The sequence below is a fragment of the Paenibacillus rhizolycopersici genome, assembly GCF_014947195.2.
GTDB lineage: Bacteria > Bacillota > Bacilli > Paenibacillales > Paenibacillaceae > Fontibacillus > Fontibacillus rhizolycopersici.
Map to the genome: position 1 here is coordinate 115,344 of NZ_JADCNN020000010.1, position 53,193 is coordinate 168,536.

The following is a 53,193-nucleotide window of genomic DNA, read 5'->3' on the forward strand; positions in this document are numbered from 1 at the left end:
GAATACGGGTGGATGATTCATTAGGCATATCGTGATCTCCTTTAGTTCTCATTAAGGTCTAGTATTAAGTTGCGGCTAATGGATTCCAGTAGTCTTGATAATGAACGATCCTGCCATTCTCCTGAACCTTGACTACGGAAATATAGCTTTGTTCATAAGGTTGGCCAGTCATAAGGAGTTTTCCACTCGCCTCGAACTGAGCGAAGAACACCGGGGCATCGGCCGCTACATGAATGACCGGCGGGGTGAATGAGGTGATTTCAAGCACCTTCTCCAAATTCTCCAGATACGGCTTCAGCGCCGCCTTCCCGTCCAGACGCCTAGGATTCGGTTCCTGGGAATAAGGAAATTCGAAGATGATATCGTCCGCAAACAAATCGAGAAATGCATCATAATCCTTTCGAATATAACGATCCGCGAAGAGTTGAATCAGCTGCTCAGCCTGCCCGTTAGTCAAGGTATTCATTTCGATTGCCTCGCTTTCTAAAGAGAATGGAGCCTTAGCAAAGGGGGAAGCTCTAGACTCACTATATCACTTTCCGGACTGAACGGTCAAATATATTTTGACTGAACAGTACGAAAAGTAAATGACTCATCAAGATTGCCAAGCAGCTGATTCCCGGGGAACAGTACTAAAATGGGGAGGAGAAGGGTGGAAATACGATGAGGCAAAAGAAAATTATTAATCGCTGTTCATTCGTCGATAAACTTGTTACGCGGGGCTGACGATGCCCGATTCCGCGAAGCGGCAATCAGCATCGGAATAGCGATCAGAAGGCTGACCATCACCGGCACAATAGAACCTTCAAGTCCAAAATCGCCTCCGGTGAGAAGTGGAGCGCCGCTCACGGTTACCGTAAACAGGCCGGTTGCAGGGTGACCGGATACAGGTATGCCAAGCAAAGCTTCAAGTGCATTCCAGGCAAAGTGCAGCCCCATGGCAAACCACAGGTTCCGACGCCACAGGTAGGCGGCGCCGAGCAGGACGCCTGCTTCAATGGTGATCGCGAACGCGCTCCATAGAGTTGCCCCGGTATTCCCGAGGTGGGCTACCCCAAAGAATAAGGAGGTTACAGCGAGTGCCGGCCAGTTACCCAACCATTGGCGAATCGCCTGGAACATCAGCCCGCGAAAGATCAGCTCCTCAATAATGGCTGCGCTTAAGGCACTTTCAATGGAAGCGAGTAGAATCAGATTCGTATCCGCAGCAGGGGCCCATTGAAGAGAGTAGCCCCCCAGAATCACAATCATCAAAGTAGACACAAGAATAAAGATGGCCCCGATTAGGAATCCTTTGCCCGCTTCCACGCCTGCGCGTTGTCTGGATAGTTCAGAAATGGACCGACGAGCTAAGTGTTTCATCGTGAGCCAATAGACGAGGATGCCCCCGATGCTAGCCGTTAGAGTTAACAGAAGGGAGGATATTCCCTTTACATCCCCAGCTAGCAGCCGGAATAATACATCTACGAGAATGATCCCAATCGTGCCTGCGACCATCCAAGTGAGGGGGAAACGTAAAAATGAATTTGCCTTGTGTGCAGAAGTGTTCTTCATGTCTTGCTTCAGCTCCTCTATTGCTTAATGGTTAGGAGTATACGCTGAAAAAGTCATAAAGAGGCAGTGCCATTTCGTCATGATTTTGGTCAGGACCGGGTTATAAAGAATCCATGATTCCTGAATCTCGGGCTTTACGTGCGGCTTCCCGTCTCCCTTTCACGTTCAGCTTCGAATAAATCGTGGAGACATAATTTTTAACCGTCCCTTCACTAAGAGACAACGCTTCAGCAATGTCTTGATTGCGCAGGCCGGAGGCCAGCTTATGCAGCACGCTCATTTCGCGGGGGCTGAGTCCGTACTCATTACTCTCTGCGGCCGGGCTGTTGCTCATCTTTTTGACCATTTTACTCGCCATCTCCTGCGTGATTAGGGTCCCTCCCGCATGAACCACCCGGATGCCGGCGGCCAGGTCCTTGGGATGAATGGCTTTGAGCAGGTAACCCTCCGCACCATGACTTAATGCCGCCACTACATATTCGACTTCGCGATAGGAGGTCAACATGATAATTTGGATGGTTGGGAACCGCTCTTTAATCCGTGCCGTTGCGGCAACACCGTCCATGACGGGCATATTGATGTCCATGAGTACCACATCCGGCGGAGACTGCTCACAGCATTCAATGGCTTCTTGCCCGTTCTTGGCTAACCCCACAACCTCCAAATCCTCTTCCATCGAAAGGACAATATGGAGACTCTCCAAAATTAATTCCTGATCATCGGCAAGCAGCACTTTAATTTTGGACATACCGCATAACTCCTTTGAGTGGGATTTCACATCTAACTTCGGTGACCGTTATATTCTCCTCCTTAGAAGAAACCCGCAAGCTGCCCCCCAGTTGTTCGATCCGATGGTTCATCGTAGTCAAGCCGAAGCCGTATTCCAGCTTATCCATGGGTTTGCCATTATTTCGAATGATTAATTGCAGCATCGACTCGGAAAATCGAAGCTCCAGATCCAGTTGGGACGCTTTCCCGTGTTTGAGTGCGTTTGTAAAAGACTCCTGAATGACCCGAAGGATCGCTTGTTGCCCTTCAAAACGCAAGAGAGGCTCGGTACCGACCAGACTCAAATTCAGGACAATTCCCGTATGCTCCCGGAAACGGTCCACAAGCTCTTCGACCTGTTGTGTAAGATTGGACTCTTCATCTCCCATCTCGTGAACCCAATTTCTCATTTCGTCCAGATTTTGTTCGGTCAACTCTCTTAAACGAATTAATCGATCTTTGGCTTCGGCGGGCTTGCGATCCAATAGGGCAATGGAGGCGTCCAGACTCATGATGAGGGAGATAAAGGAGTGTCCCAGCGTGTCATGAAGTTCTTTGGACATGCGGTTGCGTTCTTCAAGCAAGGTCATTTTCTCGATCTCAGCGGCATAGAGGGTTAACCGTTTATTTTGCTGCTCGATCTCAGCGGCCATTTCGTTCTTCTGATGATACGCTTTGGCTACGAAGCTGACCCATATCCCGATGAAGCAGAATAACAGATTGTCTACTCCCATACTAAGGGTCTGCTCCCAAGATGATCCCAGGTAGGTTTGAAAAGTAAAAGGAATCAAAGTCACGGCAGGAATGATCCAGAGAGTACGTTTATTCAATAAATATCCCATTGTAAGACTCGGCAACAAGTAGTCTGCTTTTGAAGCCAGATCCGGATGGAAGACGGAGTTTATATAATAAGAACCTCCGAGCAAGAGCTCCAGGATACAAAACCATCCTTTGCTCATTCGCCGCCCAGGGAACCAGAATAGCATTGGGACGATAAATGCAATCATCAGCCAGATGAAGTTTAACCAGGTTTGGCTCGAAAGTTCACTTACGGTGAAAAACCGGGACGACAGCAATAGATAATGGTAAGAACGGAGAGCGAAGACGCCCCAGTCCATGAAAGAGAACACAGCCGGCCTCCACCACGCGAGAATGGATTTAAGGTGACGGTTGGCTTGCATAAGACGACTCCTCCTTGACAAGCATCAGTGCTCATTTAACTACAAACGGAGCGGTGTTCCGCATGCGCGTAGGACTGTTCTAGTAAGGATAACACCTTTCTCATCAGGTTGGCGACATTGAATATAAATTTGGGATTATAGGGATGACCCCTATAATGGGGGAAGTTGAACTATGTCACTGATCTTTATAGCGGCTCTCTAGCCTATTTCAATAGCACAGGCGATTAGGTAAGAGTAGATTGATTTTTCTGGGAAATGGAGATAAATTCCATCCAATTTCTTTTGGAACATACCATTGAATGTGTCAGTGACATATAGTAAGGTTATGTCAGCTTAAGCTAATGGCTTGGTAGATCACGCGCGGTCTACCAACTAAAAAATAATAAAGGAATGTCCGGACACGAGTTCTGAAAGCGCTTCCAAAAAAGAGAAGCGACAGCTGTATTTGCAGGTTGCGGAGAAAGTATGTTTGATAAGCTCCTTGCTTTAGATTGCATCCATTCCTTCGAAACCTCGGAGGCGCTGAAGACGCATCCGGCTCGTTCCAGCATGTCCGCCATAATATAATCAATCCCAATAACGAGGACAAATCAATGAGCTCAATAATAGAGCCGCCGGCCAAGGCGGCCGGTTCGGCAAGGTGCTTGTTCATCTGCAACGGGAGCATATGTACAGCAAGGAAGATCGGATGTAACCTATAGACCTCTTGAGGATTCGTTTCACAGAATCGCAAGCTATAAATCCTGACCTCCGCGAAGCCATCTAAACAGTATCATGTTTTGACATGATATAGGATTATGATGAATTCAAGCAGGAGATGGAGTCACACGGATACCAGTTGCTACGCGAAGAAGTGAACGAGATCAAAGGAGGAATAGGAATGAATACGATGATCGGAACTGAAAGTAATACGAAGGTAGGGTCCCGCCCTAGTGGAAGGATGGCCGCTTATTGGGCCGTCACCCTCATTCTCGCATTCTCGATTGCCTTAAGCGGCATCGGGCAATTGATGCGCTACGGAGGGAATGTCGAGTTAGTGACCAATATTGGGTTCCCGTTATATGTCACGAACATTCTGGGAGCTTGGAAACTGCTTGGAGTCATTGCTATCGTTATGCCGGGTTTCCCCCGGCTCAAGGAATGGGCTTATAGCGGAATCTTCTTTCTGATGACGGGCGCTGCCTTATCTCATGCGTTCGCTCATGATTACGGCGATTATGGATTTCATGTGATCTTGCCGCTCTTCTATGCCGCGCTTGCCATGGCCTCCTGGGCGCTGCGCCCGAAGAGCCGCAGACTTTAACATTCAAACGGTTATGAAATGAGTCCAGTGACAATCCTGGGCTCATTTTAGTCAACACAATAACACCGATGAACTTCCTGCATGCCTTTCGTCTATATAAGCAAGAAACAAAAAATAGACGAAAATCAGGAAAGAGGTGTCCATGAACATGATTACAAATCCATCAAGAACGGTTCAGCTTACTCCCTATATTACTTTAGAGGGACGCGCGAGAGAGGCCATTCAGTTCTACGAAGAGGCGATCGGAGCTAAGGTCATTTCCATGATTACTTACGGCGAGATGCCGGAAATGCCCAATACATTCACTGACGAATTGAAGCGTCTTGTGGCTCACGCCAGGTTAAAAGTGGGTGACGCGGAGATCATGCTTTCGGATACTCCTGGGGGTTCACCGCTGGGGGATGGTAAAAGGGTGACCATTTGCATCACGACGAACCATGTCGAGCACTCCAGAGCCATTTTCGAGGCTTTGCGGCAAGACGGCCAAATCAATGTTCCGTTTCAAGAGGAATCCTTCAGCCCTGGATTCGGCGATGTCACGGACAAATTCGGCGTGACGTTCCAAGTTTATACGGAGACTCGTTGAAACGGATCATTAAAAAAATAAAATGCACGCCAAGCACCCTGACATTATGTTGTCAGGGTGCTTCGTTTAGGATGGGTATAGAAAGCACAACAAACGAACCCATTTCGAGGAGGAAATTGTTTATGACGAATTCTAAACCCATCCTTACTGAGAGAAGCACTGAAATCCGGCCGTTTCACCTCTCTGTGCCGCAAGGAGATCTGGATGACCTTCGGAATCGTTTGGCCCGGACACGTTGGCCGGATGCATTAGGCGAGGCAGGCTGGAAATATGGGGTTTCACTCGACTATGTGAAAGAGTTGGCAGCTTATTGGCAGAAGGAATACAATTGGCGAAAATTCGAAGCTTGCATCAACGAGCATCCTCAATTCACGACAATGATCGATGGAGCCAATATTCACTTTTTACATGTCCGTTCGCCTGAACCGGACGCCTTTCCACTGTTGCTTACTCACGCCTGGCCCAGTTCGTTTATCGAGTTCTTGGAATTAATCGGTCCGCTCAGCGATCCGCGCAGTCACGGCGGCGATCCGTCGCAAGCCTTCCATTTGGTCATACCTTCCGTGCCTGGTTTTGGGTTCTCGGGACCTGTTCTCGAAGCGGGGTGGGATATCGCTCGTATTTCAAGAGCATGGGATGTCTTAATGAAGCGCTTGGGTTATGCGGAATATGGTGCGCACGGCAGCGATTGCGGCGCACTGGTGTCCAGAGAACTGGGTATTCAAAAGCCGGATGGGCTGCATGGCATTCATGTGCTGCAGCTGTTCTCTTTCCCTTCCGGCGACCCGGCGGAGATGGCGGACTTATCGGAAGAAGATCAGCAGAAGCTTCAATTTCTGGCTAATTTTCAGGAAAGGGCGGGGTTTAACTCAATCCAATCTACACGCCCACAAACCCTCTCCTACGGGCTCTCGGACTCGCCGACGGGTCAGCTTGCTTGGATTGCCGAATTATTTTGCGGCTTTGGCGACCATGTCGATTATATCGACCGGGATGCTTTCCTGACGAATGTCACTTTGTATTGGCTGACGAATACGGCGGAATCATCCGCTCGTTTGTACTACGAGAATGCGCACAACCAGGGGCGCGAGCCGCAAGGACCCAATACGACTCCAACCGGTGTGGCTGTGTTCGGAGATGATTTCAAATCGATCCGCCGATTTGCTGAACGTGATAATACGAATATTGTGCATTGGTCGGAATTTGAACGTGGTACCCATTTTGCCGCAATGGATGCACCGGACCTTCTCATCCCTGACATTCAGGCTTTCTTTCGAAGATTCCGTTAATACTGGTCTATAATGATGGTTTTCGTAGAAGGGAGATGTAAACATGGAGGCAGAGGACAAAGTGCGAAACGAAGGGTTAACAACCGAGAAGGCTACCGGAAAAGTACTGAATGACCGTGAGTTGAATCGCGCGCTGCTTGCCAGGCAAATGCTGCTTCATCGTGTTAAGCTCCCTGTCTTAGAGGTCGTCGAGAAGCTCGTTGGATTACAGGCACAGTCCCCGAATGCCCCTTATTTCGGTTTGTGGTCGCGGCTAGAAGGTTTCCGGCACGAAGAGCTGTCCCAACTGATGCGGGATAGACAGGTTGTACGTATGGCACTCCTGCGTTCGACCCTGCACCTGGTCTCTGCCCGCGACGCTTTGCAACTACGCCCTTTGCTGCAGTCCGTCATGGACCGCAGCTTAAGGGGATCCTTTGGCAAACACATTAAGGGGATAGACCTAGAAGCGCTTGCTGCGGCAGGGAGGGCAATCGTGGAAAAGGAGCCCCTGACGTTTAATGAATTGGGTAAGCGATTAGGTGAACAATGGCCGGGGCTGAATCCGGAAGCAGCAACGGCTGTGATCCGAAATCGGGTGCCGTTAGTACAAATCCCTCCTCGAGGCATATGGGGGGAGAGTGGTCAAGCTGTACATACGACAGTGGAGGCCTGGCTCGGTCAACCTCTATCCTCATCGCCAGATCTAGATGGGCTCATTCGAAGTTACTTGGCCGCATTCGGACCTGCCACTGTCAGGGATATTCAAGTATGGTCAGGACTTACGCGAATCCATGAAAGGATCGAATCTCTTCGTCCGCATCTGATCACTTTCCGAAATGAACGAGGCGAGGAGTTGTTCGATCTGCCGAATGCCCCTCGGCCCGATGCCGATTCGCCGTCTGCACCGAGATTTCTAAGTGAGTTCGATAATATGTTGTTGTCCTATGCGGACCGTAGTCGAATTATGAATGAAAACGACCGCAAACGTGTATTCACGTCGAACGGAATCATCCGTGCAACCCTCCTCATTGACGGCTTCGTAGCCGGAACCTGGAAGATGACTAATGGGCGTGGAGGAGCTGTTCTGCATATCGAACCCTTCCGCGCACTTTCTAAACGAGAATTAGATGCTCTATCTGAGGAGGGGGTTCGTCTGCTTTACTTCGCAGCCCCGAATGCGGCTACCTCTGATCTTATTTTTCACTAACCCGTTGGATATAGGAGGCTTCGGTATTTGAAGGTATAATAAGGCCAGAGATTCGAATTCCCGCACCGGAGGTCGTGATATGAAACTGGACCGCTTGCTTGCGATTACGATGACATTGTTGAATCAGCCCCGCGTCAGCGCTACGGACATGGCCAAGCGATTTGAGGTTTCACTGCGAACGATTTATCGCGACATGGAAGCAATCAATCAAGCGGGAATCCCCATCGTGTCTTTTGCCGGATCGGATGGAGGGTATGAGATTATGCAGGGCTACCGATTGGAGAAGCAGGTATTATCCTTGGATGACTTCTCCTCCATCTGCTCTGCCTTGCGAGGGGTACGTTCCGCGACCGATCATTCCGAAATCGATCGATTAATCGAGCGGATTGGTGCGTTAATGCCTGAACAGAACATCACCAGAGACCCGATTCATGTGGATCTCGATTTCAAGCCGGCCCCCAACGATAAAGTGCATATCGCTCCGTTACATCAGGCCATCAAAGACCTTCACCTCATTTCATTTACCTATCTGGATAACAAAGGTTCGGAAACCGAGCGCACACTGGAACCGATGGGGCTGTTCCTTAAGGGATATATTTGGTATGTCTATGGCTATTGTCTGACACGGAAGGATTTCCGCGTATTTCGCTTGTCCCGTATCGGGGAGCTGAGGATTTTACCGGAACATTTTGTGAGGCGAAACTATACGCTGCAGGATGTCGAACAACAGTTCATGAATCGAGCAGATTTCAAGAAGGTACGGGCGGTACTCCGCTTTCAACCGGAAATGAAGACACGGGTGCGCGATGAATTCGGCTTCGATCAAGTCCTCGTCAATTCGGACGAAACCTTGTCACTCATCACCTATTTCTCGTCCATGGAACGGGCGCTCCAGAAAATCCTGAGTTACGGCAGTGGGGTAAAGGTGATAGAACCCGCGGAATTAATCCTGAATATGCAGCGTCAAATCGAGAAGATGTCTGAGCTCTATGGCAAAGACTGAGATCTAGATAAAAGAGGGTGCCCCGAATGGCAGAGCGATTGCTCTGCTTTCGAGGCACTCTTTTCTGTTTATTTTATCGTTCTAGGCTTACAGATCGATTTTCCAGTTGCCCATCCTTTTAGCGACTTCCGGATCGCGGTACGATAAGAAAAGACTTTCCCGAGTATCCAGTGCGGCAATTTGATCCATATCCTCAGGGCGGAGCTCAAAGTCGAAAATGTTGATGTTTTCGGCAATCCGCTCTTTGCGTACTGATTTGGGGATCACAACGATCCCCTGCTGAACCAGCCAGCGCAATACGACCTGGGCGACGGATTTGTTGTGTTTTTCCGCGATCGAGTTCAATACTTCGTTGCTGAACAGATGATTGAGACCTTCAGCGAACGGGGCCCAGGATTGGTGCTGCACGCCTTGTTCCTTCATAAACGCGGCGCTCTCGACCTGACGGTAGAACGGATGAGTTTCGATCTGGTTGACGGCAGGCACGATGACGTTATGCACAATCAAGTCCATCAGGCGATCCGGCAGGAAGTTGCTGACTCCGATCGCTCTGATCTTGCCTTCGCGATACAGCTCCTCCATCGCACGCCAAGCGCCATAGTAATCGCCAAATGGCTGGTGAATCAGGTACAGATCGAGATAGTCGAGCTGCAGCTTCTTCAGGGATTTGGCAAAAGACAGCTTGGCTTTCTCGTAGTCGGCATCCTGAACCCAGAGCTTGGTCGTGATGAACAATTCCTCGCGCGGAATCCCGCTGCGCTTGATCGCGCGTCCGACCGCTTCCTCGTTGAGATAACCGGAGGCGGTATCGATCAGGCGATAACCCGCCATTAGCGCATCATATACGGCATTCTCGCATTGTTCCGCATCGGGAACCTGGTAGACACCGAAGCCGAGGATCGGCATTTTCACTCCGTTGTTTAAGGTTACGGTTTGCATGGAAACTCCTCCTTAGTAGCTTTAATTTATCGGCAATCGGCGGGTTTACTCATCCTGCCGACTTGCACTACAGTCAGGTTACTGCCTTCGTGTTACACGAAGTCAACCGACTGTAGGAAAAATTTTCGGAAGTTAATAAAATGCTCCTCAAGAACCAAATCATCGAGCGCTTCTTTACATCCCTGTCTAGTCGCTAATAGGATAGAAAGAGGAAATATTTAGGACTTACATTGGAAGGAGGGCGACCATGAACACGTTGCAGGAAGAAGCGTTAGATGAGATGAGAACGGAGATTGATCAATGGTTCAACAGTCAGGAGAAGCGAACGGACTTAGAGGGTACCGTCAAACGCACCACGTTGCAAATCGGCACCTTTAATGGCATCACGTTGGAGTACCAGCCGCATAGAATCATAGTTGACAGCTTGGACTTTGGATGGGATGCAGCAGGCGACGAGATGGAGAAGGCGTCCCCTTTTACACGGGACCAAGTACTGAATGAGGTTCAGCCTCGTTTGGCGGAGATCGTCAAGGAGAGGCTGGACAAGCTGGCAACGTCGCCGCTCATCGATTACCGCTTCACTTTGACAGGAGTGTTCGCAACGAAGGACGGGCCTGTGAGGATAACGATACTGGAGAGCGTATTTGAAGAGAAAAGGCAGCAGCTGTTGGAGCGAATACAGACCTATATCGAGAATAAGCTGGAGAAAGGTTCGTACCCGACAAAGCCGCTGGAAACCTTCTTCTTGACGCGTCATCTGCTGGACCCGAATTTATTTCACGACGTGGAAGCCGGAAGGCTGATTCATATCTTTGATCGAATTCAGGAACTGAACAAAGGACGGACGCAGGCGCTCGCGGAGCATCGAGGTTCTATCATTCAGGCATTGACGGTTTGGGCCGAGGAGGTCTTCCTGCCGCGTTATTACCATATCACCCGTTCCGAATACAGGGCCAATGAGTATGAGATCAAGCCGGATGCTGCCTTGGAGAACAGGGAGGAACCCCATCCGCCCATCGACCTTCTCTTGTACGGAGCGGGGATGATTCTTCGCTACGAACCTAACTACAGCAAGCCCAGAGGACAAACCTATTTGGAATTGGCCGCGCGGCTTGGCAGCGCCAAAGCCATACGTATGTTGAAGGAGGGCAGCGACAACTTCTTACCGGAAGACGTTCACTTGCGCCATGAGTTGACGGAGTGCCACGCGAACGATGTTTTTTCCCAGATTACAGTTGTGATCCGTAAGGAAGAAGCCGGAGCTTACGAGCAGGCGATTTCCTTTATTCTCTCCCTGCTGCGTAAGGGCTTCTCCAAAAGCTACAAAATCAAACTAAAATCAAGCGTGAGAGAGGGATTGCCCATTAAGGGACTTGCCAACTCGGATACGCATCGTTTCTTTGCGAATGCGCTGGCCTACACCGAGCTGCATCCATTACTAGAGGAATATGCCCGTGAGGCGATGGGAGAGTTCGAATGGTATGGCGATACGGAAGGGGAAAAAAGTGTCATGCCGGGCAGTTACGCCGTATTCGGGTTGGGACTTTCAAGCGAACGTTATTTCCCACTGATTGAAGCTTACATGGCCCTTGTGGACGAGGAGCATCAGCTGGTGCAGGATAAGTTCACGGCGGCTTTTGCCGATACCTATGGTATAACGGAACGCTCGACTCCGGTCTTGGTCGCTTGCCTCAGACGCTCTCACGATTCGCTGAAACTGAAGATTCAATCGGAGCTGGAGAGCGAGGATAAGCTATCGCTGTTGGTGAAGCAGGTAGAGGCGCTGCCAAGTTACGAGGTCGAGCGGGTGCTGTATCCGATCTGGGGCAAGGCGGAGAAATGGGTTTCATGGGCTCGCAAGGCACAGTCACCGCGCAAGGAATTGCTGCTTCGCTTGCTAAAGGCAGCGGGTATAAACTGACGGATTAGACAATAGGCAAAAGTGCGGTTCGCAGCTCGGTTGATAAAGGGTGCCTGAGGGTACCCTTTTGATTTCACCCAATTCGAGGTTACGGTAGTATTATAGATTCAATACACCTTAGAGAACTGAGAGGAACGACCTAAACATGCCGATCCAATACCGACGATATGAAACGCTGACGGATGCTGCTCTGTTGGAAGGGGTATGGGAACACCGCAAGACATTTAGGAGGAAGACAACATCATGAACAGCATTTATTCATTCGGAAATATCGGATACTGACTGTAGTCCAAACGCTCCAGAAAATCTATGAGATGAAGGCATGAAGAACAGCCTCCCACATTGATGGGGGGCTGTTCGTGTTGTTATAATAATGACATGTCAAACCCAATAATTGCCACCAAATTCTATATTCCTGCCCCTAGGTCGAGAACGGTGATACGCCGGAGGTTAACGGAGAAATTAAACAAGGGTTTGTACCGTAAATTAACCCTGATCTCTGCACCGGCGGGTTATGGAAAAACGACGTTAGTATGCGAATGGCTATCCGATTGCGGGCGGCCAGCGGCATGGTTATCGCTTGAACAGGGAGATACCGAGCTCACGCGATTCTTAACGTATTTGATTTCCGCTCTCCAGACGATAGAGGAGGAGATAGGCGCGGGTGTGCTTTCCATCCTCCATTCCCCGCAGCCGACACCAACGGAGTCGATCCTAACGGCTCTTCTTCATGAACTTACGGCCATAGCTACTCCATTTCTCTTGGTCCTTGACGATTACCATGCGGCGAGCTCGAGAGAGGTCGACGAGGCGGTGGAGTTTCTTCTCGATCACCTTCCTACACAGATGCACCTGGTCTTAACGACCCGCGAGGATCCTTCACTTTCATTGCCGAGGTTGCGGGTTCGGGATCAATTAACGGAGCTTCGCGCTGCCGATTTGAAATTTACAGAATCTGAAGCCGAGAACCTCCTTAACCAACTGATGGATCTGCAGCTTTCCACGGATCATATTATCGAGCTGCAATCCCGCACCGAGGGATGGGCTACCGGGTTGCGGATGGCTGCTCTCTCTATCGAGGAGGACCACGATGCCGAGCGGCTTCTTAATGCCTTCTCAGGTAATCATCATTTTGTCCTGGATTATCTTGTGGATGAGGTTCTGCAGCGTCAGCCTGAGGCCGTACAGCATTTTCTCCTGAGGACCTCTCTCCTGGACCGTATGTGCGGATCGTTATGCGATGGCTTGATGCTTCACCCTGAGTGTTCCGGGAATGAAGTGTTGCTTGAGCTGGATCGAAGAAATTTGTTTGTTATCCCCCTCGATCCAGAACGACGGTGGTATCGATATCACCATTTGTTTGCGGATATCCTTCGTAGGCGGCTGTTGGATCATATCCATGCGAGCGAACTCTCTGAATTACACCAGCGGGCAAGCCAATGGTATGAAGAACATGGTTTCGAGATCGAAGCGTTTCATCATGCCATAGAGGCTCGGGATGTTGAAAGAAGCTGGCGTCTGCTTACAGGCAATGGAATGCCGCTGCATCTGCGCGGGGCGGCAAGAATGACGATCCGCTGGCTGGATTCGCTGCCTGCTAAGGAACTGGATGCGCGGCCTGAGTTATGGGTGTACTATGGTTCTGCTCTATTAATTGCAGGTCAACCGACAGGGGTCGAGGGCAAGCTTCGAGCGGCCGAGATCGCATTGGAGAGGGCGGAACAGGACGCCGGCGTCAGGGACCTGATCGGATGGATAGCGGCATCCCGTGCAACCTTAGCCTCATTACGTTTGACAGACCAACAGGATGCTGCGGAACCCAATCTCTATGCTGCCGAAGCGGCAATGCAAGTCTCGGAGATCGAGGATAAGACGGAGGCTCTGGTCGGGTTAATCGCGCCTGTTAGGAATGCCGGGATTCGTGAACCGGACGCACTAGACCAAGTCATCCTCCAATCTCGCCGCGCGCTGGCTTATTTGCGACCGGAACATCTTCCCGTTCGGACGGCATCCGCTTGGATGCTGGGCGTCGCTAGTCAGCGGCGGGGGGATTACGAAGAGGCTTGCGAAGCTTATAACGAAGTCATCGCAAACTCCCAAAGGATGGGCCATCAACTGATGGCAGTCATGGCGATGATCGGAATCGCTCAGATTAGAGAAGCAGAAGGGCGGTCTGATTTGGCGGCGGAGCAGTACCGGGAAGCTGTAAGGAGATCGGGTAATCTGCAGCATCCAGCTAGGAATGAAGCAGAACTTGGCCTGGAGCGCGTGCGCCGTACGCTTGAGTCCGGGAGTAAGGCGAACGGGATCGAGCCGCTAAGCCAACGCGAAATGGAGGTGCTGCAGCTGATTGCCGAAGGACTCTCGAATCGGGAAATCGCTGAGAAGCTTTACTTGGCACTGGATACGGTGAAAGGCCATAACCGTAGGATTTATGAGAAGCTCCACGCACAACGACGCACGGAAGCGATCGCCCGCGCCCGCGAACTCAATTTAATCAACAACCCTACAAAACCACACTAAAGTGTCTACAGGCTCTCCTCTCATCAAGTTATACTGCTCTTAAATCGCAATGAGAGGGGATCAGGCAGGATGAAGGCAGAACGTGTGGCGGGGGTCTTATTTTTCGTATCGACAGGTGCATTTCTTGTGGGCAGCGGGATACTGGATCCGATTTTACATCGAACAGATATACTGGTCGGTGTAGGTTCCGATCGAACGAGCTTGTTTGTAGGAGGGTTCTTGGAGTTCATTAATGCCATTGCGGTTGTGGGAATTGCTATGCTGCTGCATCCGACGTTAAAGAAATATCATGAAGCGTTTGCGTTCGGCTACTTCGCTTCCCGGGTCATGGAGTCGGCCATACTGATGATCAGTTTAATTGGGCCGCTTCTTCTTCTCGCGTTAAGTCAGCAGTCCGTATCCGCTGGGGTAACGGGTGATGCCTACCAGCAGACCTTAGGGAGTTTAGTGGTGGAAACCCATGAGTTATTATTTGATATCGCCATGCTTGTGCTAAGTGTAGGCAGCTTATTATTTTGTTCAATTCTTTATCAATCAAGACTGGTTCCACGATGGTTGTCTGTGATCGGCTTCATCGGGTATGCGAGTTTGTTAGCGAGCAGCTTTCTGTCCCTGGGCGGCCTGGATGCGGTTGGGATCCTTTACCTCCCCGGTGCGATCTTCGAAATCGTTTTACCGGTATGGCTCATCCTGAAGGGATTTCAACTGCAACTGCCAGTCTCGGCATCTGTTTCTTCCGAAAGAACTCATCGATGAATCTGGCAAATGGATATCGTCTAAATAGATGAGCATTCGAAAAATAAGTAGTAGGAGCTGATGAACATGAAGAAAGCGGGATGGGCGAGCCCAATTACCGAAATCACTTTGTTTGTAGAAGATCTGCAGCGGTCGAAGGCGTTTTATCAAGGGACGCTTCAACTCGCGATTCATTATGAAGATGCTGATTGCGCCGTATTTGATTTTGGAAACACCTGCATTAATCTGTTACATCAAAACAATGCCCCGGAATTAATTGAGCCGGCTCAGGTTGGTCGGAGCGGAGAGGGGACACGGTTTCTGTTCACGATTCAAGTGCCAGACGTTGACCGGGTCTGCACCGAACTGGAAGAGCTAGGCGTGAACTTGCTAAATGGTCCGATCACACGTCCGTGGGGGCGGCGCACCGCTTGTTTCGCCGATCCGGACGGGTATGTATGGGAGATTGCGCAGCTGCTCTAACCTATCTTTAATAGATAAGGAAAAATTCGATGGTCGAAAGAAATAAGATTCCGATAGAGATATCGGAATCCGAGGAGTGATTACCTTGTTGGAAACGCTACGGCAACAATACGAGTGGATTCAAGCCGCAAGGGAGAACCTGTTTATTTTCTTGGAGGAGCTCGGTTACCCTCCTCCTGTGGATGAAAGATTAGGCGGATTATTTACCTGAACCGACAGCCCCCACCTTGCGAGGTGGGGGCTGTCGGTCGCCTACGGTAAGAATACCTTCTTCCTGCCGAAAGCTTTATTTGTGAAAAAGGCGGATGAGGGAGGAGATCTCCTCCAAAGTCTCCTTTTGGCCGTTCTTGATCCACATCACCCAAATTTCGAAAACACCCGCACTCATAAAGTGAATCCAATAGTCTCGTTTCGCGCCTGTCCAGTCCGGGAAAGGTATGATTTCATCATAAAATTGGGCAATATGGCGTTTGAAAATTTGATAAAGCAACTCGGTGTACCCACCTTCAATAGCAGTTTGAAAATCACCAGATAGAGCAAGGAAAAAATTCGTCAAATCGGTCAATTTCTGTTGATGACTTGTTTGAAATGCTATTTTATGAAAAATGTCCGCGAATTTAGGCTCGTAGTATTCCTCCAATACTTGTTCAAGACTCTCATAGTTTCGATAAAACGCCATTCGACTGACGCCAGCCTTTTTGACGACTTCAGAAATCGTTAATTTGGATAACGGTTTGTTTTGTAAAAGACCAAGCAATGAACCCGTGATCCATTCTTTCGTGTCTTTTCTTATGGTTTGCGCGTGTTCGGTTGCTGCCATAACACTTCCTCCGTTCTGTCACATATGCTTGTTTCTTGCTTGCCTTTGATCCTGTTCAATCATATTATAATGTAAAAACGTTACAAGTGTAACGTCTGTTAAAGGAGTATTCAAGATGCTAGAAAATCAAAACCCCTTAGTTCTTGTAACCGGAGGTTCAGGATTTATCGCCGTTCATATCATTTTGAAATTACTGGAGAGCCAATATCGCGTGAGGGTGACGCTTCGTACAATGAACAGGCTAGAGGAAGTAAAAGCGATGTTAGCGTCAGGCGGACTGACGAATTTTGAAGATTTATCATTTATTCAAGCGGATTTAACTTCGGATAAAAACTGGAGTTATGCGGTAAAAGGAGCCGATTATGTCATCCATGTGGCTTCTCCAACCCCCAATAAAATTTATAAAAATGAGAATGAAATGATCGTGCCGGCTCGCGACGGTGTTTTGCGTGTATTGAGAGCAGCACGCGATGCAGGGGTCAAACGTGTGGTTCTAACTTCTGCCTTCGGAGCGATTGGAGTAGGGCATAGGCATCACACAGGACCGTATACCGAAGAGGACTGGTCCAATGTAGATGCGAAGATTCACCCTTATCAAAAATCCAAGACCCTTGCTGAAAAAGCGGCTTGGGAATTTATCCAACAAGCAGGGGATGGATTGGAACTCGCCACCGTGAATCCTGTTGGTGTGATGGGGCCCATCCTAGGTAATGATTATTCTCATTCCAATGAAATCGTTCGCCAAATGTTAGAAGGCAGGCTGAAAGCAGTTCCTAAAATTTATTCGGATTATGTAGACGTCCGTGATGTAGCAGAGTTGCATCTCTTGGCTATGACACGTCCTGAGGCCAATGGGGAGCGGTTTATCGCTTCTAGCGCAGAGAATTTATCGACGTTAGAAGTCGCAAATATTCTAAGGAAACATCTGGGGGAAGATGCTAAGAACGTGCCGAAGGGAGAGCTTCCAAACCTAGTCGTTCGTGTCGCGGCGGTTTTCAATCCTAAACTAAGAATGATAGCCTCACTCTTGGGTCAAGATATGTCGACGAGTAACCAAAAGGCCAAACGGTTACTCGGATGGACGCCACGTTCGGCGGAAAAAGCAATTATCGCAACGGGAAAGAGCATGGTGGAGATCATTAAGAGGCAAATCAGGGCATAAAACAGAGGAAAACGATAGGGCTTACCGTAATAGGGGGGCTCTTTTTTTTGTTATTATGTATTTTTCATCCCTAACCCTCAAACCGTAGGAGGATTTTTCCTTGACGTATGGAAAGATATGAAGTACCCGCGTGGGTGATCCGTTCGGGGAGTCAATGATGGAAATGAGGAAATTGAACTGATGTCACAGATTCGGTTAGGCAATACCCGATTAACAGGGGCGGATGGCGTTCGCGCGATCGCTTGCTTGTCTGTCATCCTACATCATTTGTCACAACGTCTAGCGATGCCCGCGCAAGAGAAATGGCTTCAAGAAGTGCAGTCGGTTGCCCTGCTTGGGAATAGCGGGGTCAGCTTGTTTTTTGTGTTAAGCGGATTTTTGTTGTCATTCCCTTTTTGGAGTGCTTACTTGGAGAAGGAGTCATTTCCGAGCATCCGAACGTACACGAAGCGCCGCGCTGCGCGTATTATGCCCGGCTACTATGTTTCGTTCCTGGTTTGTCTGCTCCTCACCTGGAGCCTGAGCATTCCTACGGAGTTCATGTGGCGGCGAATCCTCACGGGTTTCACGTTTACGGCGGGCTTTCACTATACCACGTTCTTTCCGTCCGACTTGAACGGTCCGTTCTGGTCGATTAGCTTCGAGGTTTTTAGCTACGTGCTGATGCCTTTGTTTATGGCTATCTTGTTCCTGCTCGGCAAGCGACGTTCGTTTGGAAAGGCCATGTTATTCTGGTTCATCGCGTTCGGATTGGTGCTTGTTGCCAACTCGCTCGTTCATCAGTGGTTTACGCCAAGCGAGAACGGTCGGGGTTGGGACTTTGGTCAGATTGGCGGGGCAAAATTCTGGATGCCGAATTACAATCCAATCGGATTCTTCGGCCACTTCACTATCGGCATAATGGCGGCAGGCGTAACGGTAGCGATCATGCAGCGCGGTGCCGACATCGAACGATTGCGTAAGCGCGGGCTGTTTGACGCCGTCGGGGCAGCCGCTTTGGTGCTTGCGGGCTTGCTGATCTGGCGCATGCGTCATCTCGGCGAATTTGACTTCAGCCTCCAGCAGCAGCCGTACTATTTCCCGACGTATGCCATTTTGTTCGGTATTGTGCTGTTGTCCGCACCGTTCAGCTTGGGCTTAGGGCGTTGGCTGGATAATCGGTTGTTCCGATTCATCGCCAAGATCTCATTTGGCCTGTACATATGGCACTACTTATTTATTATTTTGATCGAAAAATACGGCATTCCGGACTATCACTATTTCGGCATCGAAGACGTGGGGCGATGGCTCGCGATCAGTGGTTTCGTTGTCCTCATCTCGTTTGTTGCTGCAACGATTTCTTATTATCTCATCGAGCAACCGTTTATCAATTGGTCGAAAGGCAAGCCGTTCTTTCGGCGTAAGCGGACGGAACCGAACGAAGTTCATGTCGCATGAAGAAGTGATTATCGACGAACCTGCCCTTGGCAGGTTCTTTGTCTTCGTTGATAGCGCCAGGAATCATATCCTTGACGGAAACATCGGTTCGGGTGTGCCGCTTCCTCTCATGGGTCCTGACAGTTACATTCATAAAGGGTTCACACGGTGGAGATAAATAGGAAGAATGCAAACTGATGCATGGAAAGGGCGGTAAAATATGGGCGATTCGGTAGACAATCAACACATTGAAAAACATTTTGCATCATCCGATCTGATTCGGGATATTGTCATTGGCATGGCGGACGGACTAACCGTTCCCTTTGCGCTAGCTGCCGGATTGTCGGGGTCCGTTTCCGGTACGGATATTGTTGTAGTAGCCGGAATCGCAGAAATCGCGGCGGGGTCGATTGCGATGGGATTAGGCGGCTATTTGGCTGCGCGAACGGATCGTGAACATTACGCGACTGAATTAGAAAGGGAACGCCGAGAGATCCAGGAGGTCCCGGAGCGGGAAAAGGAAGAGGTCGCAGATGTGCTCAGAAGATGGGGGATCCCAGAATCAAACGTCCAATCGGCCACGGATTCCATTAGCCGGGACCCGGACAAATGGGTTGACTTTATGATGAAGCACGAACTCGGACTGGAAGAGCCGGAACCGAAAAGGGCCAGAAATAGTTCCATAACCATCGGCTTATCCTACATCATTGGCGGATTGATCCCGCTATCTCCCTACATGTTCATCCATCAAGCCAATACGGCGCTAATGACTTCAGTGATTGCAACCTTAATCGCATTATATGTATTCGGCTATGTTAAGGGGCGGTTTACTGGATCCAAGCCATTTAAAAGTGCATGGCAAACCACTCTTGTAGGAGGAGTAGCGGCGGGGATTGCCTTTTTCATAGCCAATATCATATCCTAGCGTGTAGCCCTTGATCTTATCGGTTTTTCGGGACGCTTATCAGCATGAACGCCAGGAAGGGACTCCTTAGGGGGTCCTTTTCAATTTGCCCTTTGTCGCTCCCCCGCAGAACACATCATCTTCACATATTCTCATGAAAATTGAAAGAAAATTGGGGTCTATATTCAAAGTAGAGATTAGCAGGGACAATCAATGGGTATGAGGAGGATTCCTGGTTATGAGCAAAAGTAAAAAGGTGTGGATTCTCGCCCTCGCCGCGATGGCAGCAGCCTTGTTTCTCATCGTTTATCAGATGTTAGTGGTGAAGGAGATACCGGGATATCGCCACAGACCGGGTCCGGCGGAAGAGATATTCAAATCGTTAGGTACGGTTACGGTTTTTGTTGGAGCAGGAGGCTTCAGTTGGCTATGGTTCAAGAAACAACGCAAAGCTCCTCAATGGATCATCCGGAGAGTCGGAGCCCTGCTGCACCGAGTGCATCAGCCTCTTGGATGGCTGGCCTTGGGACTGGTTGCTTTTCACGGGGGCTACTTCCTGATTACGGACATTCAAAACCGCGATATCTATTCGGGTATCGCCGCGTTCCTCATTTTGCTAGCAATTGCAGGATACGGCTTCTTCATCAAAAGAATTCGCAATAAGTGGATGCGCCTCGTTCACCGCTCGCTAGGGATCGCATGGGTACCTGCACTGTTTATTCATGCGGGAGGCTCTGCTGTTATGGCCACATTCCTAACAATTATGGTAGGCGTATTGATGTGGTTTTTTGGTAAAATAAAGGCAAAGCAGGCGGGTTAATTACGCGTTCGAGGTGGCGGAAATCATGCGCACGATTTATCTGGTTGAGGATGAAGAGCATCTTAATCAACTCCTGAAGAAATATTTGGAGAAAGAAGGGTACAAGGTCGTCACGTTCTTCGAAGGCGAATCGGCACGGCAACGAATTGCCGACTTGCCCGATTTGTGGATATTGGACATTATGCTTCCGGATATGGACGGGTATCAGCTCATCAAGGCGATTAAAGAATTTAAGCGTCAAACCCCCGTTATATTCATGTCGGCAAGAAACCAGGAGCTCGATCGCGTAGTCGGCTTAGAGTTGGGGAGTGACGATTACTTATCCAAGCCATTTTTGCCTAGAGAGCTGGTCATTCGAACCAACAAATTGCTGCAGCGCCTAGACGTCAATAAAGCAGAAAATTCGCCGGAATTACGGTTGGAGGATTATCGGGTTGACCAGAGGCAAAGAACCGTCTACGATCATGATGACGAAAAAATCAGTCTGACCAATAGAGAATTCAATCTGCTGCTGTTTTTTATTCAGAATCACAATACCGTTGTCACCAGAGAGCAGATTCTTGAAAAGGTCTGGGGCGATCCCTACTTTGGCTCTGACCGAGTGGTTGACGACACGATCCGACGATTGAGAAAGAAGTTGCCTAGAATGAATCTAGAGACCATCTATGGATTTGGCTACAACTTGGAAATGAAAGGATGAGAATGAAATCCCTTACCCTGCGAATATGGGTCATTCTGTCGATCGTCATTTTGATCATCGCGTTGGTGACTTCACTGGCTTTTATGTTTGTTACGAATGGTTTCGAAGATGACGATGCCAAGCATCTACTGGAGCTTACGCATCAGATCGTACTGGATTCATTAAAGGACAATCCTGGGAATGAAAGTACGGTCGAAGCTGCGGGTCACCACTACCGACATTTTGTATTTAATCTGACGGATGGGCAACTTACGCCTATTTTAGGAGAGGCGCAGATCCCGGATCCTTTAGTGAACCAATTGGAGAGCCTAGTTAACCAGGATAAAGGGCGGGTAACAGACGAGACGATCGGTCGGACTCACTATCTCCTTCGAATGAGTCCGATTGGGGAGTCGTCCTACCTCATTTCCTATACGAACACCGATGAGCGCGAAGACATACTCAAGATCATCTTCATGGCCTTACTGGTCACCCTGTTGAGTTTGCCCATTTCGAAGTTGATTGCTAACAATATAGCCAAGCCGTTAAAGAAGCTAGAGGCATACACGAAACGGGTTGCGAATAAAGAGTGGAATAGTGAACTTGAAATCAGAAGCAAAGATGAGATCGGGAGATTGGCTATGGCTATGAAAGAAATGAAGGACGCCTTAAGAATAGCGGATGAGGAAGAACGGAAATTCCTGCAAAGTGTTTCGCATGATTTAAAGACGCCGGTCATGGTCATAATGGGTTATGCTCAAGAAATCATCGATGGGATGTACGAGGATTCTCCAGAGGAGTCGGCGACCATTATCAAGAATGAAGCGACTCGTTTTGGAGAAGAAGATCAAACAAATTCTATACTTCAATACGCTTGACTACGTCCTAGATAATGAAAAGGAATATGAAGAATTTTATCTCGATAAGCTGCTAACTTACCTCGTCACAAATTTTCAAGCGGTAAACCCGGAATTAAACTGGAGCTTAGCGTTGAGTATCAAGCAGGCCGCCATCTTTGGCAGCCAGGATCGGATACGTGTGTCTCTAGAGAATGTGTTGGAAAATCAGCTTCGATTCGCTAAGAAGACCGTCGAAGTGACGCTCATGGATTCGGAGCGGTTTTGGGTCATTGAAATCAAGAATGACGGCCCCTCCATTTCGGAACAAGATATCCATCATATCTTTAAATCCCTCTATAAAGGGTCTAACGGAAACTTCGGTCTCGGTTTAAGCATCTCCAGTAAGATCATTAACTACTACGGAGGAAGCATTACTGTGGAGAACCATGATGGTCGGGTGTGCTTTAGGATCTCTTATCCTAAGAGCGGTTGGAGAGATCCAGATTATAAATGAAGGAGGAAGGAAGAATGAAATTTCTGTGTTTGGGTTACTTGGATTCAACCCATATGGATGGTCGCCCCAAGGAAGAAATCGAGGCGGTCATGCAGAAGTGTCCGCCTCACCTCGAGCAACTCTATAACAGCGGTCAAGTGATACTAGATGCGGGTCTCTCCCCCAAAACGAGGCGCTTGCGCCGGGCAAACGGTGCGATACAGGAGACGGAAGGTCCTTTTGCCGAAGCGGGAGAGACGATAGGCAGCGCCTTTCTGATCGAAGCTCGGGACATGGAGGAAGCAGCCCGAATAGCCTCTTTACATCCGGCAGTACAGGTTGACGCAGGTGAGCTTTTTGGATGGAGGATCGAGATCCATCCAGTCCACTACTTCAAATCTACAGAATAGTCATTCTTGGGTCGAAATTCGCTTCTTCCCTACAGCCCCGAGGAAAAGAACGAATTCATCCTCTCCGTCTAACCCTAACACCTCATCGATGAGGTTTTGGTCATAGATCCCGATCGCGCAAGCCCCGGCATCAATCGATTCGCTTGCCAGGTAAAGGTTCTGGGAGACATGACCAATATCGATGAGGATTTTTTTGTGCGCGGAGATATCATATTTCCATTCCGAACGGTAGGGAATCGTACTCCATGCGAACAGGACAGCCGCTTTTTTCGTAAAATGGGGGACAAAGGGCTGCTCTAAGGTAATCGCATCAATTTTTCGATCCATTTCGTCCAGCTCAGACACAAACAAGAGCTTGTGCTCGACCGGTAGGTATCGGTAAATTCCTTGGCGGATGCCCTCTACCCGCATAATGAAAAGATAAGTTTCAAAAGTATGGGTTGCGCCGCTGCACGGTACCGTACGAAGGGTAAGTCCGGTCTTCGTGGTACTCGTAATGCCTTGAGTCGCCCATAAGAGATAGGATAACTCCTCAAGCTGTAAACTTTCCGCCGAATAAAACCGGGTACTTCTTCGGTCCTTGATGCAATCATAAATATTTGATCTACTGACAACCTCCTCGCTTGGCTCCGGAAGGTTAATCATTTCGGTGGAAGAGGAGTAAGGCTTCACGATCGCAGGTTGGGGTAAACCCTTTATCTTATCCGTTTTCACATGTTTAAATTCAAGAAAGTTGGACTTTAAGAAATTTCGTTGCTGTTCATATCGTCCCATGCTAGATCCTCCTAGGATATTTCTACTCGTTAAAAAGTATACACCTCTAGGTCGGCGAGCTTGTGATATGAATCACGTACTCGTTCTCAGATCGAAAACGGCGATCCTCCGCTCTCGGAGAATCGCCGCTCGTCTTGCTGATCTATTGCACTGCGGGTTATCGTATTCCCTTCATAAACCCCTGGATTTTGGAGGAGAAGGAGAAGAGTAGAACGCTGAGGAGGATGGCCGCTCCTCCAATGACGCCAAAGTACGCCATTTCGGTGTCGGGCGAATAAAATTTAACCACTTGCGCATTCATCGCTTGGGCCGCCGCGCTGGACAAGAACCATAAGCTCATGGTCTGGGCGGAGAAAGCGGAGGGCGCCAACTTGGTCGTTGCCGACAGTCCGACAGGAGACAAGCACAATTCTCCTAGCACCACGATGAAATAACTCAGCACGAGCCATAACGGATTAACCAAGGCATCCTCGCCGCCAAAGTAAGCCGGTAAGAGGATGACCAGGAAGGATAATCCGGCGAATAACAAGCCAAAGGCGAATTTCTTCGGGATCGATGGCTGCCGTTTGCCGAGCTTCAGCCAGAACCAGGCAAATACGGGAGCTAGCGTGATAATGAATAATGGATTTAAAGATTGAAACCAAGCGGGTGAAATATGAATTCCGGCAAAATCCAACTGCGTCCGCTTATCTGCGTAATTGGCCAGAATGGTCGACCCTTGTTCTTGAATCGCCCAGAACATGATCGCCGCAATAAACAGCGGAATATAAGCAATGAGTCTGGAACGTTCAACGCTTGTCGTGCGTGGGCTGCGGTACATCACAATAAAATAGGATGTAGGAATCACAATCCCCAGAATGCCTACGATTACGATAAACGATTCAAAGGTCAGCCAACCTAATGGGATGGCGATGGCGACGATCGCAGCAAGAAGCAATACGCTGATCCCGATTCGGCGAAACACCTTTTTTCGTTCATCCGGTGATAACGGACTAGGTACGAATGTGCCTGCAAGGCCGAGGTTTCTTTTTCTCGTATAGATAAAGATAGCTAATCCAAGGAACATGCCGACGGCAGCAATGCCGAAGCCCAAGTGGAAATTGTAATCCATGCCGACGGTGCCTACAATGAGCGGGGAGAGGAAGGCGCCCAAATTGATCCCCATATAGAAGATGCTGAAGCCTGCATCCCGGCGCGAGTCTTGTTCACTATAAAGTTCTCCGACAATGCTGGAGACGTTGGGCTTCAACAAGCCCGTACCCAATACGATCAGAACCATGGAAACAAAAAACAAGGAGACACTTCCTGGAATAGCCAGGGCAATATGCCCCAGCATGATGAATATGCCGCCGTAAAATACCGCTTTAGATGCCCCGAATACCCGGTCCGCCAACCAACCGCCAATAATTCCGGACATATACACAAGCGAGCCGTAAATGGACATAATGGCGAGAGCCATGCTCTCCTCCATGCCGAGTCCGCCTTGACTCAATTCGTAGTACATATAATAAACCAGAATCGCTTTCATTCCATAGTAGGAGAAACGCTCCCAAAACTCCGTGAAGAACAGGGTAAACAATCCCTTGGGATGCCCAAAAAATCCTCGTTGCGGAACGCTCTCCACAATCTTTTGCTTGTTTAAGTCCGTCATGCTGTTATTTCCTCCCTAGGCGGCAATCAATGGTGTGCTTGAAATGCAAATGCACGGTACTAAGAATCAGAATACCCAGTAATGGCCGTTTTCAACTGGATACGAAAAAACAGTATAACACACGTAGGATGGGCTTAACTATAAGATTGGTTGCACCCTACTTGCTTAACCCCCCAAAAGAATATAAGGTGAAGGGGGTGAATGCAATGAACAAGAACGTAAAGATATTGGTTGTTGAGGATGATAATGAAATTAATCAATTATTGTGCGAAGTGATTGCGGGTAGCGGCTATGTTCCGCAACCGGTGTACTCTGGCACGGAAGCCCTGTTGTATTTGGAGAAGGAGCAGGAATGGAGCATGATTTTGCTCGATTTGATGATTCCGGGCCTGAGTGGCGAAGAGCTTCTTCAGCAATTAGGACCGGAACGACGGCTTCCTGTGATTATCATCTCTGCCAAGGGGGAGCAGCAAACGAAGGTTTCTGCCTTACGCATGGGAGCGGATGACTACATCACGAAACCGTTTGACGTTGAAGAAGTAGCTGCAAGGATCGACATTCATCTTGGCAGATATAGACGAGTCGCGGCACCCGATCCGATCCGTCAATTGACGTTTAAAGACATCCGTCTGGACGTAGATGCGAAGAAGGTGACAGTGAACGGTACCGATGTTATTTTAACCGCGAGGGAATTTGCCATGCTGGAACTCTTGATGACCCATCCGAAGAAAATATATACGAAACCGAATCTGTTTGAAGCGGTATGGGGAGAGGCTTACTTGGGCGATGACAATACCCTAACCGTACATATGAGTAATTTAAGAAAAAAATTGGCCCAGGCTAACCCAGAGGCCGAATATATTGAAACCATCTGGGGGATGGGGTATCGATTGAAAGGGTGAATTAATAGTTTCTTAAGGTTTCGGTTAATCTTCTATTAGGATCTTGTGGTTAGAATGAACATCATCTGATCAGATAGGAGAATGTGTTATGAACAAGTTTCTAATTGCAGCGATGACCCTCGCACTCCTCGCATCACTACTTTATTCCCCTCCATCCGTCCATGCTGCGCCTGTCCTCGACAAGAACGCGATAGACGACTATGTTCAACGTTATTTGGAACGGAACGGACTGCCAGGTGCATCGGTTGTTATGGTTAAGGATGGCGAGATCCTCTACGCGCAAGGCTACGGAAATGATTCCGAAGGAAGCCCAATAACGGAGCACTCATTGATGAGGATCGGTTCTGTATCCAAGTCTTTTACCGCATTTGCGGCGTTGCAGCTCGTGGATGAAGGATCGGTCAAGTTGGATGATCCTATCATCCGATATTTGCCCGAGTTAACCATGGAGGACGAGAGGTTTGGGCAAATCACGATACGCCAACTGCTCAGCCATACCTCTGGGATTCCCAGCCCAACCATCGTGCCTAAGGCAGACACCTTGGAGAAGGGAGTTAAGCGTGTGCAGCAGTGGAAACTTCAATCCAATCCGGGGGAACGACATTCCTATAGTAATGCGAATTATTGGATCTTAGCCTGGCTGGTTGAGAAAGTAAGCGGCATGAAGTTCGCTGCGTATCTAGACACGAGGGTATTCTCTCCGCTTGGCATGAACGACTCGAGCTCTCCAGTGAATTCGGGGGATCCGGTGCCTGGGCTGCCACGCGGGTATGTCACGGCCTACGGAACGGCCATCCCCATATCCGAGATGGAGCAAATGTTTACGGGATCCGGGAGTATCGTGACTACGGCGGTTGATATGGGAAAGTGGCTCTCTATGCACACCCATGACGGAGTAAGCCCCTCGGGAGAAAGATTGTTGTCTTCCTCTTTACTAAAGGAGTCGTATTCCCCGCAGCCCGGAAGCGAACATTACGGCCTAGGCTGGTCGATCAGTTCTTCGGAGGTAACGCCGCAGCGTGTCCAGCATAGCGGAGCTTTATCCAGTTATCAGGCTCAACAAAGCATCCTGCCTGGCAGCGGCTACGCCGTCGCCGTCATGCTGAACAGCTTCACAACGACCTTTGAGCATGCCTACGAGATGAGCGCAGGAATTATCCGGCTGACCGAGGGACAAGCAGCACCGAACAAGGCACCTGTGCCTACGATGATTGATTTATCACTTGGCGTTCTTACCTTGCTGTATCTCATTTTGGGAATCCGGGGGATATTGCGCAGTAAAAAGTGGTCCGATCAACGCCGGCATCATTCGGCCTGGCGATACGGGTTGCGATTCATTCCTCAGATGATTCCGCTAGTGGGGATTGGATGGCTCCTGTTTGTCGTACCGCAGTTACAGGACAATAGCTCGACGATTTTGGACGTGTTTCGATTATGGCCGGCTTTGGCGATTCTGCTAGGGATTAGCTTCTTGTTCGCGGTATGCCTTACAGGGATGAGGGTGTATTACCGGCTACGGCTTAAAGGGGGCAAATCCTAGTGGAACAGGCTGTTCTGACAACCCATGATTTAACGAAGAAGTACAAGGAACAGACCGCTCTGGATCAGGTGAATTTAATCGTGGAAAAGGGAGATATCTACGGGTTTATCGGGCAGAACGGGGCGGGCAAAAGCACGCTGCTGCGAATTGTGACTGCATTGGCCCGGCCAACGAGCGGATCCGTCACCTTGTTCGGGGAAACCAGCGAGGCAGGGTTGATTGAAGCCCGGAAGCGCATAGGGGCGATCATTGAAAGCCCGGCCCTATTTCCGGATATGACGGCTCGCGATCATCTTGAATATTATCGTTTGCTCCGCGGTATCCCGGGCAAGGCATGTATCTCGAAGGCGCTGGCCCTTGTCGGACTGGAGGATACGGGGAAGAAAAAGGCCAGGAACTTTTCACTCGGCATGAAGCAGCGCTTGGGCTTGGCCATCGCCTTGCTTGGCGATCCTGAGCTGCTGATTCTCGACGAACCTACGAATGGTCTTGACCCTGGAGGTATCGTGGAACTTAGAGAGCTGGTCAAAAAGCTGAATCGCGAGTTGGGGTTGACGATTCTGATTTCCAGCCATATCTTGAGCGAGCTTCATCAGATGGCAACGAAGTATGGCATTATCCATAAAGGTAGACTGCTGGAACAAATTACCCATGAAGAATTAAATGAGAAATGCAAGAAACATCTTCGCATCCGGGTCGACGATGTCAGCAAAGCCGTTGCCATTCTCGAAATGGAACTTGGCACTCGGGATTATGAGGTTCTGCAGGACGGTACGATTAAGCTCTACAGCTTCTACCACGATGTCAAGAGGGTATCTCTGGCTCTAACCCACAACAACCTAGTGATTGAGCATTTTGCGCCAGGCGGGGATGATTTGGAGAGCTATTATACCAAACGAGTGGGGGGAGAACTTCATGATTAATTTATTGCGTGCGGAGCTGTTCAAGCTCAGCAGAAATAAAGTATTTTGGACGCTGACCCTTATCGTAACGGTTGTCTTTGCCCTCTTGCATTATCTAATCACCGTCGGGTGGTGGAAGATGAGTACCCCGTTTACGGATGCGGGTCTGGAGATATTCTCTTCGCTAGCGCTTGCAACTACCCCGTTCTACTTCATGCTGTACTTGAGCACGCTCGCCGGATTTTTCGTGGCGAACGATTTTACGATCGGTGTCGTCAAGAACATCGTCATGAGCGGGAATTATAGAAGGCATATTTTTGCGGCCAAGCTAATTATACTCTCACTCGGATCCGTATTCTTAGCTGTGGTTTGTCCGCTCTTGATCATCATTGGCGGGAAGCTATTATTCGGATTTGGGTCAATAACGGATCCGTCGTCTTTAGGGTATCTGGCAAGATCGATGGGTTTGTTCCTCCTTCATCTGCTTGCCCTCACGGCCTTATTGATGCTGATCGCCTTGCTTGCGGAGGATAGCGGGAAAACCATTATTATTTCCGTCGTCATCGCCGTTTTGAGCTCCATAGCAGAAGTTCTGAGGCCGTTACCGGGCGTTCTGGAGACAATCTATCAGTATACGATATTCCACCATCTGATCGACTCCTTCCGGTTTGGGATGCCCATCGTCGATGGGGTCCGGTCTTTGTCGGTTGGACTCGGCAGCATGGTCATTCTGGCGTGCTGCGGAAGTCTCGTGTTTAAGAGGAAAGAGATGAAGTAAAGATGGCGAGGAGGGAGAAAATGATCTATATCGCGATCGTAGCAGTTCTGCTTATGTTCATTGTTCTCCTTCGCCTTGTGATGATCAAGAAGGAAATCAGACGCTTATCACGTCAAGTCGAACGCTACCATCAAGGCCTAAGCGGGAAGAAGGTCGATATTGCGCTGCTGGACAAGGATTTCGAACAACTTGCGGAAAGTATCAATCAATTGATTGACCTATCGGTTCAATCGAACAGGGATCGAATCCGAAGCGATCGCGAATTGAGACAAGCGATCGCGAATATGTCCCATGATTTAAGGACTCCGCTCACTTCAATCATCGGGTATGCCAAGTTATTGGGGGCCAGTACCGTCGTAGAGGATAAACGCCGGGAATATACGTCCATGATCCAGAACGCTGCGAATCGTCTGCATACTTTACTCCATGATTTCTTCGATTTGTCTCTCGTGCAATCTTCCGATTATCAGCTTCAACTAGAGCCGATGCCTCTAAATGGATTGTTGTGGGAAGTCCTGACCGGGTTCTATGATCAATTTAACGAGAGGCAGCTTCAGCCCGATCTGCAAATCGCGGAGGATCCCCTGATGGCTAATGTAGATGCGTCAGCGGTTAAACGCGTATTCGAAAACTTAATCAGCAACGTGATCCGGCATGCGACCGGGGAGGTATCGATTAGCCTGAAGGGCGAGGGGAATCAAATCGTGCTCATCTTCAAGAATAAGGCAGCGCACTTGACCGGGCAGGACATCGACAGGCTGTTCGACCGATTTTACACGGCGGATCGATCAAGAGCAAGCCGGACAACAGGCTTGGGCTTATCCATTGCCCAAAGTCTCATGTTGAAGATGAACGGGCGGCTGACCGCGGAGCTCTATAACGGGTACGTAGAGATGAGATGCGAGTGGACGGTTCAAGAAAGCTGAAAAATATCGCCGTCCTTGATCCTACAGGGGATCGGAAGGCGATAGGTGTTTCGTCTTCAATGTTACATACGTGGTCGAATCACCATTTCATTCACATCGACGTTTGCCGGCTGTTCGATGGCATAAGCGATCCCGCGGGCAATGGTAGAGGCGGGAAGCGCTTTATCCTGTCACAAATCATGAGGCCTCCTCGTCTTGAGTTCAGCTTGAAGATAAGGGAGGCCCTTTTTATGGAAAAATGGGATGTTACAGTGATCGGCGGCGGGTTAGCTGGTTTGACGACGGCGGCCTTTTTGGCAAAACAGGGTTTGCGGACCTTGGTTCTGGAACAGAGTTCGAGATGGGGAGGACGTGCATCAACCGATGAGAAAGACGGCTGCTTGTTTAATATGGGCCCGCACGCGCTTTATAGCCGGGGGCAAGGACTTCAAATTCTGCAAGAGCTCGGACTTGATCCTGACGGGAACGAAGCGGTTCTTGGCGGCCGTCTTGTTACACCAAACGGGATCCATGCTCTGCCGGTATCGGCTCGGGAACTGTTGAAGACCACCGCATTCTCCTTTCGAGAGAAATTGGAGTTCGCTCGGGTGTTGACGAAAGTCTCGAGGGCCACTCTGCCGGGAGAAAGCATGCATGTAACCTTGGAAGAGTGGGTCAACCAAATCACAAGCCAGGAGACCGTAAGAAAGTTTCTGTACAGCTTGTTTCGGCTCGGGACCTATTCGAACGCGCCGTCGCGGGTGAGCGCGGGAGCCTGCCTTCGGCAATTTCAGATCAGCAAGGGCGGGGTCCGGTATCTGCATGGAGGATGGCAAGCGATGATCGACTCCCTCACGGCCTTGACCCAATCGGCTGGAGCTGTCTTGCGTACCGGACAAAAAGTCACTAGCATTACCGGAGCTCATCCTGCTATGAGAATCCACCTCGCGGACCACACGGAAGTCGAAACCCAATCTATCGTCGCAGCGCTTGACCCCCAGGTGACCCATCAACTGACGGGAAAGGTGCCGAATTCGCATCTGGCCGCTCTTTGTGAAAGATTGATTCCTGTACGGGGGGCGGCTCTCGATCTTGCGTTACGCAGATTACCCGATCCTAATATCAACTTCGCGCTCCATCTCGACCAACCGTATTATTTCTCTAACCATTCCAACGTTGCCAGATTAACGAGAGATGACCGGCATGTCGTTCTGCACCTCTATAAATATACAAGTCCGGACGATAACCCCAATGCCGAGCGCGACCGGAAGGAGCTCGCGGAATTTCTTGACCTGCTCCAACCGGGATGGAGAAAAGAGCTGATAACCTCCCGCTATCTTCCGCGGATCCCCGTTACCTACGGCCTCCAAACGGTGGAACGGGCTTGCTCCAACGGGGAGGAAACCCTCGTGTCGGATATCCCGGGCCTATATCTAGCGGGCGACTGGACTGCGGGTGACGCCATGTTGTCTGATGCCGCCATCGTCAGCGGGAAGGAAGCGGCTGAACACATCCTGCATAGGAAAATGTCATTGGCGACATCGATCCCTGCTTCGTCTATACTGAAAATGGAATCTAGCAAAGAGCGACGCTAATCACGTTTACAGGAACTAGGGGGGGAACCAGGATCGACACGAACGACCTTTACATCGAATACAGGCCACTTCTGTTTTCACTGGCTTATCGAATGCTTGGCACCGTCATGGATGCAGAAGATACCGTGCAGGAGACCTTTGCTTCGTATGCGGGATTGAAAGAGGTAAGCGCCATTCGCAATCCTCGGGCTTACCTCTGTAAAATGGTGACGAACCGATGTATCGATTTTTTGCGTTCTGCTAAGCAACGTCGTGAAGTCTACACGGGTCCTTGGTTGCCGGAGCCCGTCGTTTGGCGTAACGATAATGACGGGGCCGGTCATGACCCGATGCATGAGTTGCTAAGCCGCGATGATTTGACCATGGCTTACCTGTTCATGATGGAGACACTTACTCCGACAGAACGTGCAGTCTTGGTTTTACGTGAAGCCTTTCAGTATGATTATGGAGAGATCGCGAGCATCGTTGGCAAGACCGAAGCCAATTGCCGAAAAATACATTCCCGAGCAAAGCAAAAAGTTCAACCGGAGGCTGCCGATCGCCGCGTCGACTACGAGAAGGATCAGACGGTGTTAAATCGTTTTATCTCAGCCCTTTCCATGGGCGACACGAACACGTTGCTTCAGTTGCTTACCCATGATGCGACCTTGCTCTCCGATGGCGGCGGGAAAGTCTTGGCCGCAGTTAATCCGATTGTTACTTCGGCCCGTGTGATCGCCTTTTTACAAGGCATCGTCCGCAATTCCCCCTCGAACAGCACGATCGATGTGGTCACCATTAACGGTCAACCGGGGCTTCTGTTAAAAGTCGAAGATCATGTGGTCGGCACCGTATCATTCGAACGAGAAGGTGAACGGATTCGGAGAATATTCATGGTCCGGAACCCGGACAAATTGCTACGAATCAACCCTTGATACGTAAGACAAAAGGCGGGAATGGGGAGAGTCCCTATCCTGCCTTTCTCGCATGTGGCTATGGAATTTACCTAGTGCACTAATGCTTCCAGTTCCGGCTGCAATTTATTTCGCAGCGCATACAGCATGAAGGCTCCAACAAGGAACGCGGCGGCATCCGCGATGACTAGTGACCAGACCACGCCGTGGAAGCCGTTCATTTGATTAGCGATATAGAGCACGGGAATCAGTGTGACGCCTTGAATTACCGACATGATCAAGGCGGCGGCTCCTTGTGCGGTTGCTTGGAAGATCCCTGTAAACAAGGAGGTCGTTCCAGAGATGAATAAGGATAAGAACGTGACATGCAGAATGTAGCTGCCCATTTCGATTAGGAGCGGATCATTCGTGAATAAGCCGATCAAGTGGTCGGAAATCAGAAAGACGATGACGCCAAACAAGACCGCTAACACGCCAATGGATTTGATCGTAAATCCGATGGTTTGCTTCATTCTTAACCGATTCGCTGTGAATGTAAAGGCAATCAACGGCACGACTCCCTCGCATAACCCCATCAGAATAAACTCCGGAAACTGCAGCAAACGCGATGAAATCCCGTAAGCCGCTACAGCTTGATCCCCATATTCAACGAGAAAATGGTTGAAGATCAGCGACATCGCACCCAGGAAGACACTCATAATAAAGACGGGAATTCCGATTTTGAGCACATTGCTGAGAATTTCCTTGTTCACCTTGAACCAGTTGAAGGAGACGGTTAAGAATTGGCTCCTAACCCCCATATGGAAGGCGTAGAAAGCACTCGCGACCAGGTTGGAAACAACCGTAGCCGATGCCACGCCGATGACCCCCCAATGGAAAACGAAAATGACCAGCGCATCAAGCACAATATTTACGACAACACTCAGTATCATCCCCACCATCGACGTGATGGCCGCCCCTTCTGAACGTACGATGTTCTCCAGCGTGAAGAAGAGGATAACGAAGGGGGAACCGATAAGCATCATCAAGACATAGTCCTTCGTGAAGCCGAAGGAGTCAGGCGTTGCCCCTAAGCCATGGACGATCGAGTCGATCAACGGGAGGCCCGCGGCAATGACGATCAGACCGAGAACGAGGCTGCTGTAAAAAGCGAAGGAAGAAACATGCTTCACATCTTCATATTTTTTCTCGCCGAGCAAACGGGAGATGAAGGTGCCCCCGCCTATACCGATCAAGTTGCCTAACGACATGATGACGGCGAATAAGGGCAAGGTTAACGCGAGCGCGGTTAACATTGCGGTATTACCCAGTGTGCCAAGGAAATAGGCATTGAGGATGGAGTAAATCACGCTCATTGACGTACCTAACATCATTGGAACGGCAAAGTGAGCTACGGCTTTGGCGATGGGGGCTTTCTCAAAGTAATGGAGGTTCTCTGCATCCATGTGGATCACCACTTTCTCTTTTTTTGATCAATCTAACACTGTTAGTTTGAACCTTACAGTGTTAGATGATATCATGGACCTAATCGAACTGTAAAGCATAAACTTACACTGTTAGATAAAAGGGCGGATTTTATGAAAAAGCAGCAGCCTCAAGTTTCCGAGGATCGAATTTTAGAAGCTTCATGGGGACTTTTGGGAGATGAAGGGATTGAGAAGTTCAGCTTGAGACGATTGGCCGACCGGCTGGGGATTCAAGCTCCTTCTCTTTACTGGTATTTCAAGAATAAGCAGGACCTCTACCAGCGTCTGGCCAACCAGGTATCCAAAATCATCCTGGAGGAGTTTCATTCCGAGGGGGACTGGAAGGAGCAACTGACGGAGCTTGCGGTAACGGTGCGGAATGTCTTGAGCCGGTATCCGTGTTCCACGCAGCTGATGATGATGACGCTGCCCCACGAACCGGATATTATCCGGTTCAATAACCGAATGCTGCTCTGCGTGGAATCGACGCCGCTGAAGCAAGAGCAGAAGCTGCAGGTTATTATCACGCTGGTGAACTACATCTACAACTTTGTTCTGGACGCCTATCAGCATGAGCGCAACGTCTCGGCGATCCTTAAGAATCAGGGGGAGCTTCCGGGCGAGGAGATGACCCGGCTTCTGGACTCTCTGAGTGAGGAGGAAGCAGGGCTGTTCCGCACGATGTTTAAGAACGAGCTGTTCGAGCTGATGGGGACGGATCGGGCGTTTGAGTTTGGGTTAAAGGTGATTTTGCTCGGGGTTGAGCAGGTGATGAAGGAGCAGGAGGAATAGAGGGGGAGAGCAACATCTCAAATTTCAAAGGTATTCGCTTTAAATGGCTTCTATTCCGGTGACGAGAGGTTTAGTACAATCGAATCCGTAGGCGCTGAAAACGCTTACCATTAATCGCTACGGATACGGAGGTCATCGAATGCAGAAGAACCCATTGTCCCATCGCATGGCAAGCAAAACCATCCAGCTTGTGGATGCGTCCGGAAATCCCGTCACAGGGAAGGAAGTCGCGATTCATCAGACCAACCATCAATTCCTGTTTGGCTGCGGGATTTTTGACGTCATTCCGATCGCCAATCGAAACGTGCCGGAGGATCGGCTTGCTTATTTGGAGCAGAAGCTGGACTTATACCTAGATGTGTTTAACTTTGCAACGTTGCCTTTTTACTGGGGGATGTTTGAGCCGGAGAAAGGCAAGCCGCGGACGAAAGAGCTACAGGCGGCCGCACGGTGGTTGAAGGAACGGAATATTGCCGTCAAAGGACATCCGCTCTGCTGGCATACCGCCACCGTGCCGTGGCTGCTGGACTTGAGCAACGAGGACATTCTGAAAGCGCAGTTTGCCCGAATCGAGCGGGATGTAGCCGACTTCAAAGGCCTGATTGAGATGTGGGATGTCATCAATGAAGTGGTGATCATGCCGATTTTTGATAAATACGATAATGGGATCACAAGAATCAGTAAAGATTTAGGCCGCGTTGGGATCATTAAAGAAATGTTTGCGAAGACAAGGGAATCCAACCCCGGTGCAACGTTATTACTAAATGACTTCAACACTTCAATCAACTACGAGATTCTGATTGACGGATGTTTAAACGCGGGGATTTCGATTGATGCCATCGGCATTCAGTCGCACCAGCATCAAGGATATTGGGGACGCGAGAAGCTGGAGGAAGTGCTGGAGCGCTTCTCTCACTTCGGCCTTCCGATTCATTTTACGGAAAATACATTGACCTCCGGACATCTCATGCCGGTGGATATTGAGGATCTGAACGATTATCAGATTCCGGAATGGCCATCCACCCCGGAATTTGAAGAACGTCAGGCCAGAGAGGTCGAAGAAATGTACTCGATTCTGTTTCAACACCCTTTGGTCGAGGCGATTACTGCCTGGAATTTCAGCGATGAAGGGGCCTGGCTTGGCGCACCCGCCGGTTTGGTCAGAACAGACAACACCCCGAAACCGGCCTACGACGTGCTGAAGCAACGGATTAAAGGCGACTGGTCTACCCAAGTAACCACGCGTACCGATGAGAGTGGGAAGGTCTCCTTCGAGGGATTCCTTGGAGAGTATGAGCTGGCTTGCGCAGGCACAAAAGTAACCTTTAAAATAGAGAAAGAGGGTGAACCCGAGCCGCTCCTCCTCAATTGACACAAACATCAAGAAGAGGCCATCCTGTCTAAGGGTGGCTTTATTTTTTAATAAGAACCCTTATTTCACTCTCTTCTTCACTGTTCCATCCGGCCTCGTCTCTGCTGCAATCCTTCCATGATTTCGGCTGGCGCCTTTCTAAATGTCATATCCTCACCCAGGAACAACAGCCATTGGATCATATCCGATAACTCTTCCACTTGATTCACTTGGACAACCATCTTTAGCATGGCGGTGGTTTGATAGGGATTAGTATAGGAAATAAATGCTTTTAAGGGGTGGTACTTTTTGTATTGAGCTATGGCTCGGGGACCCAGCTCCAGGATCAGGTTGAATTCTTCCTCGTGCTGGCTAAGCATCTCCAGAATCTTCTTCCGACTGACTCTCTTCTTAGGGGAGTAGGTCTCGACATGGGTGAGCTGGTCAACGGCGAACAACTTTTTCTTCTCATCCTGCAAATCAAAAACTTCCATCAGCCAGAGACTTTTTTCGTGATAAAGATGCAAGAGATAGACAGGATAAGAGTTACGTTCCTTCTCTTCCTCCACGGTAATCCATAAATAACTGTCGAGAAGCAGGTTTTGGATCAGTTTCTCCAACATGGGGTGAGGGAGGTCTGAGAGCTCTAGCAGATCAGGATTATGCGGGTTGGTGCCCTCAAACAGCAGAATTTCATCCAAGAGCAAAAGATCGTCCTGCTGATTCTTGGAGATCAGCCCCAGCAATTTTTCGGCTAAGGATTGGCGGCTCTTGAGATAGGGAAGCTGTGCATTTCTTGTGGCCATGAAGGCAATGAATAGGGCTTTGACCTCGGTATCGGTAAAACGAACGACGGGGAGGATCGAGTTATGCATCACCGAATAGCCGCCATCCCTTCCAACTTCGGCAACCAGCGGCATCCCTAAGGCTTCGATTTCCCGAATGTCTCGGACTGCGGTCGATCGGGAGATGTCGAATTCCCGCATGATTTCGGAGATGGTGAAGTGCGACCGGTTGTTGATATACCGCATGAGGGTGTTGATCCGTTCAACTTTTTTCATCAGGGCTCCTAAACAGGTTCATTTTTTGACATGGTTTAAAGTTATGATAAACCTATCAAGAACAGAAAACAAATTTAAAGAAGGTAGGTATGAAACATGACGAATTATCTCTTGGAAGAAAAGGACGGCTTCACCGTATTTGGACTTGGCACGGAATTGAAAAGCAATTACACGGACTATGTTGGCATCAATCAGGAAAAATCAAACTTCTGGCAAGCCGTGAACGAGGATGGAAGACTGGATCAGCTGAAGGCGATCGCCGAAAACGAGTACGTATTTGTCGTGAATGAAGCGGTAAACAACAAGATGATGCATTACGCCGGCGTGTTGAGCCATGAAGTGTTGCCGGCCTCGGAAGGCTCCCGGGTCATTCAATTCCCGAAAGGGGAGTACTTGATTGTGAAAGGGGAAGGGGCGACAGCTGATGAATTAAGCAACCAGCTGGCGGGGATCGCCTTTGGTCAAGTTTTACCAGAAGTCAATCAAGTCGCCTATGTTGGAGGGCCAAACGCCACGGTATTGATGGGGCAAGAGAACGACCGCGTCGTGGGAGAAATGTGGATTCCCGTTGTTCGAAAATAGAGAAGAGGAGGAGGGGCAAGCATGTCCTATATCGTTGATTTCAAAAATGTATCCACCGTCGGTTTGGAATCCTCTCCTGTAGCAGAGGCGCTAGCCGGGCTGCGAGCCAATGAAGCGCGTTATTTCATGAACAAATATAAGCATGAGTTTACGGTTGAACCGGCCAACGAAAGCCAGGAAACCCTGGACTACGTGAACCGGGTATTGAAGGAAGAACGCGGCATCGAGTTTGCCGCCAAACCGTTAGAAACGTCGCTGTTCCAAGTGGAGAACATCCGGTGGGCCTTTGTCTTCTATGAGGATGGCCTTGGGGTTAACGTCCTGTACACCTTGGACGATCCCAAGAAGCGGGCCGTCGGGTTTAAGCTGTCCGAAGGGATGGAGATCCCGAAAGAGCTGGAGGAGAAGAAGTTTAAGTTTGCCCGGCAGAAGTCCAAATTGGCCGGAACGATCCGGGGCTCGTTTTTCGTGATTAAAGGCGAGTATTGAAACGATGATGTTACCCTTAACGTGAATACTTGAGAAAAATAGGGCCCCCGGCTGAGGGGGCTCTGTTTTTACGTTTGATTGTGAAATGAGGTTTTTCATGTATAGTGAGAATAAGTGATCGTAAAGTTGGACAAAGGAGGTACTAGCACGATGAAGATTATCGTTTTTGGAGCTACAGGCGGTGTAGGTCTGTCCGTGGTAGAGCAAGGGCTTAAGGAAGGGTTGGAAATCACGGCGTTTGTAAGGAATCCAGCAAAGTTAACCCTCGCGGATGAGAACTTACACGTTGTTCAGGGGAATGCATTGAATCAAGAGGAAGTGTCTGCCGCGATTGCGGGGCATGATGCCATTGTGTCCTGTTTAGGCTCCACTCAGGGGATGAAGAAATCTACCGAACTCCAAGAAATGGTGAAATGTATAGTTCAGGGGATGCAGGAGCATCAGGTGAAGAGAATCATCTATACCGCATCCGCAGGGATCCACCAGGAAGTGCCCGGCATTAGCGGGAAGCTGGTCATGACCATGTTGAAGAATCCTCTTGCAGATCATCGGGTTGCCGTCGATTGTATTCAAGCACATGATTTGGACTACACCATTGTTAGACCGATGGGGTTAACGGATCAACCTTTTACAGGGAAGTACAGAGAGTCGGCGACGGGCGTACCCGAGAAATCACGGTCCATCCCTCGTGCCGACGTTGCCCACTTTATCATAAAGGCACTAAAAGATACACGGTATAACCATAAGTCAATTGGACTTGCCACATAAAGATTCTAACTACGTCCCAACGCTAGCTATGACTTACTCGTGGATGCCCAAAAACACCGAGGAGATCCTCGGTGTTTTTGGGCAATCGCCTGTTGCTGAACTTTTACCATTATTTTATAGAAACCGTCTTATGACGTACGGGCTTGAAAATAGACAGCAGGTAAACCACTAAGCCGACCGCACCAATCCCCAAAATGATGTTAAAGGATTCACCGGTATAGAAGCCGCTGCCAAAGTAGAAAATTTCACGCAAGCCGTCACCCGCAAAACGAATCGGAATCCATGGACGAACGAAGGTGACGAAGAAATCGGGAATCATTTCTTTTGGCATCATAATCACGCCCATTCCCAGAAGCATCACAACCATGAATAACGTAATGGCCGGCTTCCCAATCCAGGCCGTCACGGCGGATACCAACAGGAAGAAACAGAAGGCGGCAAAGGATACAAACGATCCAACCAGGAAGTAGCTAGGCATATTCACGCCGGCAATTGAGCCTAAGGTAGCCACCGTAAATCCGGAGAACAGAGCGATAATAACGCCAAACAGAATCTGGCCGCCCATTACACGCACGGATTGTCTAGGAGTGAGTCTTTCCTTCTTAGTCATTTTGGATGTTGCCAAGAAGAGGATGAAACCGCCGATCAACGCTCCTACCCAAGCAGGCATCGCCATCAAAATGGGAGCACTGCCATTTGCCGTAGCCGAAGTCACTGCATTAAATACCTTCTCCTCCGGGACGATCGGGTTGACGATTACAGAGGCTTGGCTTGCATCAATTTTCTGATCATTCATTTGATTCAAGAAGCCAGTGGAGTATTGATTGCTTATTTGTCCGATTAAAGCATTTAATGCAGACTTCGCATAATTCGCGCCTGTCATGTTGAAACCCTGGTTTACGTAGATCTTCAATGTAGCTGCGGCGTTGTTGGTGACGGCGTTTTGTACGGCGTCGTTATAACCCTCAGGTACCACCAAGGCTGCATAATACTGCTTATCTTTAAACAAATCCTCAATGTTCTCTTCCTTCTCCGTGGAAAAGGCAACGACAGGATCTTCGCCGTTGATCCCTTGACCCATTTGTTCGACAGCTGCTTTTACAGCATCGACATGTGCACCCTCATCATTCACGATAAGTGCAACGGGAAGGTTCGTAGCTTTGGGATCTCCTTGAACGAATAAATTGACGGAAAATAGAGCGATAATTAAAATAACGGCGATTGGAGCGGCCCATGCGAGTTTTTCTTTAAATAATTTCAATGGATGTCACCCTTTCTAAGTAATCAACATGTTGTTTAGTGGCACTCCCATATTCTATAATCTTATCGTTGCACAAGCAATGAACAGATTTAGTGAAGTTGTTGGATTTGAAGAAGAGGGTGGACTTTGACATGAGTATCTATGAGGAGAAGAAACAAAGAACAAAGCAACTGATCCAAACGACGTTTATGAACCTCCTGGCGGAAAAATCGTTCGACTCCATCGCGATTGGGGATATTACGAAAAAGGCTGACATTAATCGAGGGACCTTTTATTTGCATTACTTAGATAAGTTCGATTTGCTGGAACAAATGGAGGAGCAGTTATTTTCGGATTTGGGAAATCATATTGATAAGCTGCAATCTCATTATTTGTCGGCCCCTACCTTTGAAAGAGAACAAGAGCAATTAGCGAGTGCCTTGTTCAGCTTTATTGAAATCCATTCACCCGTATTAAAAGCTTTTCTTAGCGATCATGGCCGGGCGGGTTTTCACATTCGCTTCAAGAACGCCTTTTCGGAAAAGGTGCGTCTGAATCTGGAACAGCATGGAAGCTTTTATGAAACGTTAAACGTTCCTAAAGATTACTTTATTTCCTTTATCACCTCGGCTTTTTTAGGGCTAGTGGAACAGTGGATTCAAAATGAATTGGACAAAACCCCTGACGAGATGACGGCTTGCTATATCGAAATCATAACCTTTATTCAAGGGAAATAAAAAAAGGACCAGGGCCCTGTTTGGGGAGCCCTGGTTTTGTGAGCCTTTTGGCAAGATCGGGAGGTTACTCCGGCGTACCTTGCGTGACTCCGTGAACATAAGTTTGCCATGGGGTGTCGAGCGCTCCTTGCCCAGGGTTATAGGTGAAGAAGTACTCGACGGTATCCCCTTGGCTCAGGTTGTTGACCGCGTAGGTATAGTTGCCGTTCCCCACCGAGGTCATGGCTACGTTCAGTTGACCGCCGTTATTGACCTTATAGTGCAGATCAGCGAAGGTAGCGCCGTTGACGTAGAACAACAGGTTATCGCCGGTCTTCTTCAATCCCTTCACTTGATCGCCGATCACGACGGTGGAGGGGGTACCGGGATCTCCGGGGTTTTGACCGCCGCCGTTGCCGTTATCCTTATAGACACGTACATAATCGACCTGCATCGTTGCCGGAATATCGCCTGGGCTTGGAGCTATGCCGCCGTCGAAGTTTCCGCCAATCGCCAGGTTCATGATGAGATAGAAGGCCTGGTCGAAAGGAGCATTCGGATTGTTCGGCGCCGCCGCGGAATACCATTGATCCCGAGTGGCCTTAAAGAAGAACTTGCCGTCTACATACCATTTGATGTTGTCCTCTTCCCACACAACGGAATACACGTGGAAGTCATTTGCGATGGTTTGCCCGGAAGGGAAATGGTATTCGCCCGAAAGATGCGTATTGGCGGGCCATTGTCCGCCGAAGTGGATGGCTCCGGATGTCATGCCGGGCAGGCGTCCTCGGGCTTCCATCACGTCGATTTCGCCGGAAGCGGCCCAGGTGCCGTAGGTTTGATCCTGCGGCAGCATCCAAAGGGCCGGCCAAATGCCGTTCCCCGTAGGCAGCTTCGCGCGGAAATCAACCCTGCCGTATTTGAGAGCAAAATGGTCCTTGGTGTTAATCTTGCCGGAAGAGTACGGTGCGGTCCGGCCGGGATCCTGCGGGAAGGATTTGGGATCGTTCAGGGCCCGGATATTCAACTTCCCGTCCTGGACGAAAACATTTTGCGGACTATTCGTGTAATGCTGCAGCTCCGCGTTGCCCCAACCCCAGGTACCAGGATCGTTATTAAGATAGTACCCCTGCTCGTAATTCCATTTTCCCGTATCCAGCCCAGATCCGATGAATTCGTCCTGCCAGATCAGCGTCAGGCCAGAGATAGCCGGATCGGTTGGCGAACTGAGTGGAATATCTTTATGATCGGCATCATCTGGCCGCGGTGCATCCGGATTTCCGATGAACGAGTAGGTGATGAAGTTGTTGCCGATGTTCCCGCCTTTTTGCCCGTTCAGGGGATATCCGATGCGGATTTGCATGTCTTGCTGGATGGGTTGGAACCATGGCCCATAGATGTGGTCGGCCCAGTACCCCCATTGGTTTGCGCTGGATAGGTTATTATAACCGCTTGCGGAATAAACGAACCCGCTTAGGCCGGAGTCCGCCAAATCGACCCATTGACCATTAAGGTTGATTTGGTAGACGAAATTCCCCAGTTCGGTGGCGATCGGGGCGCTGCCGTCGATTTTAGGCAGAGGCAGACCGATGGCACCGCTTACATCTGCGGTGAAAGTCGTTCCCTCAAAGGGAGTAAGGATATACGAGTTTCTGACGGGCTCATTAAAGTTGATCGTATATACGATGTTCACCAATGAGGTTTTCGATTCCAATTTGACGTTAATCGACTCCGTCACGTTAAACCAGTAGCCGCCGCCTCCATCGGTAAATTGGCCGAAGTTCTGGTCATAAATCCAGCCGCTGGCCGCATTGTTATCGATATCGATCCAAACGCTGCTGTTTACCGGCTTGACGTATACCTTTAAATCATCGGCTACCGCCGCATATGGAATGGCCGGATCGTTATTGAAGACGGGATAAGTGAAGCCGGCCCCGCCCGTCGTCCCTGCGGTGAGAACCGGGCCTTGCGTCGGCGTCATTGCCGTAATGGTGGTTTTGTTGATGTTTTGAAAGACGAGGTTGTATCCGAGCGTTACTCCGTTGGCTTTCGAATACAGCTGAACCTCCGTCGTCGCGGAAAGGGTGAACCAATAGCCGTTGAAACCGCCGTCACTCCAGTGACCCCAGTTCTGGTTGTAGACAAAGCTGCCGACACTGTCGATATCGATCCAATTGCCGTTTGCTTTCACCTTGACGCCCAAATCCTGGGCAACCTCGCTCCAGGTGGCCGAGCCTCCATTAAAAATCGGCATCACAAAGCCGTAACTGGCTTGCCCGACACCCGATTTGGTGATCACCGGACCGTCTGCCGCCGAGAAGTAGCTCATCGAGGTAATCGTCGTCCCGGCTGCCTGAGCTTTAGGCGTTGGCAACAGACCGACGCCAGCGGCTAGAACGACCGCCAGGAATAAGCCGAACACCTTGCGAACCAGCAGCCTTTCCGTCAGTTGAGAACGTTTCATAAATACCCTCCCTTTATTATCATCATTCTCCCAACCTACGCTATCATAGGAAAATACTTACATAGGAGAACGCTTACATTCTATCAATCCGGGCATTTGATGGATAGGTTCCATATTTCGGGTGAGGTGCCACTTTTTTTAGGGAAGCAGGCAAATATCGCGTGTTGGACAGCTGCCCTTCATTTTATTTAAAAAATGATATATTTGAGGGAGATTTTTGTTAATATGGAAATCAGAACGAAGAAAAAATGAAGTTTGCCGAGACGGAGGAATCGAATGCCGAAACCGGATACTTTGACGGTGATTGAACAGTATCAGTCGAGTCTGAAGGAATATACGTTAGAACAGCTGCGTTATAAAAGTGAAGAGAACGTTTGGTCGGTTGGGCAGATGTTCCACCACGTGATCGGCGTGGCGGAGGAATACCTCGGGTATATTCGGGCTTGCGCGTCTACAACTGGGGGAGAGCAACCCGGAAGCAAGAGCGCTGACGGAACGAGGGTGTTTGAGGAGAAGATGTGGCCCAATGTCCGCGTGAAGCTGGAAGAACCGGTGAACGCCACCCGAAACCCCGAGAGCAAGGACGAACTTGCGGCCGGCTTTGAGCACATCCTTAAGGATTTGAAGGACTGGGCGGCTCGCGTGCAGGAAGTACATCCGGCATACAAGGTGCAGCATGGCTGGTTCGGCTGGTTGAATGCCCTGGAATGGTTCGAGCTGGTGGGCATGCATAGCCGGCATCATCTGCGCCAGAAGGCCGAGCTGGATCAACGGTTGGTTGAAGCAGGACTGCGCTAGATCTAGTCCATGAAATTCCTATTTTCCCCACCCAAAGGAGGCTTATATGAACGGGACCACCCTGGACCTGCAGTTATTGGAAAAAATGAAGCCGGAGCTCACCGCGTTCTGCTACCGAATGCTCGGATCGATCGATGACGCGGACGACGCGGTTCAGGAGATTTATATCCGCGTTTGGCAAAGCTGGAGCTCGTTCCGGCAGGAATCCTCGCATAAGACATGGATCTATCGAATCGCCTCCAATTTATGCCTGGATAAACTTAGACAGGCCAAACGCCGGGTGCTTCCCGTCGATCTGTCCGATCCGGCGGGTTCCATTAACGAACCCCGGGAGACGTTGCCCGATTCCTCATGGATCTGGCTGGCTCCCGATTTCGGGGAAAATCCCGAGGATGCGCTCATCCGCAAGGATACCCTGCAGCTCTGCTTCATCGCGCTCCTGCAGACCTTGCCGCCCCGCCAGCGAGCCGTATTGATTCTGAAGGATGTCTTCGACTGGTCCTCCAAGCAGATTGCGGAGACGCTGGGGATGTCGCCGGCGGCCGTGAACAGCGCTTTGCAGCGAGCCCGGGAGACCATGGACCGAACCCGGCTCCGTTCCGACGAGCTTAGTCGGATGGAAGGCGAGCCGGATCGAGAGCTGTTGTCGCGGTATGTGGAAGCCTTTGAGCAATTTGACGTCGACCGGCTGGTCGCGTTGTTTCACGAGGAAGGGTGCATGTCCATGCCGCCGTTCCCGATGTGGGTCCGCGGCAAGGAGGATTTGTCGAAGTTCTTCACGCTTACGCGTTGGCATTGCGAGGGCTCCCGGTTTTTGCCGGTCAAAATTAACGGCGGGTATCCTGCGCTTGCTCAGTATATGCCAAGCAAGGAAAGCTCCGGCCTGGTGCCTTGGGGGATTCATGTCCTTGAAACGAAAGAGGATCACATCCTCCACGTCCAAAATTTCATTAACACGAGATTATTTTCCCGATTGGGGCTGCCGGAGCGATTGGACCGATGAATTTCAAATTCGGGTTACGTCTATAGGAATGTAAAGTAAAAACAATCCTGTTGAAAGAGGTGCCTTTGAGAAATGGAAACGAACCAACCGACGAAAGTAACCGTTCAAGCGGTCATTCAAGCCCCTGTTGAAAAAGTATGGAGCGATTGGACGGAGCCGGAACACATTACGAAGTGGAATCAAGCCTCCGACGACTGGCATGCGCCAAGAGCGGAGAACGATTTGCGGGTGGGCGGCACGTTCCTGACCCGGATGGAAGCGAAGGATGGCAGCATGGGTTTTGATTTTGGCGGAGTTTATGATGAGGTCAAAACGCATGAATTCATCTCCTACACCTTGGGAGATGGGAGACGGGTGGAAATCACCTTCGCCGCAGAAGGCCAAGGAACGAAGGTCGTTGAAACGTTTGATGCCGAAAGCACGCATCCGGTAGAATTTCAACAGGCCGGCTGGCAAGCGATTTTGGACAATTTCAAGATGTACGTGGAACAATCCTAAGAAACGGAAAGGGCGCCCCAAGGGGCGCCCTTTTTTCGAATGGAATCAAGGAAGTATAGAATAATTGCGGAAAGCCCCCCAGCTTTCTTGTCTAGCAAACAGGGGATAGGAGGACATAAAGTTTACGATGACAGGGGTACGATCCAATTCGGGGTATACATCAAATAAGTTCCTGTCGCCGTATCGAATAGCGGTGAATGCAAGGGGGAGTTCGCGTTGAAAAGTTTCGTAGCGACTGGCCGATACGGTTTGGTTATATTCACCTTGATCGAGATATACAGACACCGCATAAATCAAGGAACCCCCGTCTAGGCGCCACTCGCCTAATACCTCGTCTCGCATCGAATTGACTTTATCCCAAGCATACTCCAATCCAATCGTTAAAAATAACGCTCCCGTCGAATCCGAGTGAGTTAAGGTGTGACGCCGAGGCATTACCGGTTCCGTAGAAGTGATGCCGTCTCTGTAACAAACAAACAGTTTATCCGGGTTGAAGTGGCCCAAGAAACTCTCTCCCTTATTCGCTTTATTATCGTTTATGTCGGTCTCCACGGATTCATTCGTCGATTCTGGAGCACGACAAAAAACTCCAATAGACGTATTTGTCAGTTGGAGCTACACTAGGGTAGGCGACAAAGAATACATCTAGTAGGAGCTTGTTTAACGTGACGATAACTGAACGTATCCCTTCGTGGAAGAAACTTAGTCTTTTTGCCGTGACCTGGCCCATCTTCATCGATTCGGTGTTAAGGATGATGCTGGGCACCGTGGACGTGTTTATGTTGAGCCGGATTTCCGATACGGCAACAGGCGCGGTGGGGTTAGCGAATGAAATCATCTATTTCTGCATTTTGATGTTCGGATTTGTCGGCATCGGGACGAGTGTGGCGGTCTCCCAGTATATCGGCGCCGGGCGAGAGAAAGAAGCGAGCCGCGTCTCGGCATTGGCGATTTCGATGAACCTCATTTTCGGGATTCTCGTCAGCTTTATCCTTTTTAGCTTTGGGGAGCCTCTCCTGCGGCTGCTTAACCTGAATCCGGAACAGATTGGCATCGCAAGCCATTATTTGAAGATCATCGGTGGCTTTATGTGGATCGAGGCGTTGTCTTACGCGGTTTCCTCGGTCATCCGTTCAAGCGGGAACACCAAAAGCGTGATGTACGTGACGCTCGGCGTGAATCTCCTGCACGTTACGGGGAATTATCTGCTCATTTTCGGGAACCTGGGCTTTCCGGAGATGGGCGTTACCGGCGCGGCCATATCGACCGTGATCAGCCGGTTCGTCGGCATTATCGTGCTGTTCTTCATCTTGTACCGCCGAGTTGCTGCGCCGATTCGCGGGAAAGATTACGTGACCTGGAACGGGACTTATGCCAAACAGATTTTGAGCGTCGGGTTGCCTGCGGCGGGGGAGCATCTCGCTTGGCAATCGCAGTACCTCATGATCATCGGTTTCGTGAACATGATCAGCATCACGGCCTTAAATACGCATGTTTACGTGATGAACATCTCGAACTACTTTATGGCGCTGGCCGCGTCGATCGGGGCGGGGACGGAGATTATCGTTGGTCAAATGGTCGGTGCTGGCGAAATGAAGGCCGCCTATAAGCGACTGATGAAGAGCGTACGGATCAGCTTCCTGTTAACGTTGGCCATCGTGGGGGTGGCCTCAATTTTCCGCCATGACCTCATTGGCATGTTCACGGATGATCCTGCAATCATCGCAACCGGAGCAAGCATCTTCTTGCTCTCCATCGTGCTTGAGCCCGGCCGGACCTTCAACATGGTCATCATCAATTCGCTGCGCGCCGCCGGGGATGCCCGTTTCCCCGTTCTCATGGGCGTATGCTCGATGTGGGGCGTGTCGGTTCCACTGGCTTACTTGCTAGGGGTTCACTTGGAGATTGGGCTGCTTGGCATATGGATTGCATTTGCCGTGGATGAATGGCTGCGGGGTTTAATCATGCTGCTTCGCTGGAGAAGCCGCGCCTGGGAGAAGAAAGCGCTCGTCAAGCCGGTTTCCGCAACGGAAGACGGCCTTGGAGCACCAGCCTAACACGTACGGAACTATTGGACGAAAAGAATACATGCGGACTCGATGGATGGGAAGTGGGACAAGGACGAATGGATCGTTCTCTCACTTCGCATCCATTTTTCCATGCATCCGTTCGACGGTTTTGTCCTAACAAGACCTTTGGCCGGATGTGTTGTTAATTGAATCGTTTATACGTACAATGAGGAAAATACGAGTTCGGATCGCAGTCAACGCAACCGCTCATGACAAGGATGAAGTCAGATGTTCGATCTTCTCATCACGGAACAGCAAGATACGCCCTTATACCAAAGGATCTACGACGAAATAAGGGAGCAAATCCACATTGGCCGGCTACAGGGTGGCATGAGGCTTCCTTCGGTCCGTTCGCTTGCGGTTCAACTGAACAGTAGCAAGACGCCGATCGAGACGGCGTACCAAATGCTGCTTGCGGAAGGGTACGTGCTCAGCGTTCCTCGCTCGGGGTTGTACATAGCGGATTATGACCGGCTGTTCCCGACCGAACCGTCGAGACCTTTCAACAGTTCGCCGACGCCGGGCAGGCCGGAAGAACCACTCCATTTGCCGGCACCCCCGACCGTCGTTGATTTTAACCCGACGTCCCTAGACCCTGCTTTGTTTCCGTTCCGAACATGGAGTAAGTTGCTGAAGCAATCTCTAGAACATTTTGCAGGGGACATGGGGAAGTATGGAGATCCGCAGGGGGAGTGGGAGCTGCGAACAGCCGTAGCTCAATATCTGTGGAGCTCTCGAGGAGTAAATTGCCTGCCGGAACAAATCGTCATTGGCTCCGGCATGGCTTACAGCATCGGAATCTTGATCAAACTGCTGCCCGGCTTGAAGCGGGTTGCGATGGAGGAGCCGGGGTATAATTTGGTGCGTGATCAATTCGTGTTGAACGGATACGGGATTGATCCCATTGAGGTACGGAAAAATGGAATCGAAGTGTCCGATCTTTGGACAAGTTCGGCACAGGCCGTATACGTAACGCCATCCCATCAATTCCCGACCGGCGGTATTTTGCCGTACCCGGACCGGGAACGGTTACTGGATTGGGCAGCGGAACGAGGAGCTTATGTTGTCGAAGATGATTATGCAGGCGAGTTTCGCTATTCGGGCAAACCGATACCGTCCCTGCAAAGCTTGGATCGACGCGATCGGGTGATTTATATCGGGACGTTCTCAAAGGCGGTCACTCCTGCCCTGCGTCTCAATTACATGGTTTTGCCGCCCGCTTTGCTGAAAACCTTGAGATCCATGCCGTATGAAATTCTTTTCGCGCCATCCCGTATCGAGCAATGGGCGATGTACCTCTTTATGGAGCAGGGTCACTGGCATAGGCATATCCGCAAAATGCGCAACACGTACCGGAGAAAGCATCGCCATCTCCTCGCGTTGATTGCTTTGCATTTAGGCGACCTTGTGGAGGTAACGGGGGAGCACGCCGGACTGCATCTTCAACTGGCCGTAAAAATTCGGAAATCGGCTCAAAGCTTAGTCAAATTGGCGGCGGGGGCCGGCGTGGCCGTATATGATTTTCATAAAATGTGGATGGGGGAGAAACCGATAGCCGAGAAATTCCCCAACGTATTCCTGGGATTTGCGGGGATTGGCCTGCAGGAGATGGAAACCGGCATTCGGTTATTGCGCAAAGCCTGGTTCGAAGGATTTAGTGACGATGCCACACCTTAAGAGGTTAAGGTTGTCGCTGGGTTCGAACGTTTTCTGCTGCTTGTTCCCGCTAGGAAAACGCCGCTCAGAATCAGGACGAGCCCTGCGATCATCCGCCAATGAAACGGCTCGTTGAGCAGATTGACGCCCCATAGGAGCGAAAATACGGGCAGCAGGTAAGTGACGAAGGTTGCAAACGTCGGCCCGCCATGTTTGACGAGCCAATAAAACAGGATGTAGGCTAATCCTGAGCCCAGGATGCCTAAACCCATCATGGCCCCGAGGTTGGAAGGCTCCAGCATACGGGCATAGGGGATCGGCTCCAAGCATAGGGCAAATACCCCACTACCGGCCATGGAGAAGAGCAGTGTCCCAAAAGTGGCTTGATATGTCGAGAGGGTGCGCAATAGCCGACCCGATAGTTGGGAGCCGGTGCCGTAGAACAGCGATGCGAGGAGCATGCCTGCAACCCCCCATGCGCCGGTTTCGGACACGGTACCCGGATGAGGTTCAAGGATTAGGAGCACCCCTACCGCGGCTGCAGCCATTCCCATCCACTTCGTCTTATGCATCGAAGCTCCGAAAAACAAGGTGCCTACCGCCAAGGAAAAAAGCGGCGTCGTCGCGTTCAGTACGGAAGCCATGCTGCTCGAAATATGGGTTTCGCTGAATCCGATCAAGGCCCAGGGGATGCAGGTATTCACCATTGCCATCAAGGCAACGGGCCGCCATGGAATTTGCCTCCATTTGAAGGGGATCCGAAAGAGCAGCATCACGGCCGTTATCGCTAGACAACCTAGGGCGGAGCGGAAAAATACGACCGTCCAAGGGCCAAAGTCCGCCACTAAGAGCTTGATAAAATAATAGGAGCCACCCCAGATGGCACCCAGCATCAATAGGGCAAGGTAACGGGAACGCGGGGTGCTCATGACCGCGGGCCCCTTGGATTTGATTCTAGCGGAAACCGGTTGAATAGCTGCCTGAGCTCTCCGATCAATCCATTTTGATACGTGGTCCCCGAGTCGGCGCGGTAGAGCTCTCCAATAGCCTTATACGTTTCATTCAGATTTTCCTGATAATCGGAGGCTTGGGGATTGGGATGGGATTGCTTGAACCCGTCCATCACGGCTTGAATGTAAGCGGGGCGCGCCCCCCATCGGCCGAGCACGCGGCCGTCTTCATCCATAAAGACGGCGATGGGCTGCGCTCGTCCTCCGTTCGTGAGGAAGAGGTCCATTACCTCAAGGTGCTCTTCCATGAGCAGGACGCCGGCCTTGATATCAGCATGCTCCATCACTCGAAATAACACGGGAACGTTCCAGATGACATCCGGACACCAGTCCGTGCAGAGGATCAGGCAGGTCATCTTGGCATGCTCGCCGAAGCGAAAGAAAAATTGACGATCTTCATCGCTCCCCCAAGTAAAATGGTCATAGATCTCCCGGAATCGCTCTTTGGTGTTCGCGATCCCGCTTAAGGGCATCTGTCGGTCCAGCATGTTCTCCATGAACTGTTCCGGAAGAATGCCTTGACCGAGAAGATGTCGTAGAATTAACGGTTGCTCCATTTCGTATCACCTCATTTGTAGGATAAGGTGAATATAAACGAAATCTGACCGCTAATAAACGGTCAGATTTGAGATGTTTGTAAGAGACAGTTGTTTTTACTCGAATAAGCGAGTTCAGCTTTACGAGCAAGAACCCCCCGTTCCCGGAGGGTTCTTTGTCATGACGGCGGGAGGTTCCCGGACGAGCCGGGTTTGGTCCTTTCCGCAAACTTTGTAATCGAGGTGATGTCTTCCTCCGTTAATGGATCCAGGAAATACTTGCGGATGCCTTGGGAGACTACCGGTCGCGCGTCCTCTAAGGCGGATCTGCCCGCAGCCGTAAGCAATACCTGGACGCCGCGGTCCGTATCCAGCGGTTTTCGCTCGACCAGCCCACGTTTCTCCATCCGCGTAAGGTGGTGAGATAAGCGGCTCTTATCCCAGTCCATGGAATCGGCTAGTTCCTGCTGCCGCAAGCTGCCTTCCCCCAGGAGGTCAAGCCGGTCCAATATGCCGTAATCCCCCTCGGAAAGTCCCGTTTGCTCCGTCAGGTCTTTGATGACATGGCCGAAGATCCGTTTGAAGGAGCCCTTCCACAAGTTCCATATTCGCATTTCTTCTTCGGTTAACTCGTTCTTCTTCATAGCCACATCATAACACGGTTGACGTGTCAACCACAATATGATAAAGTAAGAGCGTTGGTTGACGTGTCAACCTAAAATGGATTCAACAATAAGGAGCGTGCACTTATGGAATATCTCAAGCTTGGACGATCGGGGTTGGAGGTATCGAGACTATGCCTCGGCTGCATGGGTTTTGGCGTACCTGAAAGGGGGACCATCTCATGGTCCCTGAACGAAGAAGACAGTAGACCGCTCATCAAGAAGGCGATTGAAGCGGGGATTAATTTTTTTAGCACCGCCAATATGTACTCCGACGGAACCAGCGAAGAGATTCTAGGGCGTGCGTTAAGCGATTATGCCCGCCGGGACGAGGTCGTCATTGCCACCAAGGTATTTGTTCCGATGCGCAAGGGTCCCAACGCGATGGGGCTCTCCCGTAAGGCGATCCTGACCGAAATCGATCACAGTCTCAAGCGGTTGGGTACGGATTACGTCGATTTGTACCAGACTCATCGTTGGGATCCGAATACGCCGATTGAAGAGACGATGGAGGCGCTTCATGATTTGGTGAAGGCCGGGAAGGTAAGGTACATCGGCGCTTCCTCCATGTCGGCCTGGCAATTCGCCAAGGCTCAGCACGTTGCCGAACGTAACGGTTGGACCCGGTTTATCTCCATGGAGAATCGGCTCAATCTGCTGTATCGCGAAGAGGAGAGGGAGATGATTCCCTTATGCATCGATGAGGGGGTGGGAATCACGCCGTACTTGCCGCTAGCCGCGGGGCGGCTGACTCGGGACTGGAGCGAGCAGACTTCGAGATCGGAGAAGGACGCGATCGCCAAGGCCTTGTTCGTCAAAACCGAAGAAGCGGACCGCAAGGTCGCGGAGAGAGTCGCGGAGGTCGCCGCGAACCGGGGCGTTCCTCGAGCCCAAATCGCACTGGCATGGCTGCTGCAAAAAGAAGGGATCACAGCTCCGATGATCGGGGCGACTCAATCCCGCCATCTCGACGATGCCGTATCGGCGTTGTCGGTTCAATTGACACCCGAAGAAGTCGTGAGTTTGGAGGAGCTTTACGTGCCGCATCCCCTGGCTTAAAGGAAACGCAAAAGAA

Annotated in this window: 54 protein-coding genes and 1 pseudogene (1 of these 55 cut by a window edge); 37 read left to right on the forward strand and 18 right to left on the reverse strand. The window is 50.1% G+C overall.

All coding sequences use genetic code 11. The features are described 5' to 3' along the window. The 5 genes from IM700_RS12930 to IM700_RS12950 all read right to left on the reverse strand — a co-directional run. A protein-coding gene (locus IM700_RS12930; protein WP_193417541.1) for an NmrA family NAD(P)-binding protein crosses the window boundary here: on the reverse strand, window positions 1-28 show its 5' end (the start). The gene continues 857 nt to the left of window position 1, outside the view; only the first 28 of its 885 coding nucleotides appear in the window; it begins with the start codon at window positions 26-28; the stop codon falls past the left edge of the window. 36 nt (window positions 29-64) lie between these two features. Then, complete coding sequence (locus IM700_RS12935) at window positions 65-466, reverse strand: nuclear transport factor 2 family protein (RefSeq protein WP_193417540.1); 402 nt, start codon at window positions 464-466, stop codon at window positions 65-67. 227 nt (window positions 467-693) lie between these two features. Then, entirely contained in the window at window positions 694-1,554 is an 861-nt protein-coding gene (locus tag IM700_RS12940; protein WP_193417539.1) for a CPBP family intramembrane glutamic endopeptidase, read from the reverse strand. A 100-nt stretch (window positions 1,555-1,654) separates the two neighbouring features. Beyond that, window positions 1,655-2,302: a response regulator transcription factor gene (locus IM700_RS12945; protein WP_193417538.1), complete on the reverse strand. Its 648-nt coding sequence runs from the start codon at window positions 2,300-2,302 to the stop codon at window positions 1,655-1,657. Next, entirely contained in the window at window positions 2,289-3,056 is a 768-nt protein-coding gene (locus IM700_RS12950) for a sensor histidine kinase (protein ID WP_239483867.1), read from the reverse strand. Before IM700_RS12950 ends, IM700_RS12945 begins: the two co-directional genes overlap by 14 nt. Before the next feature lie 1,327 nt (window positions 3,057-4,383). Here IM700_RS12950 and IM700_RS12955 point away from each other — a divergent pair. The 5 genes from IM700_RS12955 (at window position 4,384) to IM700_RS12975 (ending at window position 8,873) form a co-directional block, all read left to right on the forward strand. After that, the gene (locus tag IM700_RS12955) at window positions 4,384-4,806 is read left to right on the forward strand and encodes a DoxX family protein (RefSeq protein ID WP_193417537.1); all 423 of its coding nucleotides are present in this window, start codon (window positions 4,384-4,386) and stop codon (window positions 4,804-4,806) included. A gap of 142 nt (window positions 4,807-4,948) precedes the next feature. Beyond that, window positions 4,949-5,392 (forward strand): VOC family protein, encoded by a 444-nt coding sequence (locus IM700_RS12960; protein ID WP_239483869.1) that lies wholly within the window; start codon window positions 4,949-4,951, stop codon window positions 5,390-5,392. Window positions 5,393-5,514: 122 nt separating this feature from the next. Then, the gene (locus tag IM700_RS12965; RefSeq protein ID WP_193417536.1) at window positions 5,515-6,681 is read left to right on the forward strand and encodes an epoxide hydrolase family protein; all 1,167 of its coding nucleotides are present in this window, start codon (window positions 5,515-5,517) and stop codon (window positions 6,679-6,681) included. A 43-nt stretch (window positions 6,682-6,724) separates the two neighbouring features. After that, the gene (locus tag IM700_RS12970) at window positions 6,725-7,870 is read left to right on the forward strand and encodes a winged helix DNA-binding domain-containing protein (RefSeq protein WP_193417535.1); all 1,146 of its coding nucleotides are present in this window, start codon (window positions 6,725-6,727) and stop codon (window positions 7,868-7,870) included. A 79-nt stretch (window positions 7,871-7,949) separates the two neighbouring features. After that, complete coding sequence (locus IM700_RS12975) at window positions 7,950-8,873, forward strand: helix-turn-helix transcriptional regulator (protein WP_193417534.1); 924 nt, start codon at window positions 7,950-7,952, stop codon at window positions 8,871-8,873. A gap of 87 nt (window positions 8,874-8,960) precedes the next feature. Here the strand turns inward: IM700_RS12975 and IM700_RS12980 are convergent, their stop codons facing one another. Continuing rightward, window positions 8,961-9,812: an aldo/keto reductase gene (locus IM700_RS12980; protein ID WP_193417533.1), complete on the reverse strand. Its 852-nt coding sequence runs from the start codon at window positions 9,810-9,812 to the stop codon at window positions 8,961-8,963. Window positions 9,813-10,059: 247 nt separating this feature from the next. On the opposite strand from IM700_RS12980, the gene IM700_RS12985 reads away from it, so the two are divergent. The 5 genes from IM700_RS12985 to IM700_RS23385 all read left to right on the forward strand — a co-directional run bounded on the left by IM700_RS12985 (window position 10,060) and on the right by IM700_RS23385 (window position 15,685). Further along, window positions 10,060-11,733, forward strand: a complete 1,674-nt coding sequence (locus IM700_RS12985) for a DUF6138 family protein (RefSeq protein WP_193417532.1) — start codon at window positions 10,060-10,062, stop codon at window positions 11,731-11,733. A gap of 474 nt (window positions 11,734-12,207) precedes the next feature. Beyond that, a complete protein-coding gene (locus IM700_RS12990) occupies window positions 12,208-14,256 on the forward strand; it encodes a helix-turn-helix transcriptional regulator (RefSeq protein WP_239483871.1) in 2,049 nt (682 codons plus the stop codon). Between the two features lie 69 nt (window positions 14,257-14,325). Next, window positions 14,326-15,012, forward strand: a complete 687-nt coding sequence (locus IM700_RS12995; RefSeq protein WP_193417530.1) for a DUF4386 domain-containing protein — start codon at window positions 14,326-14,328, stop codon at window positions 15,010-15,012. A 66-nt stretch (window positions 15,013-15,078) separates the two neighbouring features. Then, window positions 15,079-15,474 (forward strand): VOC family protein, encoded by a 396-nt coding sequence (locus tag IM700_RS13000; RefSeq protein ID WP_193417529.1) that lies wholly within the window; start codon window positions 15,079-15,081, stop codon window positions 15,472-15,474. 85 nt (window positions 15,475-15,559) lie between these two features. Then, on the forward strand, window positions 15,560-15,685 hold the full coding sequence (locus IM700_RS23385; RefSeq protein ID WP_272491450.1) for a hypothetical protein: 126 nt from the start codon (window positions 15,560-15,562) through the stop codon (window positions 15,683-15,685). 75 nt (window positions 15,686-15,760) lie between these two features. Here IM700_RS23385 and IM700_RS13005 read toward each other — a convergent pair whose 3' ends face one another. Beyond that, window positions 15,761-16,294: a TetR/AcrR family transcriptional regulator gene (locus IM700_RS13005; RefSeq protein WP_193417528.1), complete on the reverse strand. Its 534-nt coding sequence runs from the start codon at window positions 16,292-16,294 to the stop codon at window positions 15,761-15,763. Window positions 16,295-16,409: 115 nt separating this feature from the next. Here IM700_RS13005 and IM700_RS13010 point away from each other — a divergent pair, with 115 nt between their 5' ends. The 8 genes from IM700_RS13010 (at window position 16,410) to IM700_RS13045 (ending at window position 23,017) form a co-directional block, all read left to right on the forward strand. Continuing rightward, entirely contained in the window at window positions 16,410-17,456 is a 1,047-nt protein-coding gene (locus tag IM700_RS13010) for an SDR family oxidoreductase (protein ID WP_193417527.1), read from the forward strand. 180 nt (window positions 17,457-17,636) lie between these two features. Then, window positions 17,637-18,893 carry an acyltransferase family protein gene (locus tag IM700_RS13015; RefSeq protein WP_193417526.1) on the forward strand — a complete coding sequence of 419 codons (1,257 nt, stop codon included), beginning with the start codon at window positions 17,637-17,639 and terminating at the stop codon, window positions 18,891-18,893. Between the two features lie 199 nt (window positions 18,894-19,092). Then, the gene (locus tag IM700_RS13020) at window positions 19,093-19,797 is read left to right on the forward strand and encodes a VIT1/CCC1 transporter family protein (protein WP_193417525.1); all 705 of its coding nucleotides are present in this window, start codon (window positions 19,093-19,095) and stop codon (window positions 19,795-19,797) included. A 217-nt stretch (window positions 19,798-20,014) separates the two neighbouring features. Then, window positions 20,015-20,596: a hypothetical protein gene (locus IM700_RS13025; protein ID WP_193417524.1), complete on the forward strand. Its 582-nt coding sequence runs from the start codon at window positions 20,015-20,017 to the stop codon at window positions 20,594-20,596. 25 nt (window positions 20,597-20,621) lie between these two features. Further along, on the forward strand, window positions 20,622-21,296 hold the full coding sequence (locus IM700_RS13030) for a response regulator transcription factor (protein ID WP_239483873.1): 675 nt from the start codon (window positions 20,622-20,624) through the stop codon (window positions 21,294-21,296). Further along, window positions 21,293-22,153, forward strand: coding sequence for a HAMP domain-containing protein (locus IM700_RS13035; protein ID WP_193417523.1), 861 nt, complete (start codon window positions 21,293-21,295; stop codon window positions 22,151-22,153). Before IM700_RS13030 ends, IM700_RS13035 begins: the two co-directional genes overlap by 4 nt. Continuing rightward, window positions 22,110-22,628, forward strand: a complete 519-nt coding sequence (locus tag IM700_RS13040) for an ATP-binding protein (protein WP_193417522.1) — start codon at window positions 22,110-22,112, stop codon at window positions 22,626-22,628. Before IM700_RS13035 ends, IM700_RS13040 begins: the two co-directional genes overlap by 44 nt. 14 nt (window positions 22,629-22,642) lie before the next feature. Next, window positions 22,643-23,017 (forward strand): YciI family protein, encoded by a 375-nt coding sequence (locus tag IM700_RS13045; protein WP_193417521.1) that lies wholly within the window; start codon window positions 22,643-22,645, stop codon window positions 23,015-23,017. Here the strand turns inward: IM700_RS13045 and IM700_RS13050 are convergent, their stop codons facing one another. Together IM700_RS13050 and IM700_RS13055 are read right to left on the reverse strand one after the other, a co-directional pair. After that, on the reverse strand, window positions 23,018-23,791 hold the full coding sequence (locus IM700_RS13050) for a SagB/ThcOx family dehydrogenase (RefSeq protein WP_193417520.1): 774 nt from the start codon (window positions 23,789-23,791) through the stop codon (window positions 23,018-23,020). It abuts the gene before it with no gap. 157 nt (window positions 23,792-23,948) lie between these two features. After that, a complete protein-coding gene (locus IM700_RS13055) occupies window positions 23,949-25,442 on the reverse strand; it encodes a peptide MFS transporter (RefSeq protein WP_193417519.1) in 1,494 nt (497 codons plus the stop codon). Between the two features lie 206 nt (window positions 25,443-25,648). Between IM700_RS13055 and IM700_RS13060 the strand changes: the two genes are divergently transcribed. The 5 genes from IM700_RS13060 to IM700_RS13080 all read left to right on the forward strand — a co-directional run bounded on the left by IM700_RS13060 (window position 25,649) and on the right by IM700_RS13080 (window position 30,490). Beyond that, on the forward strand, window positions 25,649-26,344 hold the full coding sequence (locus IM700_RS13060) for a response regulator transcription factor (protein ID WP_193417518.1): 696 nt from the start codon (window positions 25,649-25,651) through the stop codon (window positions 26,342-26,344). 88 nt (window positions 26,345-26,432) lie between these two features. Further along, window positions 26,433-27,884 (forward strand): serine hydrolase domain-containing protein, encoded by a 1,452-nt coding sequence (locus IM700_RS13065; protein ID WP_193417517.1) that lies wholly within the window; start codon window positions 26,433-26,435, stop codon window positions 27,882-27,884. Continuing rightward, a complete protein-coding gene (locus IM700_RS13070) occupies window positions 27,884-28,807 on the forward strand; it encodes an ABC transporter ATP-binding protein (RefSeq protein WP_193417516.1) in 924 nt (307 codons plus the stop codon). The genes IM700_RS13065 and IM700_RS13070 overlap by 1 nt, the downstream gene beginning before the upstream one ends. After that, on the forward strand, window positions 28,800-29,564 hold the full coding sequence (locus IM700_RS13075; RefSeq protein ID WP_193417515.1) for an ABC transporter permease: 765 nt from the start codon (window positions 28,800-28,802) through the stop codon (window positions 29,562-29,564). Before IM700_RS13070 ends, IM700_RS13075 begins: the two co-directional genes overlap by 8 nt. A 20-nt stretch (window positions 29,565-29,584) precedes the next feature. Then, window positions 29,585-30,490: a sensor histidine kinase gene (locus IM700_RS13080; protein WP_193417514.1), complete on the forward strand. Its 906-nt coding sequence runs from the start codon at window positions 29,585-29,587 to the stop codon at window positions 30,488-30,490. A gap of 62 nt (window positions 30,491-30,552) precedes the next feature. Here IM700_RS13080 and IM700_RS23220 read toward each other — a convergent pair. Beyond that, window positions 30,553-30,651: pseudogene (locus IM700_RS23220) on the reverse strand (oxidoreductase); the annotation flags it as partial. Between the two features lie 69 nt (window positions 30,652-30,720). Here IM700_RS23220 and IM700_RS13085 point away from each other — a divergent pair. Together IM700_RS13085 and IM700_RS13090 are read left to right on the forward strand one after the other, a co-directional pair. Then, on the forward strand, window positions 30,721-32,064 hold the full coding sequence (locus IM700_RS13085; RefSeq protein WP_193417513.1) for a phytoene desaturase family protein: 1,344 nt from the start codon (window positions 30,721-30,723) through the stop codon (window positions 32,062-32,064). Between the two features lie 32 nt (window positions 32,065-32,096). Next, window positions 32,097-32,978: an RNA polymerase sigma-70 factor gene (locus IM700_RS13090; RefSeq protein ID WP_336244902.1), complete on the forward strand. Its 882-nt coding sequence runs from the start codon at window positions 32,097-32,099 to the stop codon at window positions 32,976-32,978. A 71-nt stretch (window positions 32,979-33,049) separates the two neighbouring features. Here the strand turns inward: IM700_RS13090 and IM700_RS13095 are convergent, their stop codons facing one another. Continuing rightward, window positions 33,050-34,402, reverse strand: coding sequence for an MATE family efflux transporter (locus IM700_RS13095; protein WP_193417512.1), 1,353 nt, complete (start codon window positions 34,400-34,402; stop codon window positions 33,050-33,052). Window positions 34,403-34,534: 132 nt separating this feature from the next. Here IM700_RS13095 and IM700_RS13100 point away from each other — a divergent pair, with 132 nt between their 5' ends. Further along, window positions 34,535-35,215 carry a TetR/AcrR family transcriptional regulator gene (locus IM700_RS13100; RefSeq protein ID WP_155604638.1) on the forward strand — a complete coding sequence of 227 codons (681 nt, stop codon included), beginning with the start codon at window positions 34,535-34,537 and terminating at the stop codon, window positions 35,213-35,215. Between the two features lie 139 nt (window positions 35,216-35,354). Continuing rightward, window positions 35,355-36,587, forward strand: coding sequence for an endo-1,4-beta-xylanase (locus tag IM700_RS13105; protein ID WP_193417511.1), 1,233 nt, complete (start codon window positions 35,355-35,357; stop codon window positions 36,585-36,587). 77 nt (window positions 36,588-36,664) lie between these two features. Here IM700_RS13105 and IM700_RS13110 read toward each other — a convergent pair whose 3' ends face one another. Beyond that, window positions 36,665-37,627 carry a helix-turn-helix transcriptional regulator gene (locus IM700_RS13110; protein WP_193417510.1) on the reverse strand — a complete coding sequence of 321 codons (963 nt, stop codon included), beginning with the start codon at window positions 37,625-37,627 and terminating at the stop codon, window positions 36,665-36,667. A 96-nt stretch (window positions 37,628-37,723) separates the two neighbouring features. On the opposite strand from IM700_RS13110, the gene IM700_RS13115 reads away from it, so the two are divergent. From IM700_RS13115 to IM700_RS13125, 3 genes are all read left to right on the forward strand, one after another. Next, a complete protein-coding gene (locus IM700_RS13115) occupies window positions 37,724-38,209 on the forward strand; it encodes a GyrI-like domain-containing protein (RefSeq protein ID WP_193417509.1) in 486 nt (161 codons plus the stop codon). A 21-nt stretch (window positions 38,210-38,230) separates the two neighbouring features. Then, the gene (locus IM700_RS13120) at window positions 38,231-38,698 is read left to right on the forward strand and encodes a phage tail protein (RefSeq protein WP_193417508.1); all 468 of its coding nucleotides are present in this window, start codon (window positions 38,231-38,233) and stop codon (window positions 38,696-38,698) included. Between the two features lie 150 nt (window positions 38,699-38,848). Next, on the forward strand, window positions 38,849-39,466 hold the full coding sequence (locus IM700_RS13125; RefSeq protein WP_193417507.1) for an NAD(P)-dependent oxidoreductase: 618 nt from the start codon (window positions 38,849-38,851) through the stop codon (window positions 39,464-39,466). Between the two features lie 109 nt (window positions 39,467-39,575). On the opposite strand, the gene IM700_RS13130 is transcribed toward IM700_RS13125, so the two are convergent. Further along, window positions 39,576-40,727 (reverse strand): YhgE/Pip domain-containing protein, encoded by a 1,152-nt coding sequence (locus IM700_RS13130; RefSeq protein ID WP_193417506.1) that lies wholly within the window; start codon window positions 40,725-40,727, stop codon window positions 39,576-39,578. Between the two features lie 131 nt (window positions 40,728-40,858). On the opposite strand from IM700_RS13130, the gene IM700_RS13135 reads away from it, so the two are divergent. Continuing rightward, a complete protein-coding gene (locus tag IM700_RS13135) occupies window positions 40,859-41,443 on the forward strand; it encodes a TetR/AcrR family transcriptional regulator (protein WP_193417505.1) in 585 nt (194 codons plus the stop codon). A 64-nt stretch (window positions 41,444-41,507) separates the two neighbouring features. On the opposite strand, the gene IM700_RS13140 is transcribed toward IM700_RS13135, so the two are convergent. Further along, window positions 41,508-43,886, reverse strand: a complete 2,379-nt coding sequence (locus IM700_RS13140; protein ID WP_193417504.1) for a glycoside hydrolase family 16 protein — start codon at window positions 43,884-43,886, stop codon at window positions 41,508-41,510. A gap of 276 nt (window positions 43,887-44,162) precedes the next feature. Between IM700_RS13140 and IM700_RS13145 the strand changes: the two genes are divergently transcribed. The 3 genes from IM700_RS13145 (at window position 44,163) to IM700_RS13155 (ending at window position 46,185) form a co-directional block, all read left to right on the forward strand. Beyond that, window positions 44,163-44,684, forward strand: coding sequence for a DinB family protein (locus IM700_RS13145; RefSeq protein WP_193417503.1), 522 nt, complete (start codon window positions 44,163-44,165; stop codon window positions 44,682-44,684). Between the two features lie 46 nt (window positions 44,685-44,730). After that, window positions 44,731-45,687, forward strand: a complete 957-nt coding sequence (locus IM700_RS13150; protein WP_193417502.1) for a sigma-70 family RNA polymerase sigma factor — start codon at window positions 44,731-44,733, stop codon at window positions 45,685-45,687. Window positions 45,688-45,759: 72 nt separating this feature from the next. Beyond that, window positions 45,760-46,185 (forward strand): SRPBCC family protein, encoded by a 426-nt coding sequence (locus tag IM700_RS13155; protein ID WP_193417501.1) that lies wholly within the window; start codon window positions 45,760-45,762, stop codon window positions 46,183-46,185. 45 nt (window positions 46,186-46,230) lie between these two features. Here IM700_RS13155 and IM700_RS13160 read toward each other — a convergent pair whose 3' ends face one another. Then, complete coding sequence (locus IM700_RS13160) at window positions 46,231-46,689, reverse strand: staygreen family protein (protein WP_193417500.1); 459 nt, start codon at window positions 46,687-46,689, stop codon at window positions 46,231-46,233. A gap of 161 nt (window positions 46,690-46,850) precedes the next feature. Here IM700_RS13160 and IM700_RS13165 point away from each other — a divergent pair, with 161 nt between their 5' ends. Then, on the forward strand, window positions 46,851-48,242 hold the full coding sequence (locus tag IM700_RS13165; RefSeq protein ID WP_193417499.1) for an MATE family efflux transporter: 1,392 nt from the start codon (window positions 46,851-46,853) through the stop codon (window positions 48,240-48,242). 240 nt (window positions 48,243-48,482) lie between these two features. Beyond that, a complete protein-coding gene (gene pdxR, locus IM700_RS13170) occupies window positions 48,483-49,931 on the forward strand; it encodes a MocR-like pyridoxine biosynthesis transcription factor PdxR (protein ID WP_193417498.1) in 1,449 nt (482 codons plus the stop codon). Here pdxR and IM700_RS13175 read toward each other — a convergent pair. The 3 genes from IM700_RS13175 to IM700_RS13185 form a co-directional block, all read right to left on the reverse strand. Then, window positions 49,928-50,839 carry a DMT family transporter gene (locus tag IM700_RS13175; RefSeq protein WP_193417497.1) on the reverse strand — a complete coding sequence of 304 codons (912 nt, stop codon included), beginning with the start codon at window positions 50,837-50,839 and terminating at the stop codon, window positions 49,928-49,930. The genes pdxR and IM700_RS13175 overlap by 4 nt on opposite strands. Continuing rightward, window positions 50,836-51,477, reverse strand: a complete 642-nt coding sequence (locus tag IM700_RS13180; protein WP_193417496.1) for a thioredoxin family protein — start codon at window positions 51,475-51,477, stop codon at window positions 50,836-50,838. The genes IM700_RS13175 and IM700_RS13180 overlap by 4 nt, the downstream gene beginning before the upstream one ends. Window positions 51,478-51,635: 158 nt before the next feature. Further along, window positions 51,636-52,100, reverse strand: a complete 465-nt coding sequence (locus IM700_RS13185) for a MarR family winged helix-turn-helix transcriptional regulator (RefSeq protein ID WP_193417495.1) — start codon at window positions 52,098-52,100, stop codon at window positions 51,636-51,638. Window positions 52,101-52,205: 105 nt separating this feature from the next. On the opposite strand from IM700_RS13185, the gene IM700_RS13190 reads away from it, so the two are divergent. Beyond that, window positions 52,206-53,177: an aldo/keto reductase gene (locus tag IM700_RS13190; RefSeq protein ID WP_193417494.1), complete on the forward strand. Its 972-nt coding sequence runs from the start codon at window positions 52,206-52,208 to the stop codon at window positions 53,175-53,177. Window positions 53,178-53,193 lie beyond the last annotated feature (16 nt).

What these genes read in the sequence shown, in the direction of transcription:
- IM700_RS13100 (WP_155604638.1), top strand. Translation starts at nt 34,535, where the DNA reads ATGAAAAAGCAGCAGCCTCAAGTTTCCGAGGATCGAATTTTAGAAGCT.
- IM700_RS13095 (WP_193417512.1), bottom strand. Translation starts at nt 34,402, where the DNA reads ATGGATGCAGAGAACCTCCATTACTTTGAGAAAGCCCCCATCGCCAAA.
- IM700_RS13050 (WP_193417520.1), bottom strand. Translation starts at nt 23,791, where the DNA reads ATGGGACGATATGAACAGCAACGAAATTTCTTAAAGTCCAACTTTCTT.
- IM700_RS13005 (WP_193417528.1), bottom strand. Translation starts at nt 16,294, where the DNA reads ATGGCAGCAACCGAACACGCGCAAACCATAAGAAAAGACACGAAAGAA.
- IM700_RS13185 (WP_193417495.1), bottom strand. Translation starts at nt 52,100, where the DNA reads ATGAAGAAGAACGAGTTAACCGAAGAAGAAATGCGAATATGGAACTTG.
- IM700_RS13015 (WP_193417526.1), top strand. Translation starts at nt 17,637, where the DNA reads ATGTCACAGATTCGGTTAGGCAATACCCGATTAACAGGGGCGGATGGC.
- IM700_RS13150 (WP_193417502.1), top strand. Translation starts at nt 44,731, where the DNA reads ATGAACGGGACCACCCTGGACCTGCAGTTATTGGAAAAAATGAAGCCG.
- IM700_RS13120 (WP_193417508.1), top strand. Translation starts at nt 38,231, where the DNA reads ATGTCCTATATCGTTGATTTCAAAAATGTATCCACCGTCGGTTTGGAA.
- IM700_RS12950 (WP_239483867.1), bottom strand. Translation starts at nt 3,056, where the DNA reads ATGGGAGTAGACAATCTGTTATTCTGCTTCATCGGGATATGGGTCAGC.
- IM700_RS13135 (WP_193417505.1), top strand. Translation starts at nt 40,859, where the DNA reads ATGAGTATCTATGAGGAGAAGAAACAAAGAACAAAGCAACTGATCCAA.
- IM700_RS13145 (WP_193417503.1), top strand. Translation starts at nt 44,163, where the DNA reads ATGCCGAAACCGGATACTTTGACGGTGATTGAACAGTATCAGTCGAGT.
- IM700_RS13190 (WP_193417494.1), top strand. Translation starts at nt 52,206, where the DNA reads ATGGAATATCTCAAGCTTGGACGATCGGGGTTGGAGGTATCGAGACTA.
- IM700_RS13080 (WP_193417514.1), top strand. Translation starts at nt 29,585, where the DNA reads ATGATCTATATCGCGATCGTAGCAGTTCTGCTTATGTTCATTGTTCTC.
- IM700_RS13110 (WP_193417510.1), bottom strand. Translation starts at nt 37,627, where the DNA reads ATGAAAAAAGTTGAACGGATCAACACCCTCATGCGGTATATCAACAAC.
- IM700_RS12945 (WP_193417538.1), bottom strand. Translation starts at nt 2,302, where the DNA reads ATGTCCAAAATTAAAGTGCTGCTTGCCGATGATCAGGAATTAATTTTG.
- IM700_RS13140 (WP_193417504.1), bottom strand. Translation starts at nt 43,886, where the DNA reads ATGAAACGTTCTCAACTGACGGAAAGGCTGCTGGTTCGCAAGGTGTTC.
- IM700_RS13010 (WP_193417527.1), top strand. Translation starts at nt 16,410, where the DNA reads ATGCTAGAAAATCAAAACCCCTTAGTTCTTGTAACCGGAGGTTCAGGA.
- IM700_RS12975 (WP_193417534.1), top strand. Translation starts at nt 7,950, where the DNA reads ATGAAACTGGACCGCTTGCTTGCGATTACGATGACATTGTTGAATCAG.
- IM700_RS13025 (WP_193417524.1), top strand. Translation starts at nt 20,015, where the DNA reads ATGAGCAAAAGTAAAAAGGTGTGGATTCTCGCCCTCGCCGCGATGGCA.
- IM700_RS12965 (WP_193417536.1), top strand. Translation starts at nt 5,515, where the DNA reads ATGACGAATTCTAAACCCATCCTTACTGAGAGAAGCACTGAAATCCGG.
- IM700_RS13155 (WP_193417501.1), top strand. Translation starts at nt 45,760, where the DNA reads ATGGAAACGAACCAACCGACGAAAGTAACCGTTCAAGCGGTCATTCAA.
- IM700_RS13020 (WP_193417525.1), top strand. Translation starts at nt 19,093, where the DNA reads ATGGGCGATTCGGTAGACAATCAACACATTGAAAAACATTTTGCATCA.
- pdxR (WP_193417498.1), top strand. Translation starts at nt 48,483, where the DNA reads ATGTTCGATCTTCTCATCACGGAACAGCAAGATACGCCCTTATACCAA.
- IM700_RS12970 (WP_193417535.1), top strand. Translation starts at nt 6,725, where the DNA reads ATGGAGGCAGAGGACAAAGTGCGAAACGAAGGGTTAACAACCGAGAAG.
- IM700_RS13125 (WP_193417507.1), top strand. Translation starts at nt 38,849, where the DNA reads ATGAAGATTATCGTTTTTGGAGCTACAGGCGGTGTAGGTCTGTCCGTG.
- IM700_RS13085 (WP_193417513.1), top strand. Translation starts at nt 30,721, where the DNA reads ATGGAAAAATGGGATGTTACAGTGATCGGCGGCGGGTTAGCTGGTTTG.
- IM700_RS12995 (WP_193417530.1), top strand. Translation starts at nt 14,326, where the DNA reads ATGAAGGCAGAACGTGTGGCGGGGGTCTTATTTTTCGTATCGACAGGT.
- IM700_RS13115 (WP_193417509.1), top strand. Translation starts at nt 37,724, where the DNA reads ATGACGAATTATCTCTTGGAAGAAAAGGACGGCTTCACCGTATTTGGA.
- IM700_RS12940 (WP_193417539.1), bottom strand. Translation starts at nt 1,554, where the DNA reads ATGAAGAACACTTCTGCACACAAGGCAAATTCATTTTTACGTTTCCCC.
- IM700_RS13105 (WP_193417511.1), top strand. Translation starts at nt 35,355, where the DNA reads ATGCAGAAGAACCCATTGTCCCATCGCATGGCAAGCAAAACCATCCAG.
- IM700_RS13075 (WP_193417515.1), top strand. Translation starts at nt 28,800, where the DNA reads ATGATTAATTTATTGCGTGCGGAGCTGTTCAAGCTCAGCAGAAATAAA.
- IM700_RS12955 (WP_193417537.1), top strand. Translation starts at nt 4,384, where the DNA reads ATGAATACGATGATCGGAACTGAAAGTAATACGAAGGTAGGGTCCCGC.
- IM700_RS12960 (WP_239483869.1), top strand. Translation starts at nt 4,949, where the DNA reads ATGAACATGATTACAAATCCATCAAGAACGGTTCAGCTTACTCCCTAT.
- IM700_RS13030 (WP_239483873.1), top strand. Translation starts at nt 20,622, where the DNA reads ATGCGCACGATTTATCTGGTTGAGGATGAAGAGCATCTTAATCAACTC.
- IM700_RS12985 (WP_193417532.1), top strand. Translation starts at nt 10,060, where the DNA reads ATGAACACGTTGCAGGAAGAAGCGTTAGATGAGATGAGAACGGAGATT.
- IM700_RS13035 (WP_193417523.1), top strand. Translation starts at nt 21,293, where the DNA reads ATGAGAATGAAATCCCTTACCCTGCGAATATGGGTCATTCTGTCGATC.
- IM700_RS13180 (WP_193417496.1), bottom strand. Translation starts at nt 51,477, where the DNA reads ATGGAGCAACCGTTAATTCTACGACATCTTCTCGGTCAAGGCATTCTT.
- IM700_RS13045 (WP_193417521.1), top strand. Translation starts at nt 22,643, where the DNA reads ATGAAATTTCTGTGTTTGGGTTACTTGGATTCAACCCATATGGATGGT.
- IM700_RS13055 (WP_193417519.1), bottom strand. Translation starts at nt 25,442, where the DNA reads ATGACGGACTTAAACAAGCAAAAGATTGTGGAGAGCGTTCCGCAACGA.
- IM700_RS13065 (WP_193417517.1), top strand. Translation starts at nt 26,433, where the DNA reads ATGAACAAGTTTCTAATTGCAGCGATGACCCTCGCACTCCTCGCATCA.
- IM700_RS12980 (WP_193417533.1), bottom strand. Translation starts at nt 9,812, where the DNA reads ATGCAAACCGTAACCTTAAACAACGGAGTGAAAATGCCGATCCTCGGC.
- IM700_RS13060 (WP_193417518.1), top strand. Translation starts at nt 25,649, where the DNA reads ATGAACAAGAACGTAAAGATATTGGTTGTTGAGGATGATAATGAAATT.
- IM700_RS13175 (WP_193417497.1), bottom strand. Translation starts at nt 50,839, where the DNA reads ATGAGCACCCCGCGTTCCCGTTACCTTGCCCTATTGATGCTGGGTGCC.
- IM700_RS12935 (WP_193417540.1), bottom strand. Translation starts at nt 466, where the DNA reads ATGAATACCTTGACTAACGGGCAGGCTGAGCAGCTGATTCAACTCTTC.
- IM700_RS13000 (WP_193417529.1), top strand. Translation starts at nt 15,079, where the DNA reads ATGAAGAAAGCGGGATGGGCGAGCCCAATTACCGAAATCACTTTGTTT.